Origin of the sequence: Pseudomonas sp. NFACC51, from assembly GCF_900103575.1 — a bacterium.
Taxonomy (GTDB): domain Bacteria; phylum Pseudomonadota; class Gammaproteobacteria; order Pseudomonadales; family Pseudomonadaceae; genus Aquipseudomonas; species Aquipseudomonas fluorescens_Q.
On sequence record NZ_FMXH01000020.1, the window covers coordinates 57,672 to 115,004 of the forward strand.

The window sequence follows — 57,333 nt, forward strand, 5'->3', positions numbered from 1 at the left end:
CCGGGCAATTGCCCAACACCCAGCGTCTGGCGACGGCTATGGCAGAAGGCACATTGCTCAACCTGCTCGCGCCCGTCCATCGATTTGAAATTCACCTGCAGTCCAAGGCCACTGATCGAAGTGTCCTGTCCCGAAGTTTGTTTGCGTTGCATCCAATCAACATGAGTCTGCCCTGGCCCATGACATCCCTGGCAACCCACACTCTGCTCTTGCCAGGTGCTGGCAAAACTGTCTTGCTGCTCGTTATAGCCTTTGAGCAGGCGGGTTGAATGACAATCCGCGCACATGGCATTCCAGTTTTGATAGCGACCAGTCCAGTGCAAAGGGTCGTTAGGCGTAAAGCGTTGCCCCGGATAGAGAGAAAACCAGCGCTGTCCCCCTTCTTCTCTTGAACGGCTATCCCAAGCGACGGTTAGCGCCTGCAAGCGACCGCCGGGAAAGGCAACCAAATACTGCTGTAGAGGGTAGAAACCGAAGGTGTAGCGAATAGGAAAATCTTCCGGTAGCCCATCTTCGCCTTCGATATTTACGAAGTAGTCCTGGCCTTTGCGAAAAAAGCGGGCTTGGACTCCCCCCTCCTCGAAGACGACGTCATCGAATTTACCCAACACATTGCCAAGAGTGGCATCGCGCATCGCCCAGCCGTGGTCCGACGCATTCCATTGCTCCGCCTGTGTGGCGTGACAGCCCGTGCAGCTATCAGCGGGAGCATATCCTTCGCGCTCTGTCGCCAATGCCGGAGGAAGTCCACCGCTGTGGGCGCTTTCCGAGCTTGTGCAGAGGAAGGCTAAAATCAAGATAAAAGCACCTGAGCGTATCCAGCGCAGGACGCTTAACCACACAGCTCGGCATCCCACTTTTCTGTCCAATGCATACGTCGCGCTCTTCTAAAGGTGCTTGCCCTAGCAGTATGCCTGCCACCCGGAGAAATCCATCCACAGATGGCAGGACCTTGTGCGTGTACCGTTAACCAGACAATGGATTAACGGATGCCAACCTTGCGCAATGCTGAGGGCGTGTAATCCGAAGAGGAAGAAACGGTGCCGAATTCCATCGGCGAGCGCTCTTCGTTGCGTAAACCGGAAACCACGTAACGGCCGTTGTGCAGGTCATAAAGCGCTTCAACACTCAACCAAGGGATCTGCTTGTCGTATACCTGGGTGATGAATCCTTCGCCGACCCTCCACAAGTCCCCCCGCGCGTCGTAATGTTCAGCAACTACTATTTGCCAGCTATCCTCGTCGATGTACAACTTTCGCTTGGCGTAGACATGCCGCTCACCTTCCTTCAAGTCCGCCTCAACGACCCATACACGGTGGAGTTCGTAGCGGGTCAGATTCGAATTGATATGGCCGGGCTTGATGATTTCGTCGTATTTTAATTCAGGGGATTGAAGCTTGTAGGCATTGTAAGGGATATACAACTCTTGCTTGCCTATCAGCTTCCACTCATAGCGATCTGGCGAGCCATTGTACATGTCGGTATTGTCAGCTACTCGCTGCCCCTCCGCGCCAGGCGAGGGGCCGTCATAGGCCACCTGGGGCGCCCGGCGCACCCGGCGCTGGCCTGCCGTATAAATCCATGCTTTGCGAGGCTCTTTCACTTGGTCGAGGGTCTCGTGTACTAGAAGTACGTTACCCGATAGGCGTGCCGGCGAGGTGATCGCTTGCATGTAGTAAAAAAGCACGTTGCCCGGATTTGCAGGATCGAAATCTTTGACATGGTCACGGTAGGTGAACCACTGGCTCATCGTAACAGGCACGTAACTTCCGTCGACAAGCGGAGCCGTCTGCATAATGGTTCGCTGAACACTACCTCCCCGATAACGCGCAATATGGTTCCACACGACCTCGATGCCATTCTGAGGAATGGGAAAAGGAATCGCCGTCGAAAACCCTTGCAGGCCATTCCCCCCCTCCATCAACGAAGCGGATATGGCGTTCTGCCTGATCGATTGTGCAACCGACTCTGGAACGCTTGCGGTACGGTGGGTGGGGTACACGGGCATCTGGAAGGAGTTCGGGTAGCGCTTGAACAGGGCCAACTGGCCCTCGCTCAGCTTATCCCGATACTGTTCGGCATTCTTCGCTGTGATGGTAAACAAAGGCGACTCCGATGCGAACGGATCACTGAGATGCCCAAACGCATCGACGGTCCCGGCCTTGCCCTTCAGACCACCGTTCCAAGAAGGGATACTGCCGTTCTGGTTCCCGGAGCGCTCAGCGCCTACCGGAGTCAAGCTACTCTCTAACCTTGCTGCCTGATCCGCAGGCACCGCCGCGTGAAGACCCAAAGCAACAAGCGCCAGGGCTATGCCCGAAAGGGAGATCGATAAATTTTTCATGGGGAGTCCTCAGAAGGTAACGCCAAAGCTAAGGGCGACGAAGTCACGGTCGGCGCTCATGTTGTAATCGCCGCCGAAATAGTTTGTGTAGGAGAGACTGGCGTTGTAAGCACTTCGATAGGTTGCATCCAATCCCACGCTGACGGCCTTAGATCCCTCACCAAATCCCGGCTCGGGGCCATAGCCGTCGACGTCATGCGACCAGGCCAGACTTGGGCGTAACTGGACAGCGGGAATCAGGTTGTCGTATTCCCAGATTGCACGGGCGCGATAACCCCAAGAGGTGGTGGTTACAAAACCAGAATTGTTGCAGTACTCACCGCGGCATAGAGCGTTATCGGGATACAGCTCTCCTTGGCCGAATACCGATGCTCTGCCATAGCGTAGGCCTCCTCGCCCTTCCAGCCCGCCCACATGAGTCACGCCGACCTCTCCCACCAACGTCATCCGGCTTGCCCCCATGACGCTTTCAAACAGATGAACACCAGTAACCTGTGCCTGAGTTACCTCCTTGCGCTGATAACCATTGGAGGGTGCGCCATCTCTTATCGAATAAGCCCCCGAGGAGTAGATGGGGGTAGTAGCGGGATTACCTACGGCAGCTGCCGTCAGGTCAGGTGAGTTAAGTTGTAGAGGCAAATTCGGTCGGTAGCTTACCTCTCCTGAAAGAGTTGTCCCTGTACTCAGCATCGTGCTGAAGCTGAGCCCATAGAGGCGGATGTCCTCTGGATAGTCTACGTAATATTGAGACGTTCCCAAGCGGTAGGCCGAGACCAGTTGCCTGCCAGCCGCGCTAGATAGAAAGCCGGCGCAACCACCAGCAGGAATGCCCAGGTTGGAGCAAAGCTGCGGGGCAAAAGCCAGGTTCGTAGTGTTGGGGCTGGAGATTGAACTGACGTAGGGTTGGCGACTGTGGTAGTTAGCCGCATACGCACCAAACTCTGTATCCAATGCTGATGAAAACCAATGAAGGGCGACACCCCACTGACCATCGTCCCGAGGCTCATTGTTTTTCGCCCGCTTGATCTCGACACCTTCGCCTGTCAGGTTGATTCCGAAGGGGCTGAGAGCCTGTTGCGCAAATGCGTTTTGATCGAGCACCGGTCCGACTGTGGCTCCTCCGCATCCATCTGCCACGAAGTCGTTCTGCGAGAAAAAGGTGCCACAGTTCTCGACAACGGTCTTCTCCCAATCCAGCTGATAGAACATGTCCATGCTGAATTCTTCGCTCAACGTTTGCGACAGGTAAATCATATTGACCGGAATCAAGCCTTCCTTAACCTCGGCACCCGGTTGGCGAAGCGCAGAAACGTCAATGGTGTTCATCGAATTGATGCCACCGCGGATAAAGGTGCTTTCTCCCCAGTTAACGACCTGCCTGCCGATTCTGACGGTACCTGCGAGGTCATCCATTAACATATAGTTGTGGTACAAGAAGGCATCTAAAAGCTGCGCGCCAGAAGCTTTAGCCATTGGATCACGACCACTTTCCTCAATATCCTTGAAAGGCCGGCTTTCATCTTTCAATTCAAAGTCGTACCAATACTTGCCACGCATGAATATGCCGCTATCGCCGTACTTCAGCTCCAGATCATGGATCCCCTTGAAGACCTTGGAAAAAGTTTCACCAGAATCGAAATTTCGGCGTCCATCATCCCCGCTACCCCCCCAGAGATCTTTGTCAGGAGACTGGGTGGACCAACTTGCCCCTACAGAAAGAGAAGAGTCGAACTGCCCTTCAATTTCGCCTATTTTGAATGACACAGCATGTGCAGAAATTGGCATAAAGCCACATATGCCCAGCACGATGGGCAGACGAGTAGAGCGGTTATTTATCATTGTTATTATCTCTCGGCATTCGCACTAATACAGGTGAGAACTACGGGTGTATCTACACGGCATCCTCCCTAGATAACTGCTCCAAAAAACTTAAATCACTGGACCCACTCGATCGGAAACGTGAATTTTCCAAGCCGTTCCTCTAGTCGCGGGCGGAAACTCCCAGCCTGTATATGCGCGACGAGTCCTCGACGACTGTCTTGTTGCATGTCGACCGAAACACCCGAAATACCTGCCAGTTCAGATTCTTGCTGAATAACCCAGGCAATTTCGCGCTGTAACAGGGCCGGCTTGAAAATCTTACCGACAGGTGTTAGCGGCAAGGCGTCCATAATCTCGATACGCTTCGGCAATGCCGCGCGCTCGTTAATGGTCCTTGAGGCGAATTCGATAAGTTCCTCATGGGTGCATAGCATCCCGGGCTTGAGTTGCACATAAGCGACGGGGACTTCACCCGCGTGGGCGTCTGGACAACCTATAGCCGCTGAAAGCGCCACCGCCGGGTGGGTCTGCAAGGCTTCTTCAATCTGTTTCGGGTCAATGTTGTGGCCACCGCGAATAATCAATTCCTTCTTACGCCCGGTCAGCCAGAAATACCCCTGCGCGTCCTGACGCCCAAGGTCCCCGGTGTTTAACCATCGTTTACCCTCGATGGTGAGCCAAATACTTTTGTTGTGGCTGTCATCCAAATAGCCGGCGAATACATTAGGGCCATGAATCGCGATAACACCTACTTCATCATCCCCTGCGTTACGCACGTACTGTCCGTCATCGTCCAGAACCACAGCACGCATATGTTGGTACGGCAGGCGCAGACCAATGGAGCCAACCCGGCGCTCGCCGTCCGCTGGGTTGATGGAAGACACACAGGCGCCCTCGGTCAGACCGTAGCCCTCAAGAATCCGAACACCTATTCGCTCCTCGAACTGGCGGAACAACTCCACCGGCATAGGCGCCGCGCCGCACAATGCGTATTGCAGGCTGGAAAGATCGCGCCCCTCGACCGACTGCTGGAGAAGCGCCGAAAACACAGTGGGCACACCAGAAAAGAAATTGATACCGAAATGCTCGACCAAATCCCAGAAGTGCTTGATCAAACCCTCGCCGCGATATCCCTGAGGAGTACCTATGATTACTCGATCACCGTGGGTCCAAGGCATCAGGCCGGTCACCAGTTGGCCGTTTACATGGAACAGGGGTAAGCCACAGAAAATCACCTGCCCCTTTGCCCTGGGCTGCATATTGGCCGCCATTGCCCACGCGTTGAAGACTTCCGCCCCATGGGTACGGATGGCGATCTTCGGCAGTCCTGTGGTGCCTCCTGTGCAGAAATAAGACGAAGGCTCATCGGGATGAATTTGCCGACCGCTTTTCAGATAGTGACCTGGCTGTTTGCTCATCAACTTGCGCAAGCCGTGAATCTTTCGTCCCGGATGAAGACGCCGTTCTCTCATCGCCATCCAACGCAAAATGCCACCGGGGACGATGCCCACATAGGGTTCCATGCCAACCCAAACGATATGTTCGATGCAGGGCAGACTGTGCAACTGGCTGGAGACTTTCTGCCAAAGGTCCGCTCCGGGAGTCGGGGCCAACGTCACGACCACCTTCACAGTGGCTGCGCGTAACAACTCGGCAATCTGAACCGACTCAAGCAGCGGATTGATTGCCAAGACAACGCCTGCCGCCTCCCCGCCCCAGATGGTGAAGTGGGTTTCCGGCAGGTTCGGCAAGAGGAAAGCCACTACATCCCGAGGCCCAATGCCCAACTGATGAAAAACGTTGGCTGCCCGAGTGATGTCAGCGAACAGCTCGTCATAGGTCCAATCGTGGGTCTGATGGTAGGCCTTGGCGTCGAGGAAAAAGCTGAGCGCCGGCGCGCGACCGTTGGCCTTCGCACACTGTTGCAAGGCCGTGTAGCTGCTGTGCGGAAGCTCCCGTGCAGCGAGCGGAGTCCGTTCCATGGCTTCAATATCCGCGAGATTTTCGACGGCCATCAGGCTCCCTCCACCACGACATTGCGCTGGGTTCCCAAATCGATCACACCATCGGCGCTACGAATCGTGGCCTCCACCACGTCACCCACTTTGAGGTAGAAATCCTTGCGTGCTTCCTGGGCCTTCGAGAACGCCTTCCACTTCACCGATTCAGACAAAAATGCGGCGGCCAGGCGTTGCTTCGTCGGCGATGGGATCGCGAGTGCGCAACCAGCAGGTGTCCCCGTGGCGATCAAGTCGCCGGCGCAAAAATCATGCACAACTGAGAGTTCGGTCAACGTCTCCGCAGCCCCATAAACCATGTTGGCGGTACTGTCGGATTGACGAGCCTCACCATTGACCGTTAGGCGCAACTGCAATTGCTGCAGATATTTCATGTCTTTTGCGTCGAGCAAGCACAGGTGCGGTCCGATCGGACCGAAAGTGCGGAAGCTCTTACCTTTGTAAAATTGCATCTGGGGAATCTGGATGTCGCGGGCCGAGTAATCATTAACGATGACCAGGCCGGCCACATACTCGTGCAGATTGTGCGCCCCAACGTTCACAGGACCAGTGATCTCCCGGGCGAGGATGAGCCCAAGCTCGATCTCATAGTCCAGGAACCGCACTTGCCTCGGCTTTATCAGTTCGCTGTCGGCCGCGACGATGCAACTCGTGGCCTTGGTGAAGATCATGTTGTAGAGCTTCACATCGGGGTCCATGCCCGACTCGATCATGTGCTGTCGATAATTGGCCCCCTGACAAACGAACTGCTGGTTGCGTGTCACCGGAGATAGCAGCCGTACCTGGCTTAGCTCTACCTCAGCGCCCTGAAGGCGGGACAGTTGCTCCAGCGAGACCTGCCGGATCAGATCACCTGTGGTTTCGAAATGATCGGGAATGGGGGTAATACGCCCCTGGCGTATCACCCCCCAGAGGTTTTCGTTCTGATACTCGAAGCGGACTACGTTGACGGACATGGATGCAGCTCCTGGTGCAACAAGGCGCCGCACGCTGGCGGCAATTTTCGGTTGTTGTTCTGCTTTGGCCCTGTGTCGCGGCAACAGGCTCACCCCTCCCAGAACGATCCCGGCCTTGAGAAGGAGTCGGCGGTTCAGTGAAGGCATTGCAGTCCCCTCAGCCGAACAGTCGCTTAAGCAACAATAATTTTCGCCACGTTAGATCTGGGCTGTATCTGAGGTTGCGCAGCAGAGCCTTGAAGCTCGCCAAATTCATCGCTGGCTTTGTGAAGCTCCTCGGCATCCGTTGCCCCCACTGCGACATTGCCTCGGCACTGACCTTATGCAGTCCCATGGGACGGTCCGACGTGAAAAGGTCGCCGTCGCAGTAGTGCTCATGCTTATTGCCCCAAGGGTCTTGCCAATAGTCGAAAATCTGGCTGCCGAGAATGTGTCGACCAATGCCCCAGGCATGCTTCCAGCCGCGCTCCTGCAGAATTCGCTGCCCCATTCCCACCGCATCGGCATCCACCAACTCGAATGCGCTATGGCTGTAGGCAGCCATGAATCCCTGGGCCAGCGCCAAGGTGTGGTGGTCGGCGGGCTCATCCCCCAGATCAAGACGCATGAACGCCACCACCGGAGACCCATCCGGAAGAACCTGGACGTCACTGGGAATGAAGCCAAAATGGCGCGTATACCAAGCACATGTCGCCTGGTAGTCGGCGAGCTCAAGCACGATATGGCCAAGCCTGACCACTTCAGGTGGGGCAACTGGAGGCCGTTGGGTCGTGTTGATGCGTGGGGACACATCCACGAGATTCACCGGCAAGGCAGAGCGACGGACAATAGGCTCACAGGGAAGACGGCCATGAACCGCTTCAACCAGAAACCCGGACGGATCAGTCAGACGGACGCACAGCCCTCCGCCGGGACCTTCCAGCATTTCTATCTCTGAGGCACCAGGTAACCGAGCTACCCGTTCAAGATCTTCGCGTGATGACAACTCCAGCGCGAAGCCGATGAAGCGCGCCTGACGTGCACGCTCCACCCGGTAACAGTAAGGAGTCGCCTCAGTGCCTCGCATGTAGAGCCGTTCAGCATCGCGATGCGCGGTCTGCAAGCCGAAATCAAGTAAAAAGCGCTCGGCCAGATCCAGGTCAGGACGTGCAAAGATCAAATAGGCAAGCGCCCGCGCCCTCACCGTTGGGGAAGGATGGCGGGCGGGCTGCTTCGTCACGAGACATAGCTGATGGGTGCCTTGTTTCATTATTGTTTTTCTCCACGACTCTTATCAGCAAAACCGACGCCGCCCCGCTCACTTGAGCCTCAGCGAACTCTTTGAAAATTCATACCTCGCAGGACAAAGCAGGCAACTTTCTGGTTGCCAGCTCTCGAGCCTCCAACTCGGAAACCCCCAGCGCCCGCAAAAGCAGCTCAGCTGTTTCGCTACCCGCTCCTCGCCAGGTATCCACACCTTCCCGAACCATGAACATCGCTCCCAGGGTTGCCCCGGCGATCAACGAAATCACACTGGCGCTCTGAGACCGACCGAACTCATAACGCCCCTCCTCCAATCCCCTACGCACACCCATAGAAAAATGGCTTAGGAACAGCTCACGCAGCGATACATCGCCCAGGGCGAACCGACTTATGAAAGAGCCCCACTGCCGGTCAACGTGGGCGTGATAAATGAAGATCCGAACGCAATTGGCCAGACACTCCGCCGGATCCTCCGGCGCTAAAAAGCTGCTGCTGAGATGCTTTTGCATCTCTCTACCCTGCTGGCTGGCGACCCGCTCGAACAGGTCTTCGACCCCACCCACCTCGCTGTGAACGGTCGCCCTCGAAACACCTGCGGCACGGGCAAGATCGCTGATGCCGATCTGGGTGATCCCCTTTTCGGCGAATAAACAGGCGGCAGCGTTGTAGATGCGACGTTGTATCGGAGTCATCTGTACCACAGCCTCTTGATTCAACCAGCCAACGCACAAATTGAACACTAACGTTCATTTATCGTCAACTCGTTTTTATTTTTACCACATCTGTCGCATAATCCTCCAATCTGAACACTTGTGTTCAGTTTTGTCCGGATCAGGCCTCAATGACCGCGATCCTTCTGTCCATTGAAAACATAGGCCCCGTATCTCGGGGTAATAAAAAAGGACCGGCATGAACCTTCCACTCGCTCATTCCCTACCCGCTACAGTCGATGTCCTCATCGTCGGTAATGGCCCAGTTGGCGCTTCGATTGCAGCGCTGCTAGGCCGGTATGGCATCAATACTCTGGTGGTTGACAAGACCCATGACGTACTGCTGATGCCACGCGCCATCGCCCTGGACAACGAAGCGTTGCGAATTTTGCAGTTGGCCGGTCTGGAGGAAGGCGCTTTCGAAAAGATTGTGATTGCGCAAGTGCGCATGCACTGCCCGTTTGTTGGCCAGTTTGGTCAGGCCAACACCAGGGGTAGCCTCGATGGACATCCAAAGCTGGTGACCTTCTACCAGCCGGATCTGGAGCGCACCGTACGCGACCAGTACCAACGCTTCGAAAACGTGACCAGCTTCGGTGGGCTGGAGCTACTTAACCTGATACAGGATGCGGAAGGCGTCGAAGCCGAATTGCTCGCCGAGGACGGACACATCCGACGAATAAAAGCGCGATACCTGGTTGGCGCGGATGGGGCAAGTTCGAAAGTCCGCAGCTTGATAGGGCAAGACTTCCAAGGTCGTAGCTACGCCGAAGATTGGTTGATCGTTGATACGCGAGGACGAGAAAACGTCGCAATCGATCATGTCGAATTCCTTTGCGATCATCGCAGACCAACACCCCATATGCCTGCGCCGGGAGGGCGTGAGCGTTGGGAGTTCATGCTCAAAGGGGGGGAAACCCGCGAGCAGATGGAAGATGCTGGACGCATCGCCAGGCTTTTGGAAAAGTGGATCAAGCCTGATCAATTGGAAATTGAGCGCAAGGCGGTCTATCGCTTTCATGCCAGATGCTGCGAGCGCTTTCAGAAGGATCGGGTTTTCCTGATCGGCGATGCCGCGCATATTACTCCCCCCTTTGTTGGCCAGGGCCTGGTTGCTGGCCTACGGGACTCCGCCAACCTGGCCTGGAAGCTGGCGTGGGTGCTTAAGGGGCGCGCCGGGTCGGGCATTTTGGACAGCTATGATCAAGAACGCCGACCCCATGCCAAGGAAATGATTGCCCTTGCCAAACTGATGGGGCGCCTGGTGATGCCGGGCAACGCACCCACCGCTATGCTGGTGCATGGCCTGATGCGCTTGACGCGTCTAATCCCGCCGCTGCGGCGCCACCTCGAGGAGCTCGATATAAAGCCAAAGAACATTTTCAAGCGTGGTTTGTTCATGCCGGCCGGACGAGGTCGACGCTTGCGCCGTGGTGGGTTGTTTCCACAGGGGCTGGTGCGCCAGATGGACGGTTCGATCACTCTCAGCGATGCTGTACTAGGCGACAATCTGGTGTTGATTGGATTAGGCATCGACCCCCGCGCCAGCCTGACGCCAGATATCTGCCAACAATGGGAAAAGCATGGAGGCAGCTACCTGCAGATCGGCCTGCACGGTCAGAAGAGCACCAGCGCAACGCATTTTGTAGAGGATATCGGCCAGGTACTATTGGCCAGCGCCGCTCCAGACTCGTTGGCCGTGGTGCGCCCGGATCGCATTGTGATGCACGAAGGTCCACAGGCTATGGCCCAGCAACTCGTTCAGGAAACCTTGAAACTCTTGGAATCCTGAATTCACCGAAGATGCCGACACGAGGTGTCGGCATCAGCCAGACTTAGTCAGCCCTGGCTAGCCAGCGCCTGTAGGCTCGCGATTGCCGGCGAGTCTTCAATTGGCTGCCCAGCAATGCCAGCAACGGCGAAGCTTTAGGGTCGGCTGGCCGCCCGCTACCGAGCAGCGCGAGTTGTTTCTTGACTATGGCCTGAATGGCGGCGGAAGCATAGGCCTTGTTCTTCCAGGATACGGTAACCGGTGCCACGCTCTGATCACCTCCCTGTCGCCACTGCCTTGGCAAAGTAGGGTCGATGGCCAATGCCGTCGCCATGCCCACCATAGCTACACGTCCCGCCACTACGCGCTCCGCTACACCGCGGCGTCGAATCCCGCCAGTCACCATCAGCGGCATCGTCGCCTTGGTCGCAATACGCTCGGCGAACTCAAGGAAGTACGCCTCCCGGGCGAGAGAACTGCCGTCACGCGCGCGCCCCTGCATGGCGGGGCTTTCGTAGCTTCCACCGGACAACTCGACTAGATCGACACCCAGATCTTTCAGCATGGCCAACACTTGCGCGGCGTCCTCACTGTCGAAACCACCTCGCTGGAAGTCCGCCGAGTTGAGCTTGACTGACACGCAGAACGACGCACCCACTCTGGTGCGTACGCCCTCAACGGTGCGCAACAGGATCCGAGCTCGGTTTTCAAGGCTGCCTCCCCAATGATCCGAGCGGCGATTGGAGAGCGGCGAGAGGAACTGGCTGAACAGGTAGCCGTGAGCAGCATGGATCTGGACTCCGGTGAATCCCGCCTGCTCGGCCAGTTCGGCGGAACGCACATAGCGTTGGATCAACGCTTCGATTTCGACGCAATCGAGTGCTCTTGGTTTGGCAAACAGCTTGCCCAGACCCGGCAGCTCGACAGCCACCTGCGAAGGCGCAACGGCTATCTGTCCGAGGGCCGCCATGAGTTGACGGCCTGGATGATTGATCTGCATCCAGGCCTGGGCGCCATGACTGCGACAGGCGTCGGCCCAGCGACGAAAGCGATCCAGATGACGGTCACTCTCAAGCACGACGCCACAAGGCCCTGTCAGGGCATTGCGGTCCACCATCACATTGCCGGTGATAATCAATCCGGCCCCTCCCTCGGCCCAGGTACGATACAAACGAATCAGTTGCTCGCCAGGAGCATGGTCGGGATCAGCAAGATTCTCTTCCATTGCAGCCTTGGCAATCCGGTTGGGGATCTCCACGCCATTGGGCAACCGCATCGGACTGAAGAGCACACTCATCAGAATCAATCCTTAAGCCGCTGCGCGGCAGCTGAAAGTGGTTTGGTGGCGGTTCGCGCCAGCCATTGCAGGGTGCTTTCCGGCTCGTACACAGGCGCGGCGACCACCGCCTCATCGGAAAGCGCATGGCGCGAAAATAAACGCAACGAATTACCTCGGGTGATGGCTGAATATTCGGCCTTTGACCAGATAGAAGAAGTGGCCAGCGCCTCAAGCTCTTGCCGCATCACCTCCTCCGGGACAGCGAGAAAACCGCTGCCGAACAACACTTGCGAAGGATCAACCAGCTCCTTGAGTACCGCCATCGTGGGGGCACCGGCGGCCAGCGTGGTATCAAAATAAAACCGCCGCAAATAGGTCATTACACCCAGCGGGGCTTTCTCCTGGAATTCTGGCAACGCATTGGCCAGCGAAATTCGCCAAGCGGCATAAGGCAAAAATCCTCCGCCATTGGCCAGAATCCAGCGAATGCGCGGATATCGTTCCATGGTACCGGAGAGGATCAGATTGACCGCAGCCCTCGAGACATCACAGGCGAACTCAAGCATCACCCCCGGGGCCTCCAAGGCCAACAACTCGTTGTTCGGCTGCAGGTTCGGCTGCACGAAGACAGTAGCCTGACGACTGTCCAGCTCGGCCATCAATTCATCGAACTGTGGATCACCTAAAAACTTTCCATCATTGCTGGCAAGCAGCATCACACCATCCGCCTTGAGCGTATCCAGCGCATAAACCGCCTCTGCACAGGCCTGCCCTGTAGCCGGTAGCGGCACTGAGGCGAAGCTTCCATATCTTCCCGGATAACGCTGCTCCAACTCCGCACTGTACTCATTAGCCCGACGAGCCAACTGCGTGGCGGCGCGCGACTCCCCTCGCCATACCCCTGGGGCAGGAAGAGAGAGGATCGCAGTATGAATGTTGCGTTGATCCATCATGGCCAAGGAGTGCGCCTCGGACCATTTCGTCAGGCTCTGGCCGGCATAGTCATTTGGCCATGAGGCTTCGAGGGAGGGTGGCAATAGATGGTGATGCACATCAATGATCCGGGCCGCACTTTCTCGTTTCGCGGCCACAGAGCTGGCCAATCGAATCTCCCTTGTCGCATCATCGCTCGCAGCCACCGCCGGCCGACCCAGCGACAGCCAGGATGCTCCGGTAAGAAGACCGGCTCCGATCACAAAGTTTCGACGCTTCATTTCTTCTTCTCTCAGTCATGCCGATCATCGGCTTCTCATGCGCTCTACAATCGCGCCTACAGGACCGGAGAACGTTCGCTTCATCCGATTCGAAAATGGCTCGTCGACGTAGATAGCCTCGGGAACGGCCTGCTCGCCTTGCTGGCGGTAATGGGGAAACAATTCAAGCGCATTTCCACGATGGATGGCGTAGAGTTGTTGCGCCGACCACATCGGATTTTCCTCAAGGGTCTGGCACTGCAAGGTAGTGATCGGAGCCGGAGCGAAGGGGAAGTCGCTGCCGAAAAGAATGTGTGACGGCTCAACCAAGACCTTCAGGGCAGCCATGGAATAGCGCGACGGTGATAGCGCGGTATCGAAGTAGAAGCGTCTAACGCCGGCCATCACATCCACCGACAGACTCTGGATGGCAGCCAGCTGCACCAACCGCCAAGCGACATAGGGCAGGAAACCGCCGCTGTGAGCAAGAATCCAGCGTATCCGAGGGTACCTGTCCAGCGTTCCTGTGAGGAGAAGATTCACGGCCGCACGGGTTGTGTCGCAGAGGAATTCGACCAAGAACCCCGGTACCTGCATATCCAATTGCTCACTGGTCTTGTGCAGGTTAGGGTGAACGAAGACGACTGCGTCACGATTGTTCAACTCGACCATCAACTCATCGAAACGGGGGTCCCCCAGAAACACGCCATCTGAACTGCCAAAGACCACGACGCCATCAGCCTCTAGCCGGTCCAAGGCATAAGCAGCCTCGATACATGACGCCTCGGTGAACGGCAGCGGCAACAGTGCGAAGCTGCCAAAACGATCAGGATGGTGCGCCGTAAGATCAGCGGCGTACTCGTTGCAAGCGCGAGCCAGTGATGCGGCCTGCCCATTCCCTCCTCCCAGGTGAGCCCCAGGTGTCGTTAGCGACGTTATCGCTCTCTGGATACCATTGACATCCATCACATCCAAAGACTTCTGGGCGGTCCACTTCGGCAGTTGAGCACCGGCATGAGCTTCGAGCCCGTGCCGGTATAGAGCGTCGGAATAGACAGGGGGGATGATATGGTGGTGAACGTCGATTCGGCCTTGCTTGATAGTCATTGTTCTTAATCCTGAGCATGCAATCGTTTAGTTCAGAAAAAGCACCGAGAATCGCTGTCGTAGTAGCCAAAATCCTGCATCGGAATGCCAAGCCGTTGTCTGGAAGTGGTTCGACTCCACGATCACCTACACACCGTCACTGCGCCTGAAACCGACGCTTGCGCTGCCTGGCCCAGAGCCAACGGAAGAGCAGCACCAGCGTCAAGAAGCCCAGGAGAAGTAGCGCTAGACGCGGCAGATAGAAGAACACCATCGAGTTGATCTGCACCTGACGCTTGTAGTCGTAGCCATCCGGCATCGGCAGAACACCGACCTCCGCGCTGTACTTGCGGTATTCCTCCTTGAGTTGCGTGTAGAGCTCCGGCAACTCGTCACGCAGATCTTTCGTCTCGCCAGGGTCACGGCTCAAGTCATAGAGATGCCATTGGTTGTCACCGGCAGAGGGAAGATTGCGCAGCAACTTGTAGTCGCCTTTGAATACCGCCGAATTGCCAGCAAGCTCGTATCCGATGGTTTCATCAGCGGCGTGTACTGATGCACTTTCATCACGTAACAACGTCAATAAGCTGCTGCCGCGCATAACCTCAACTTCTCGTCCGGCATACGTGCCATTGGATAGCTCGATGCCAGCAGCCTCAAGGATGGTCGGCGCGATGTCGGCGATATGAGCAAGGGCGCGAGTGGTGTGAGGACGAAGACCTTTTATGGCCCCGCCAATGATCAACGGGACACGAAGTCCCCCTTCACTCGCCATGAACTTGTGGCCCGCCAGAGGAGCGTTGGCGACGCTGGCCCAGTTGGGACCGATGGCCGTCCAGGTGCCTTTATCACCCATCCGCTCATAGCTTTGGTCGTACTGCCAGTCCAACCATTTTCGGACAATTGCACTGGCATAGGGATCGGTGGCGGACCCACCATTGTCGGAGAGAAACACAAAAAGGGTATTATCGTACTGCCCGGTGAGTCGGAGGTAATCTATGAGCCGGCCAATCTCATGATCCATCGCCGATGCCATCCCAGCATAGACCTCCATCTTGCGGGCCTCGTAGGCTCGCTGCTGAACCGTCAAGATATTCCAGGCAGGAAGCACTTCTCCACCGGCCTTCGCCTCGCCAGGCAGTAGTCCTAGCGCATTCACTTTTTGTCGCCGCTCATTACGGAGCACATCCCACCCTTGGTCATACCGCCCTTGGTAATGATCACGGAACTGCCTGGGAACCTGGACAGGTGAGTGATTGGCCTGAAAGGCCACATAGGCGAAGAACGGCTTGCCGCTACCCTGTCCTTCTCGAAGGTAGTCAATGGTCTTGTCGACAAAGAAACGGGACGAATAAAAGTCGTCCGGCAGTGATGTCATCTCCCGGCCGTCCTCGTACCAATAGGCCCGGGTTTTCGTAGGAAGGTAGGGTCGCATTTCGAAGTTGTCCGAGCCGCTGTCAGCCTGGATGACCGAACGGTCGAATCCTCTGGCGGGTGGCAGATTTTCGGACGCGTCGCCCAAATGCCATTTACCTGTGACCGAGGTCCGATAGCCCGCATCCTGCAATAACTGGGCAATGGTTACGACTCGCTCGTTCAGCACTCCCTGATACCTGGGATTCCACTTCTGCGACAACGGGGTGGTATCCACCATGTTACCGACACCTGCCAGATGGTGATCCACACCGGTCAGCAAAGTGGCGCGAGTTGGAGCGCAGGAGCCCGTTGCATGGAAATTGCTGAAGCGAACCCCTCCAGAAGCCAACGAATCGATGCTGGGAGTTTCGATCTCGGAACCGAACGCGCCGATATCAGAAAACCCCATGTCATCGACCACCAGCAAAACGATATTCGGCGGCCGGGATACTGAAGTGTCAGAGTGGGCTGCTACGCAGTAGATCAGGGAAAAGCAGCAAGCAAGCAGACGCAGTAACGCGAGGGAGAGCAAGGGCATGGCGTTTTCCAACTGACAGTCGAACCGCAAGAATGCGGAGGTACTGAAAGTAAACACCAAGCAATAAATGAACACAAGTGTTCATTTATTGCCTTTATAGGACATTATCTAAATCCCTTCTTTCATGACAGCCCTTCAGACTGGAGCGAGTGGAGGCAGCTCGACGGTCGCCAGTGCCTGCGCCTCATCCTTGGAGAGTCCTAGAGCTCGCAGCGTCAATTCAGCGATGTCACTGCCGGCATCACGCCAGGTTCGGTGGCCATCACGCACCAGAGTAATGGCTGTGAGTACTGAACCACCAATCATTGCCAGCACCGACATCAACTGTTCCTGACGAACGTCGTAGCGTTTCTGACCTAACCCAGTCATCAGATCCGCCAGTGGCTGTCCAGCCCACATTCCGCGCAAGGATTGTGAGCTCATAGCGTAACGCACGATGAACTTGCCCCAACTTGGCTCTTCATGGGCGCGCCGGATGTAGTAGCGAATACCATTGGCCAGACGCAGCGCAGGATCTACATCCTCCGGTGAGCTGCGCGCAATACGCTGGTCCATTTCTTCGCTTAGACGGGAGGCAACATCCCTGAATAGCCCTTCAACGCTGTCCAGGTGCTTATAAATCGTCCCTCTCGCCACACCTGCGGCCTCGGCGAGCTCACTGATGCTGATTTCTCCAGCACCCTTTTCGGCGAATAGCCGCATAGCGGCTTCATGTATGCGGCGTTGTGCAGCGGTCATAAGGCGATGGCTTCTTTAGAATAACGAGGTTCGAAATTGAACACTTCCGTCCAAAATAAATCAACAGAATGAGGCGTGAACAGACAAATAATCGCAAGGAGCGCGAAACTAACGCGCTCCTCCCGTGAATCAAGAGTATTCACGCAAGAAGATCCGCAATCCCAGTCCCGTACTCAGCAACCAGATCACAGCCAGCACAACTAACAGCGCTAACGCCATCCCGAAGCGCCAACGGCGTCGCTCGCCCCGTAACGCAAGAGCTATCTCCAACCCGCCCAAGCCCATCAATAGCATCAGCGCCGGATTACGCCACGCCGTAAATGTCAGCCCGAGCAGAACAAGCTTGCTTATTCCCAGCCCGACTGAAGTTGGTTGGCCGTATTTCCCCATACTCCCCCGACCTTTCAGCCCGACGGCGAACTGCCAGGTTATTATCGCGAAAGCCAGCAGCACCAACCCTTTAAACAAAGTATGAGCAACCGCAATGGCACCCGGCGGACTATAGATAATTCCATGGTCTTGCTCATAAACGGAATGGGCATTTCGCAGCTCCGCCAGAATCTCAGGATGCTGCCGTGAGAGATCCCGGGTCTCCCCCGGGTCGGTCCGCAGGTCGAATAACTGCCACAACCCCGAGCCAAGCGGCATCGGCGTCTGGACCGCCTTCCAATCTCCGTCGATATATGCGCGGGAACCGTGCATCTCGTAGCCCACTCCATTCAGAGGCTGCAAGCGGGCAGACTGGTCATATAGCAGGGGCAACAGTGACCGCCCTTCAAGAGGTGCAAGCGTATTATTCTCAAGAGCGGGATGCGAGATGCCCACCATTGCCAACACCGTCGGTACAATGTCTCGCACATGGGTAAATGCCGAGACATTGCGTCCGATGATGGGAGCGCCTACAGGTTTGACGATAGCGGGAGTTCGGATCCCCCCCTCGTACACGAAGAACTTGAACATGCTGAAAGCTGCGGTGCTTGCCGTAGCCCAGCCAGCACCTTGGGAAATGAAGGAACCGTTCGCACCACGATTCTCCAGGGAATTGTCAAAGGATTCGTGATAGCTGCGTGTGTGTGTTGAATACACCTTGGTCGGAGCACCGTTGGCCCCGTTATCGCTCATGAACAGAATTAGCGTATTGTCTAACTCGCCCTGGCGCTCTAACAGATCTAGAACTCTGCCAATCTGCTCATCCATGAAATCGATCATCGCTGCGTAGACCTCCATGTCTCTACGGCTATTGGCCCGCTCGCTCTCACTCAGCGAATCCCATCGTGCGACCACTTCGGGCCAGGGGGCCAGCGTGCGCGCCTTGTCGATCAGGCCTAGAGCCTTTAGCTCATTAAAGCGTTTTTCCCGTAAGACCTCGTAACCTGCATCATAGACGCCTCGATACTTGGCGATGTAATCGGACGGCGCTTGAAGCGGATCATGGGGCGCCGTGTAGGCTAAATAGGCAAAGAATGGTTTCTGGCTGTCCCGATCCCTCTCCAACCATTGCACCAACCAATTCGTGTAATCACGCGTTGAATAAAAACCCTCCGGCAACTTGTCGACAACTTCGCCGTTTCGCACATACACCGTAGGCTCGGCAGGATGCAGCGGTCTGGCGTCCGAGTAATGGCTGGCCCCACCGGGCAGGAGTGCGAAAGACTCCTGGAAGCCCCGTTGCGAAGGGCCGTAACGAGGCTCGTCTCCCAAATGCCACTTACCAGACTGATACGTGCGGTACCCATGCCGAGCGAGAACTTCCGCGAGCGTCACGACTCGCTGATTCAGATGTCCTTCATAACCCGGTCGCCCCACCTGATCATCCGACAATACCTGCGAGCCTATGCCTGATAAGTGATTGTCAACGCCGGTCAGAAGCACTGAGCGCGTGGGTGCGCATGTCGGCAGCGTGTGAAAGTTGTTCAGCCTTATGCCAGAGGATGCCAGACGATCAATGTTAGGCGTATGGATATCGCTGCCACCAAACGCCCCTATATCCGTATAGCCCATGTCATCGGCTACGATGATCAGGACATTGGGTGTTCTCACACCAGCCTGTTCGGCGTGCACCATACCTGCCAGAAAAACCAAAACAGCGCCCCAAAAAATCTGCAGGTATAGATTCATGCCACGTCTGATAATGAGCATCAAAAGCCCCTTATTGGATTTTTTTCAGCCCACAGCACGCCATTATGTGGGCCCCTTAAGTCATAACGAGATTGAACAATCGTGTTCATTTGTGAGAGTATATAATCTAAAAGAACACAATTGACAACTTGCATCTCAAATCTAACGGGGCTCGCGTTATTGGCATACTTATTCTGCCGCACAGCCGCGGCGACTCGATATCCGAAAATGGAGTGGAAAGGGACGAACCCAGGCAGATTATTGGCATGAAGGGCCGGAAGGGGAAAAGTCGGGCGAAGCAGGGAATGCCCCGCAGAAATCTAACGCGGATGGCGGTTTCAGTCGCCCTAGTGCGATTGAAGGTGATTCGTTCCGCCAAAGCGCGTGTGTAGTGGTCACGTGGATACTTCGGCCTATCTAAGACTGATTTGCGGATAACTCCCAGAGACATGCGCTCCTAGGTGCCTGCCCTGTGCTATCTGAATCGCCATTTTTCCGCCGTGAGCCGCCACGTTGAGTGCGACTCCATCCGTGTCGCCGAGTGTGTAGTCATTACCGGTCATTCGTGCGTGCCAATCGGCCGTTTCCGAGAGTGCCCATCGCCAATCGAAGGAGTGCTCATCAAGCTTAAAAAAAGCGGAGATTCTGTTTCGGCTTCGTCACTCGGTGACGACTAGCTAACCTGCTTGCTACCCAGTATCAACGCTACGCCCCCCAGCACAGTCACAGATGCAACGATTATCCTTACGCTAACGCCTTCACCGAGAAAAAATACCTGCCAGCAAAGCCAGGATTGCTGATCCACAGCCCACACGGAAACAGCTTTGATCTTACGATGGATGAGATGTCACTTCCCTGCTGTATCACGGGTCACTTCATGGAGTGCTTGGGCAACCTTCGTTGTTTCCGCCCTTAGGTAAAATTGCAACCGGGTTAGCGGCCTGATGTGTTGCGCTAGATAGATGAGACTTTTTGCTCCAAGACTGAAAATTCTCGCGCCAGAGTCTATGGTAGGTAGTTGCAGCTGCGGTCTACGTCTAATAACTAGACGCAGTGATAGCCCTTTGCGGACTTCACGCCTGATTGGAGCGTTTCATGCCCCTGCATAGCACGCAGATCCCCCCCCAGCGAACTCGCAGCGCTCGTCAACGACCACTTTTCGGAACGTGGAATCAGGCCGGACGGGGTCATTGCTCAGTCCTGGTATCGCAGTGTCGTGGAGCACCGCCTCGATCCTGGCGCGGCAAGCCGTAAGAACATCCTCAGCGCCGAGGACATCCGTCGCCATCAGCAACAACACCAGCAATACCTATCCATCGCCAGTCAGGGCGTCAGTGGACTGGCGCGACGTGTGGTGCCCGCCGGCTTCGCCGTGCTGCTGAGCGACGAACACGGCATCACCCTGGATTCCCGGCTGCCCAGCCAGCACGACACCTACACACGATCAGGGCTGGTGGTGGCGCGCGGTGGGACGAGTCGGTAGTGGGCACCAATGGCATTGGCACGACCCTGGCGGCCGCGCAGCCGCTGATCATTCATCGTGAGGAGCACTTCCTGGCGTCCAACTTCCGCTTGAGCTGCTCGGTGGCACCGATCTTCGACGCCCAAGGCCTGTTGCGCGGCTGCCTGAATGCGACTTGCATGAACAGCGACGGTCCCCGGGAAAGCCAGTACCTCACACTGCAACTGGTCATCCTGTACGCGCGCCTGATCGAGAACGCACACTTTCGCCAGAGCTATCGCGACCGCCTCACTTTATCCTTCAAACCCATCGATGAGATCGCCGACTTGGCGAATGAACAATTGCTCGCTCTGAATGATAGCAGCTGCGTCATCGGGGCCAATCGTGCCGCTTTTGTCGCTTTTGGGTTGGCCGGCAAGCCAACGCTGCTCGGCGCGCCGTCGACAGCCTGCTGCCGACCACGGTGGACGAACTGCTTCAACTCACCAACGGCGGCGCCCAGGGCGTGCGCTTACGGGGTCGTCAGGACGAAGCGTTGCTGGATGTCGGCCTGTGCATCCCTTCCGAACGGCACCGCCCGCTCCCCGTCGCCCGCCCCGCCCGTCAGGCCCACCCGGACCTGCAGCAACTCACCGGCCTCGACGCCCGGCTACAGCAAAACACTCGGCGCGTGCGCAAGGTAATCGACAAGGGCATCCCGATCCTTATTACCGGCGAAACCGGCACCGGCAAGGAAGCGTTTGCCCGTGCAATCCACCATGCGAGCAACCGCCGCGCGGGGCCTTTCGTGGCGTTGAACTGCGCGGCGATTCCCGAGACGTTGATCGAGAGCGAGCTGTTCGGTTATCGCGCCGGCAGCTTCACGGGCGCCAACCGAAAAGGCATGAAAGGCAAACTCGAACTGGCGAACGGCGGCACGCTGTTTCTCGATGAAATCGGCGACATGCCTGCCCACCTGCAAACCCGCTTGCTGCGGGTGCTGGCGGAGCGTGAAATCTCGCCCCTGGGGGCCGAGACGCCGGTGATGCTGGATGTCCAAGTGATCTCAGCCACACACCAGGATCTGAACACAATGATCGGCGAGAAGCGCTTTCGCGAAGACTTGTTCTACCGCCTCGCCGGGATGAACCTCGCACTGCCGGCCTTGCGCGAACGCAGCGACCGAGCCGAGCTGATCGAAACGCTGCTCGCTGCCCAGACCGGCGCCCGCGGCTTACGGCTGCACACCGATGCCCCGTCAATGCCTGTTCGATCCCACCTGGCCCGGTAACATTCGCCAGTTGCTCAATAGCCTGCGCTACGCGGTGGCCCTGGCTATTGCACCCGAAGACCATTAGCCTGTGATTGTAAAAAAACACATCAACGCATTCAGGGAAACTGATCTAAAAGAACAGCTGGAAGCTGCTGGCATCCAGGAATTCGTGGTAATAGGCGCAATGAGCCACATGTGATACCGATCCTGAATCAGCTCGCGCATGGCACGTTCAGGAGCCTTGTCGGCCAAGGTGACAGGATCGAAGACCCACGTCCCCCCTGTCTTCGACATCAGCTTTGCGCGAAAGTAGGGTTGAATAGCAACAGCGGCAGCCTCAGCTAGCTGCTCTGCAAAAACGTGGTACTCATTCATCAAGCTAGCTGCGTGGATCGCCGCATACCAGGCAAGTGCCGCAAGCCAGCTCAATACAGAAATCTCGTCCACTGTACTAGCCGAACAGTTCATGAGCATGACTTCCAGCGATGTGAAACTGCGCGCCATTGTCGGGCTGATCCATCCCCCGCTATCGGATATGGCGATCGATACGATCGTGATGAATGCCGTCAATACCTTCCTCTATGGAGTGACCGCTCGCACGGACTCATCACGCAGTTCCTGCAAACAAGCGTGACCTTGTATTTGATCACCTCGCGGAAACTGGGAATACTTGCAGATGTTCGGTCTTCACATTGATCACTGAGATGAAGGCCTAGACGGCAGCTGCTTTCGTGATGTATCTCAATTCACGGGCGTTTGTGGGATGAGAACTGGCCCCGAAGCGACATAATTAGCACCTAGAATCCTGGAGCGAGAAACGAATTTAGTATCCCAGCAGAATATAAGGTTTCCCGTTATTTGTGGGAGCAGATAGTGATTCTCGACTGTAAATCACACTGTACAGGTAGCGGAGACGTTAACGGATGATCGCCTTCCAGATGCCAGGTTCTGACCCTATAAAAAAAGGGACGGTTTTCTATGATGACACTAGCCTAAACGTCCCTCCCTCGAACTCCGTCCGCGATAAACGCTCACGTAAATCGGCATCCAATCTCGAATCCTCGGGCCGGTACAATCGAGTCCGCTTCAGAGCATCCTCTTGATCAATATGGGTGCCCAAGAAAGTCCACACCACACGCGTGCATGTCGGTGCGCGTTGGTCTGTAGCCGATACCCCTAGCTTCAGTCCATTGAGCCGAGACAAACGGCTTTTGTAGCTAGGAATCAGGATGGTCTGGGTGATCTCATTATTCGTCAGCGATTCGTAATCGAGAAGAAACACTCGGTCTCGCAGGTAGTAGGCAATTCCCTTGTACAGGTATCGCTCAAAAATTTCTTGCCCCGCCTCGACCGTTTGTACTCGCTCATGACGCTCATACACCACCTGTCCAGCTTCCTCGTGCAAATGGACCAATGAGCAAATGATTTGGCCGGGCTCGGTCATGGCGTAGTAATACTCATAGTAATACCCAAGCAACGTCGAGGCTCCGTCTGACGAGCATTTGCCTAGATGATCGAACATCCTCAACGCGGCGCTCAGCGGCTCGGTTGTTCGAGAGCGCGATGGGACACCAATCAGGGGGAGAAACTGCTCGGTTGGCAGCGCGATCTCGCCCTCCTCCACGCCGAAGAAATCACAAATTCGCTTCAGGTTGTAAGGCGTGGGTCGGCTGCTGCCGTTCAGATACTTGGTGAACTGCCCCCGGTTGATCTTCAGTTTGCGGCACACCTCTGCGACAGATCGATAATGGCGGCACAGATGGTACAGGTTTGATGAAAAGTGATCATACATACTTGAAATTTTCAGTCTCAGAGCGACAAGCCCATTAAAGTAGCAGCAACTCGCATCAGATAATGGCGCTTCGAGCACTTGCTTATGAGAAGACATTAACGAAATATTGCCCTCGCAAACCGTCGCGAAACATCTTCACGTAAGTCACTGCAACATATGGTAAGGAATACCACATGCTCGAAGTCATAAACGACTTCCTTCCAGGGAAAGGTCTTGTCACTGTCAACCTCACATCCGTTTCACTATGTGTAATAGACACGCAAGTTTCTTCAGAATATTTCTGTCTATTACCCGCATGGCAACCCTCTCATGCTCGCTGCATGTATCAGCGTGAGCCTCTCAAAGACAATGCTTTGGCAGTGAGTTCAAGCCTGAACCGTGTTGATCCGCGGCGTCTTCGAGTACTCATTCATAACGCGTACGATCCGCGAACAACGCAACGCTGCGCCCTCTCCAATGCAATATCTAGAAATCATCAGCTGTCTACCAGTTAAACGGGTATGTGCCTTGACGCATTGAATCTTTCGTCGTTCCCAAGCATGCAGTTCCATAGATGGACATTGCAGGCTATGGAAAGACTCATGATCAAAATGAACAGTTCAACGGCACCCACGCTTACTACCGTGTGCTAAAGACGGCATTTCAATCTAGCAGTCTGCCTGAACATCCCTGCATGTATTCGTAAAGCTCACTGTACCCATGAAACATTTGCAAACAGTTTACGAACTACGCCGTTGCTGAGCCCAACCATGACCTGACCGCTGCAACCAAAGCGCGCATTAGCGACGCTCGTTTGCCTTGAAACATTATTACCCGTGCTCTATCAGGCGCGATCAATCGTCAAGGAATGTCAACCATGCCTATGCATATTGATTCAAAACCTCCCCTTCATGAGCTTCGCATTTTGCGACTTTCAGACGTCGAGCAAAAAACGGGGCTCAAGCGCTCGTTCCTTTACAGCCTGATGAATCAGGGCAAATTCCCAAAATCCGTCCGCCTAGGCGTTCGGGCCGTAGGCTGGGATGCCACGGAAGTCGATCAGTGGATTGCCGATCGTTTAAGCGATCGCGGCTAAGGAGTTATGCGAGCGTGGCATCAACCTTCCCTACACAAGATCAGGCGTCTAAACGTGTTTCAAATGCGCCTTGCGAAAACGCTGTCTCGGCATGCTCGAGCGATCCAGAGGTCGAAACGCCTATGGTCGTCACACTGGACTGCTTGAAGCCCTACGACCTGGACCCGAGGGTCACGCGCAATCCCAAGTACGATGAAATCAAGGCGTCCATCCGCCAGCGTGGACTCGACTCGCCGCCGCCGATTACCCGGCGTCCAGGTGAATCTTGTTTCCGCGTGCGCAACGGTGGCAACACGCGGCTTTCGATCCTGCGCGAGCTCTGGTCTGAAACAAAGGACGAGCAGTTTTATCATCTGACCTGCACGTTTCGCCCTTGGCCCGAGCGCGGTGAAATCATTTCCCTGACAGGCCACCTAGCTGAGAATGAAATGCGCGGCGGTCTGACATTTATCGAGCGCGCGCTCGGCGTTGAGAAAGCCAGGGAGCTTTACGAGCTTGAGAGCGGAGCGCCGCTTTCCCAGTCAGAGCTGTCCAGGCGCTTAACCTCGGACGGCTACCCTGTTCACCAATCCCACATCAGCCGGATGCGAGATGCGATTCACTACTTGCTGCCTGCGATTCCCAACGTTCTGTACGGAGGGCTAGGCCGACATCAAGTCGAGCGCCTTGCTGTGCTTCGACGGACCTGTGCCAAGATCTGGGATGAGCATGCAAAAACAAAAATCCTGACCATCGATTTTGCATCCCTTTTTCAGGAAGCTCTGATGTTATTTGATGGAGCAACGGCCGATTTTTCTATCGACCGCGCTCAGGATGAGGTCATTGGGCAAATGGCTCATTACTTGGGTGTTGACTACGACACGCTGGCCTTGGCGTCTGAGGCAGGCGAAAAACGTGAGCAGGCATTAACTCACGTTCCGAGTCATCGCTACGCGCCCTGCCCTCCAAAAACGGCTGCTTCGGACACCGGTCTGGACCTCCCAACCGTCCCGTCTATCCCGACTGGCCCTCCAACGAAAACTGTTCAGGCGCTTAAAGAGCCTGACCATCCGGATGCATCTGGTTCTGATCGCCTGCAATCCATCCAAGCGTTGGTGGCCAGACATACGGGCGATGAACCCTCTCTGGCATCTGACGTCCTGCCGTTTTCACAAGGGAGTCTCTTCCCTATTTCGGACATCTGGAACATTGATCCGGCACTGGATGAGCCACAACGCCTGCGGATACATATCAGCCAATTCGCACGTGAAATTTGTCAGGACGTTGCCCAGGCCGACCTCATCACCGAAGTGGATGAAGGGATCGGCTTTCGTTGTCGCCTCGAGACGGTACCCGAGCATCCCTCACAGTTAACCTTGGTCGCCTTGCTCGAGACATTGACGACCAATTCCTCTGTACCAAGCGTCCCGATGCAAATCGGCCCTCTTTTATTGGGAAGCGCACATCGGGATGCCCAAGCATACCGATTGAGCGACGCCAATCTGATCAAATTGTTTCGCTTGATTCGTTTAGCCCGACGCTTGATTGACCTCAAATCAGAATTTGGCACCGACCAGAACATGCACACCAAGGAGGACTCATGACGACACCCCATCCGATCAACCAAGCCGTTATAGCCCAGGCGCTGCATGATCTGCGCAACGGCCAACTCAGACGCTGCAAGACCATGGGATTTGCTGATGAGGATTTGGCCGCCCTAAAGGAGCCCGGGCTGATCAGTGTCCTGCTCAATGCCCGTGTGCCTTGGTGCACGGTCCAGATAAACCGTGGCGTACTGCAGAAAATCCTCGGTCAGGCAGAAGACGTGGGGCTAGAAATCGCCAGTGTTGATCGGATGCTGCACCTGGGCGCCAGTACGGAGATGGTCAGTCAGTTCTACGGTCTGACTCATCAGGAAGTGGCCCTGCGTCGCAACATTTTGGGACTGCCCAAGCGTAAAGGCCGGCATCAGGTGCTCAGCGAAGCACAGGACACACTGCTCTGGGAGCGTTGGCATCCACAATTCAAGGCACGAAAAATTTCGGTAGACGATGACCGAGCTTTACTGGACCTGACGCTTGATCTGGCTGAGGAGCTTTCGTACCCGGCCTCTGTGGTTTGGGCATCATTGCGTGACTGGATCAATCAAGGGTTGGTCTAGCATGATGAAAAGCTCGGCCCCCAAACCTCTCTCCTCCGTGCTTGATAGCGCCCTGAAGAGTTTGTGTGCCCAGAGCACGCAAGGGAATGGGGACGGTTTCCTGTTCAGTGGCAACCGCCATGAAACCGTCCCCAGGGCGTTGCTTCTCGATGAGCGTTTGACCCCGCTTGAACGCAATGCCTGGCAAGTTTTTCGGCTGCTGCTCAACGACGACGGAGTCACCGCTTTTCCGACCTATGACCAGTTACGTAAGTATCTGGCCTCCGTACCCTGCGGCGCCCTGGCCTCCCATGAGTCAGTTGCGAAGACCTTGACACTCCTGCGTCTGACGAGGTGGTTGAGCTTGGCCCGTCGACGGCGAGATGCGTGTACCGGACGTATGCTCGGTAACCTGTATGTCCTGCATGATCGCCCTTTGACGCCCTTTGAAGCTATGCAGATCGATCCCGAATACATGGTATTGGTCAGCCACACGCTCAAGCACGCCAATAAGGGTATTCAGCGCGTCGGATTGGCGGTGCTCGAAGAAATAAGCCATGACCCCAGCGTCCAGACTCAATTGCTGCCCAGCCATCTACAGGTTTTAGCCTTGCGTCTGCAGCAAGCGCAGGCCGTCAATGTTGCGCCAGATATGCCGACCGAAGAACGTATCTCTCAGGCTCTTCGGAAACAAAACGCCCCGTCTTCGGTATCCGAACCAGGGTCCAAAGCCCCGCAGGACCACTCTCTTCGGCATCCGAAGCCTGCGAGTATGTTAAGTACAAAAGCGTTAAAAACACTACGTACTGGCGAGTGTTCGCAGGAAGGTTTCGAGCTGGATCTCCCTCCCCGCTTTTCATCGCTCACGCCTGCACAGCAATCGGGTGCCAAAGTGGCGTTGCAGCGATTGCCAGGCGAATTGCGGCAGGCAGTCCTGGATGAATGGGCAGCTCGGTGTCGAGAGGCCCACATACGCAATCCAGCCGGCTACCTGTTTGGCATTTTGCAGAAAGCGTTGCAGGGTCAATTCACCGTCTGGGCAGCCAAGGAACAAGCTCCTGAATCGGGTGGAACGAAGCCCAGCCCCAAGCAAACTCAGAAGACGGAGCGGGACCCAGCTGTTGCTCACGCCTATCTGGACGAGCTCAAGGGCCTGCTGAAGGAACGATGACGGCAGGGTATCGAGCTATCCCCTGGGGATAGCTGTCGCCCCCACCTCCGCAATCACCAATCACCAATCACCAATCACCAATCACCAATCACCAATCAGGCTCGCACTGCCTGCGCTTTGTTCAATGACAGCGTCCCGCCGTGCCGCAAAGCTGGGCACCCTCCCACAGTCCCTGAGTGACTTCCCATGGCAAACGACCTGCAACTGAACCTCGGTACATTGCGCAGTAGCGTGCAATTGACCTTGCACACCCATCACGCCTCTCGCATCTGGCATGGGCGAGACGCCTCCCAAGGCCGAGCAACGATCATCGGCCTCAACGGTTTTATTGCCGTCATGAACAAAATGAAACGTGGCGCGGAATTGGATGACCCCTACGCCGACGCTTGGATGTTAAGAATCGAAGACAAGCTCAACGCTACCAAAGACATCCTCAACGTCTTGAATGAGCAGGTGAACCTGGCGCTCGCAGAAGTGCCTTCCGCCTTGAGCTTGGGCGAGAACCTTAATGTGCAGCCGGTCAAGCTACCGCTATTTGTCAACGCCCAACTTGGCTTCATGGCGGTGTATCTGTTGGCAGACTATGACGACCTGGCGCGACGTCTGATCCTGGCTCATCACACCGCATTGATTGATCGCTCCAGCTTAGAACGCTGGCTTAACGAAGGGGCGCACGCTTTGCGAAGCCTGTTCAGCCTGGCTCAACAGTACAAATCATCCGGCTTGAACCGTGAGGACTATCAGGCCAATACCTCTTTGGCGATATCGGCCAAAGAACGTTTTGGTGAGATTGATCAAGACATTCTGGAAGGCACCCGTCGCTCGCGCTTTGCCCCGCCCTTGGTGCGCCGGCTCACGATCAGCGCCCCTCAAAGGGACGAAGAGAACACCCTGGATGTTGCCATCGACAGTGAAGCGCATAGCCCTCATGAACCTGTCTCCAGCGCTCGGGAGCAGCCAGCAGAGGACGAGCGCTGATGGCATTGCACTATTTCAAACCTTTGGTTCATTCAGAGCTCGAGCAACTGCAGCATGCGGCCTACCTAAAAGGCCTTTTACAGCCTTTTAAAGGTAAGGGCTGTTTGGAGGACTGGGCCAGCGATTGCAATGCACTTCGTGACGGTCTGATTGAGCTAGCGCAGGCACGAATCCTGACCCAAGCTCGGCGTTATCCCTTCAACCTGCTGGCAGCCCAGTTGACCCGCCACAGCACGGGGGCTGGGACGACCTTTCTGCGCTGGCGCAACCCCGACCGAACCAACATGGGGGTATTCCTGTGGCAGCAATGCATTGAACACGAGGCCACCCCCAATCTGCTGATTGACGACCTCTACGCACTGGAGCAACAGCGGATCGTGCTGAATATGCAAATCAGCATGACCCACGTCCTGGCCCGCCAAGCCAATGACTGCGCCATCAAGATGGCGCATGCCGAAGCGGTCTATCAACACTGCGTTAAACAACGCGCCCTTGTATAAGCGAGCCCCTCATGAGCACTCATTTTTTCGGTGAAGGTAATATCGGATCGGCGCCCGAATTTCGGGAATTCAACAACCGCAATGACGAGCCCAGGCGTCTGCTGAGGCTCAACGTTTATTTCGACAACCCTGTCCCTGTCAAAGACGGCTATGAAGATCGAGGCGGCTTCTGGGCGCCGGTTGAAATCTGGCACCGTGAAGCAGAGCACTGGAGCACGCTGTATCAAAAAGGCATGCGGGTGATGGTCGAAGGACGCTCGGTCAAGGAGGAATGGGCCGATGCGGATGAGAACGCACGAGTGACGTTCAAAATCGAAGCGCGGCGTGTGGGCATCCTGCCCTACCGGGTCGAACGGGTCACACTGGGTGGTAAATCATCTGCCGCCGCTACTGATGGTGACGACCACCCGCATTGATCCTAAGAAGCGGGAGAGCGGCTGGCCCAGTCGTCAGTCGCTCTATTGCCCCAAAACGCTCTCAAGCCCTACTGCGTTGTGAGTGTCCACTGACGTCCATCCTGTTCCAGCCAGCGGCACATGACGAATTCGCTGGTGCAAAGCCCCCCTGCTCCCAAGCCTGGCTCATGGTTGCCTCTGCCGACTGATCATCAATACGCTCTGATGCAGAATCGGTTTGAGAGTCGCGCGCACCGTCTCCTCTCATGCATCTTCCTGCCCTCTCAACTGCTTTGCTGGGCATGACATGCGACTCTTTCTGTGTGAAAAACCTTCCCAGGGCAAAGACATTGCCAGGGTACTTGGCGCCCGACAACGTGGCAGCGGCTGCTTCAAAGGCGTGGGTATCAGTGTGACCTGGTGCATCGGACACTTGGTCGAAGCGGCACCACCTGAAGCTTATGATGAACGCTTCAAACAGTGGTCGCTGGACCATCTGCCCATCATTCCGAGCTCGTGGCGTGTCCACGTCAAAGCGAACACGGCGGCTCAGTACAAAATCGTCAAACAGCTACTGGCCCAAACATCTGAATTGGTGATCGCCACTGATGCGGATCGCGAAGGCGAGATGATTGCTCGCGAGGTGCTTGAGCTGTGTCAGTACCGCGGTTCTATCCAGCGACTGTGGCTGTCAGCACTTAACGAAGCCTCCATCCGCAAAGCCCTGAGTCAGCTACGACAGGCAGAAGAAACTCAGTCCCTCTACCATTCTGCCCTTGCCCGCTCACGAGCGGATTGGCTGATCGGCATGAACATGAGCCGACTGTTTACCCTCCTGGGCCGACAGGCAGGGCTCAACGGAGTGTTGTCGGTGGGACGTGTGCAAACGCCGACCTTACGCTTAGTGGTTGATCGGGATCGCGAGATCGAACGATTTGTACCAACGCCTTACTGGGTTATCCAGGTGAAGCTTGAAGTACTGGGGCAAGCGTTTACAGCGCAGTGGGTGGTACCCGACAGTGCCACTGACGAAGCTGGCCGCTGCATCAGGCAAGCCATCGCTTTGCAGTCGCAGCAGAGCCTCAGAGCGACAGGGATTGCACAGGTATTGGAGGTTGAGACGCAACGAACTCGAGAGGCTCCGCCGCTCCCCTTCGACTTGAGCACCTTGCAAGAAGTTTGCTCAAGACGCTTGGGCTACGGCGTGCAGGAAACATTGGACATTGCTCAATCGCTTTATGAGACCCACAAAGCGACGACCTATCCGCGCACAGACTCAGGCTACCTTCCCGAAAGCATGTTGCACGAGGCAGAAGCGGTCTTCGCTGCACTGATAAAGAGCGATCCTGGCGTGGGCCCTTTGGTGCAATCCGTCGATCCCACGTTGCGCTCCCGGGCTTGGAACGATAGCCATGTCAGCGCGCATCACGGCATTATCCCGACACTGGAACCGTTTGATCGGTTGGCCTTAAGCGAACGCGAATGCGCGGTCTATGAGTTGATTCGTGCCCGTTATCTGGCGCAGTTTCTGCCCCCTCATGAGTACGACCGCACCGCCGTGAAGCTCACCTGTGGCAACCATGCATTGAAAGCCCATGGCAAACACGTCGTGGAATCAGGTTGGCACCAAGTATTGGGTAGCGAATGCCCCCCCAACGACGACGAAGCGTCGCCACGCAGCCAAGCGCTACCAGACCTGCATTCGGGTGTTTGCTGCAACGTGGTGGACGTGGAGCTAAAGTCCCTCAAGACTCAGCCCCCCAAAGCTTATACCCAGGGAGAGCTGATCAAGGCCATGAAAGGCGTGGCCAAACTGGTGACAGACCCAAGGCTGAAGCAGGTTCTCAAGGAGACGACAGGCATCGGTACAGAAGCCACACGGGCCAATATCATCAGCGGTTTGCTGAGCCGAGGGTATCTGTACATCAAAGGGCGATCTGTACGGGCTTCTGAGGCAGCCTTCACCTTGATCGATTCGGTACCTCCCGCCATAGCGGACCCGGCCACCACCGCCATCTGGGAGCAGGCGTTCGACATGATCGAGGCCGGCCAACTGACGCTGGAGGATTTCCTAGCAAAACAAACCGCCTGGATCAGCCAGTTGGTCGAGCATTACCGTACGACGACCTTGGCGCTCCATAGCCCTGGCGGCCCGAGTTGCCCTTTGTGTGGGGCGCCGATGCGTCAACGTGACGGCAAGCACAACAGGTTTTGGTCCTGTACTCGGTATCCAGAATGTCGGGGGGCTTTACCCATCGCCTCGCAAGGGAGGGTGCCCCCACGCCACCGAAAGCCGCGTCGTTCAAAACCTGGAAACGCTTGAACGACCTTGCCCAAGCTCGCTTCTCCTTCTGAAACAGCGAGCGCGCCAAGCCGAGCAATAGCCGGTGGCACGGAGGAACACATCGTCTGAGCTGTGCCTGCAGCATGATGGTTCAGTAGGACAGTGCCGTGCTGAAGGGTCCCCTGATCGCCTTCCCCGGGGCGATCAGGAGACCCTTTAGGGTGGACATAGTCGGTACCGGACCCCGCCGGTCAAACAACGAGCTCCTTTTGTACGCGGATGTGTGCCTGATGATACCGACCCACGCCACGAAACGGGTCGGGTGCGATGCTTGTGAAGGCGCCTGGCCTGACGACCGCCAAGCCCGGAACAGCCCCACGGGTGGCCTCTCTGTTCAAGCCGAAGGTCACGCCTTCGGCGCCTTTGTCCTTTCTCCCACTTTGCGCCGTGTCCGACACCGCTCGGGCACAGAAAGGCGCGCCTGCAAAGGACATACCCCCATGATTCAAACCTCTCCGCCACTGCAATACGCCAGTGTTTGCAGCGGGATTGAAGCGGTGACCGTCGCCTGGAAGCCTTTAGGTCTCACCCCGGCTTGGTTTTCCGAAATAGCACCGTTCCCTTGTGCGGTGCTGGCCCATCATTACCCAGCCGTACCTAATCTCGGTGACATGAAGCGACTGGCTCGCCGGGCACTCGACAGAACCATTGCTGCTCCTGCCATTCTGATTGGCGGCACGCCGTGCCAGGCATTCAGTGTGGCGGGTTTTCGCGCGGGCCTCGCAGATGCTCGAGGTGCTCTGACTCTTACATTTGTGGAGCTTGCCAATGCAATCGATCAAGTCCGAATACAACGAAAGGAACCTGAAGCCATCATCGTCTGGGAAAACGTTCTCGGCGTGCTCAACGATAGGGGTAACGCCTTCGGATGTTTTCTCGCAGCACTGGCTGGCGAAGAACATGAACTCGTCCCCCCAAGGAAGACTTGGTCGCACTCAGGTGTTGTGTTTGGTCCCCAAAGAACAGTCGCGTGGCGCGTCCTGGATGCCCAATATTTCGGCCTGGCCCAACGACGCCGTCGTGTGTTCCTTGTCGCAAGTGCTCGTGTGGGATTCGATCCCGCCGCGGTACTTTTTGAGCGCCAAGGCCCGCGCCGGGATACTGCGCCGCACCGCACGCTACAAACGCAGGCTGCCACCCCTGCTGGCGCAGGCCTTGCAACCTTAAGTGCCCCCTTACGCGCCGTCGCGTTCAGCAACGCTTATGGCATGGCCAACGGCCAAGGCGGGGCTGAGGCGGCGTTGGAATGCTGCCCTACACTGACCTGCAATCACGACGTTGCGATTGTGGTGTGTGGCACAGCACACGGCCCCGTCTGTGATACCTCAATTCCCCATCTGCTGCACCAAAACGTTATCGCATGCAACAGCTGCCACGCGCGTCCTACGGCCAGGCGCCTGCTTCCCATTGAGTGTGAGCGCTTGCAGGGACTACCCGATAACTACACACGCATTCCCAGGCGTCATTACGCCATAAGGCGCATCAGCCACCGTCGGCCTCTGGACATGTGGGAAGTCACCGACAATGGCTGGATGCTGATGGCTGCTGACGGCCCCCGTTACAAGGTCATAGGCAACTCAATGGCCGTCCCCTGCCTGACTTGGCTCGGTAAACGTTTGCTCGACGTGCTTAGAAATCCGGAGTCTTTCAGCGAGGTATTGATCACTGACAGGCCGGCTAAGAAAAACCATTCTTGACCACGCAAGTCTGATCACTGATCAGCGCATGCCCAGGCAGCTAGGGTCTTCAAAGCTGCGTCGTGAAATGTTTCACGCCGGCCCCGCCCAGTCCGCCCGGCATCGTTTCCGTGGACGTGCGCCTTCGAAGGCGTTGATGCCTGTCTTTCGCCGTGAGGGTTACCCACACCTTTCATTTAAATCAGATCCAAGGAGTCATTAGCGATGAAAAACGCTCCCGCTACTCAACTGTCGTCCCTGTCCCAGCCTAAGCCAGCCGCACAACTTGCTGATGTCGGCAATACAGCAGCCGCTTTCTTCGCCGCTTGGAAAAAAGGCGTTGCCTTAGCCGGTTTCACCTATTTTGGTGACGGTTCTAAAGCTGGCTTCAACAAGGCCAATTGCCGATGGGATCTGCGTCCCATCATGCGATTGATCGATAAAAACTTCGAAGTCCTGAGCAATCAGGAACGGATATTAATAGCTGCAATGGTGAGCTTCCACGACACCCAAAAAGGTTGTGAGTTGCTCAAGCAGGCAGGGGTTAAAGGCTTGGCTGACCTGGGCCTTTTAGACCCTCTACAGCGAGGCATTATTGCTTCGCTGATCCTTCATTACCACGGCTGGTAATCAGCCTCTTTATTCACTGGGGCCTGGCAGTTTTCCCCACTTTTCAAACCAATCACCCATTGGGGGCGACTGCCCCTTCGGGAGAGGCGCCTCCATCGTTATTCCTAGCCTGGAGGCATGTCATGAATCCTACGTTTGATGAAACGACCTATTTTGACCTTCACATCACTGGACTGGGTTACCTCAATCGCATTCGTGAAGTGAAGCTCAAGAAAGGTGAATCATTCCTAGCTTGCGACATCGCAGCGCTCAATGGTCCGACGGACTGCGCTGAGTATCGGCGTTTCGACGTTCGTGTCACAGGCGAAGATGCTCAGGTACTGGTTCGGCGCTGTGCCAGAGCCGTTGAGTTGGACCGTAAGGTCCTGGTTGGTTTTCGTCTGGGAGACCCCTGGGTGGACACGTTCACTTACTCCAAAGGCATTAACCAGGGACAGTTGGGTGTGAGCTTCAAGGCCCGATTGCTCTTGTTGAACTGGATCAAGATCGACGGTGTTTTGGTGCATAAGCGCGAACCTTCGAATCAAGACGGCCTGAAATCCGAAGCTACAACTCAACCAGTGAATGCAGCCCCTCCATCACCCGAAGAGGACTTTGCATTCTGATCTCAGATCCGGCTACGGGTCTTGGTTTTTCCTCAACGTCGTCATTCAACGTCGACGTTTGAAGCTCCCACCCTCCCTCGTAAGCCATGACGCCCGAGGGCGGTGTCATGGCCCCACTTTTTGAATAGGAAGCAGACCATGATTGTTATCAAATTTGGAGATTCGGCCAAACCCTGGTCCGAGCACGGCGCTTTGGTTATGACCCCGGGCGTTGATGCACTGATGAAAACGAAACGATTAGATCCGTTCCATTACTTCGGCCGTCACATCTTGGGCGACTGGGGCGATATCTGTGATGAAGATCGTCAGCTCAATGAAGATGCGCTGCAATCGGGTTATCGTCTGATGTCTGCCTACGATGTTGAACCTGGCTTGAGATTGTGGGTTATCACCGAAGCTGATCGTACCGTGACCACCATTCTTCTACCTGAGGAATATTGAGGCCTGCGGCCAGACCTCTCTAGCACTTCAGTTAATCCTCGCAACGGCCTCCTCGGAGGCCGTTTTCTTTGATGGCCTTGAAACAGGTAACGGGTCATTACCTATTGATGGCTGCTACAGAGTCACCTGCTTGAGATCGTTCGCATATCCCATCCAGGAACTCCTAATATGCCCACGATACAGATGCGTCTGCTGCCCTTCATGCTGTTGAGCCACCTAACCCTGACTGCGTGCCTGTCTACGGAACGAACATCCCTAGAACAGGCGGTGCCGAGTCTGCCCCAGCCCTCTTCCGAGCACTACATCCCCGTTCAACGATATGGTCGATACACCCTGGTGGAACTGGCGCCGCACGTTGCACAACAAAACCTTCTGCTTCAAGCGATCGATATCGATCTTCCCGGCAATTGGTCCATCTCAGTTGCTGATGCGCTGCGCTATGTCCTTTTGCGCTCGGGGTATCGACTATGTGATCGCACACCAGAAAACGCGGCACTGTTTGCCCTCCCCCTCCCTGCACCTCACCTGAAGCTCGGCCCTGTTCAACTTCGCGACGCGTTACAGACGCTTGCGGGGCCAGCCTGGGCGCTGCAAACCGATGATCAGCTTCGCCTGGTCTGCTTCATCCCTGTTGCCGGGGCTGCCAAACCCAGCCCTACAGCACAAGCGGCAGTCAATCTGGAGGTCGCACAATGATATACGCCACCCTGCCTGGGCCTCGTTTGCACAGTCGCCTTAAACGCTGGACGCCTGCGCTTGTATTCACGCTGATGAGCTGCGTGCTCGCCTCTCATCAGGTGTCGTTGTCGAAGCTGGCCCAGGGTCTGAGCGACCATCCTGACGTTAATCGCCTGGAGCATCTTGAAAGTACGGTGTTAGGGCTAGAGCAAGCTGTCCTGCAAGTGCAACAGACAGCGAGACACGTACCCAATCGTAACGACCTGGAGGATCTGCAGGTTGATCTGAACAAGCGCCTGGTAGACCTGGAGAACACCTTAGCAACACATACGGCGCAGCAGGATTTGCAACCATTGCTGCAACGATTGGAGCGGCTCGAATCCAGTCAGAAATCAATCACGCAAACTCCCACTCCCACTCCCACTCCCAAACAAGCCAAGCCCTCTATTCAAAAACCGAAGAAAGGCGCTGAGCCTAGCTTCCAGATCTTGGGTCTGGAGCTACGAGGCGCAGTGCAGTTTCTGTCTGTCGCACCAGTAGGTGTCCAAGCGCTGGATCAAAGCCAACTTTTGAGGATCGGCGATACCTATCTCGGCTGGAGGCTTGAGCACCTCGACGAGCAGACGGCAGTGTTTTCTGTCGACGGCATCACGCACAAATTGAACGTTCGATAGGAGTGGCTATGTTCCACTTGCATTTACTGCCCTTGCTGGCCCTGTCGCTATGTTGTGGGGTTCAGGCACAACACTTCACTCCGAGTACCCTCGCTGGGCTCAAGTCCAAGCCACAAACCGATACGGCGGTTTCTCTTGAAAGCGCGTTATTGGCTCAACAATGGGGGTTGGAGCGAGAAGAATTCGACCGTTTCACTGCACTGATGCGCGGCCCACTGGGTACGTACTCCCCTCACCTGGACCCATTGAGCGCTTTGGGGATCGAGGCCCGAACTGATGCTGAACGGCAGCACTATGCCCAGCTTCAGGTTGAAGCCGAAGCTGTACGTGTCGAGAAGTTACTCTCCTATCAACGTGCCTATGATCAAGCATGGAAAAACCGATTTCCGGGGATGGTACTGATCAACCCTCCTCCGTTGCACAGTCCACTACTGATCAAGACCGCCGGAAGAAAATCTGTTTTCGTGCGCCTTGACTGTGCTGAATGCGAGCATCGGGTCAGGCAACTACAAGCCTCAGGGACAGCGTTCGATCTTTACATCATTGATAGCCAACATGACGACAACGGCATTCGTCAGTGGGCTCATAAAGTCGGGATCAGACCCATCAAGGTTCGAGACGGAACCATTTCAATCAACCATGACAAAGGACGTTGGGTATCGATCGGTGATGCCGGAGAACTGCCGGCTGTGATGCAGGAGGTCAATGGCAGGTGGGTGCGACAGTGAGTACTTGCAGTCCACTGCTTCGCCTCCTGAGCCTCGCCAGTCTTTTTGGGATGGGTTTTGCTGAAGGGGCCGTGACCGCTCTGGAACCTCCCCCAGCCTACGGTTCAACTGCGCGGCGAATGGGAGTGCCTGCGGAACTGTTGTTTGCAGTGGCGCTACAGGAAAGCGGCGTCACGCTGCGAGGCCAACGAATGCCATGGCCCTGGACGCTCAACATCGCGGGGGACTCCCGTTATTTTTCCAGAGAATCTGATGCCTGCGACACGCTTCAACGAGCCCTCAAGCACCACCCTCCCTCGCAAATAGACGCAGGTCTGGTCCAGATCAACCTGGGTCACCAACGCCATTTCTATCGGCACCCTTGTGAGTTGCTGCAACCTCATCGGAATCTGGAGGTTGCCGCCACCATCCTGCGTAACCATCACCGCCAGGGCGAAGATTGGCTCCTAGCTGCTGGTCGTTATCACCGTCCGGCAGGCGGACCGTTGGCTACACGCTACCGAGATCGCATCCGCAAACACCTGGACCAATTGGCTTCAAAAAGGAGACTGCAACCATGAAAAATACCATTGGGTGGATATGCATTCTTTTAGCACTCCATTGCACTCCATGCATGGCGGACAAATCGATGCCTCAATACGCAGAGGACCGCTTTCGCGAAGACGACCTACTGCCGATTCACTCCAAGACCTTGTCCCCCGGAACCGTTAAACGCAGGCCCCTGAATGCCTCTGGTTTACCGGCATTCTTCCTGATCGGAGACGACGCGCTTTCACGATCTTGGCTTAGGCAGCGACTACCCCAACTGACCAAGCTCAAGGCCGCCGGGTTGGTCGTCAATGTGGAGTCCAACGCATCACTCATTCAACTTCGTCAGTTAGCGCCAGGTCTCACCCTGTCTCCCGTCTCCGCCGATGATCTGGCCCAACGACTGCAACTTCAACACTACCCCGTTTTAGTCACGGCCAGCAGTATCGAGCAATAACCATGACGCACAACCATGGCATTGAAACGCTGCTACGACCGGCGGTGGAGTTGTATAGCGTCGCTGCATGCAGCTCCGGGGCGATCCTATGTATCACAGCGCCGTGGTCATTAGCCCTAGCGCCTGCTATCGGTGCAGCCGCGGCCTGCGCCTTCGCGGTTCTAGGCGTCATTCGCCTAAACCAGGCATGCACCGTTTTGCGCTATCGCAGGCAGATGAGGCGATTGCCACGCTATATGATGACCAGCCGTGAAATCCCAGTCAGTCATCAGCGCCTGTTTGTGGGAAAAGGATTTCGTTGGGATCAACGCCATACCCACCGACTGATGCAGACTTACCGACCGGAATTCCGACGTTATGTAGAACCCTCGATTCTGTACAAGTGGGCGCGCCGGCTGGAAGCAAGACTTGAATTCTCCCCTCACCCGTTGAGCCAGCTCCCCCGTCTCACTGGCTGGGACCATCCACTGAACCCGATGAGGCCATTACCGCCAGTGGGGGGTATGCCACGGCTTCATGCTGTAGAGCTTCAAGAATTGGATGTCTCCCTCCCCTTGGGTGAGAGGGTCGGTCACACGCTCGTGCTAGGCACCACTCGAGTTGGAAAAACTCGACTTGCCGAGCTATTCATCAGCCAGGACATTCGTCGCGGCGAGGTCTGCATCGTTTTCGATCCAAAGGGTGATGCCGAGCTGCTCAAGCGCATGTACGTTGAGACCCAACGTGCAGGTCGCGATGACGAATTCTATGTCTTTCACCTAGGACAACCCACAATCTCAGCCCGATACAACGCCATCGGCCGTTTCGGACGTATCACTGAGGTGGCATCCCGAATTGCCGGACAACTATCCGGTGAAGGTAACTCTGCTGCTTTCAGGGAGTTTGCCTGGCGCTTCGTCAACATCATCGCTCGTGCCCTGGTTGAACTGGGCCAACGTCCGGATTATTTGCTGATCCAGCGGCACGTGATCAACATCGACGCGCTATTCATCGAATATGCGGCTCACTTCTTTGCCGAAAAAGCTCCCAAGGCTTGGGACGTCATCGTGCAACTGGAAGCCAGGATCAATGAAAAAAACACTCCGCGGCACATGATGGGTCGTGAGAAACGGGTCGTGGCGATTGAGCAATACCTGGCGCAGGCACGCCTGTATGATCCTGTGCTCGACGGACTGCGTTCAGCCGTGCGCTATGACCGGACCTATTTCGACAAGATCGTCGCCTCCCTACTGCCTCTGCTGGAAAAACTCACCACGGGTGAGATCGCCCATCTATTGGCTCCCGACTACACCAATCTGAATGACTCGCGACCGATCTTTGACTGGATGGAAGTCATGCGCAAACGTGCTGTCGTTTACGTTGGCCTCGATGCACTTTCGGATGCCGAGGTGGCCTCTGCCGTGGGTAACTCCATGTTTTCGGACCTGGTGTCTGTGGCCGGTCACATCTACAAGTTCGGGGTGGACTTTGGGTTGGATAAAGCAGTGGCAGATAAGAAAATCCCCATCAACCTCCATGCCGATGAATTCAACGAGCTGATGGGAGACGAATTCATCCCGATGATTAACAAAGGTGGTGGTGCCGGGATTCAGGTCACGGCCTACACCCAGACGCTCAGTGATATCGAGGCACGAATCGGAAACCGGGCCAAGGCGGGCCAGGTCATCGGCAACTTCAATAATCTGTTCATGTTGCGCGTTCGTGAAACGGCCACAGCCGAGTTACTCACCAACCAGTTGCCCAAGGTGGAGGTGTATACGGCCTCGGTGATGAGCGCTGCTACCGACAGCTCAGACCCGCATGGCAACACTGCCTTCACTTCCAATACTCAGGATCGAGTCACCGCCACCTCAGTACCCATGATTGAGCCTGCCCATGTGGTCGCCCTGCCCAAAGGGCAAGCCTTCGGATTGATTGAAGGCGGTCAGCTTTGGAAGATTCGCATGCCACTCCCCGCACCAGATCCCGATGAAGTGATGCCCAGGGACCTCCAAATGATGGCCAGCTACATGCGTAAACGTTACGTCGCGGCGGATGATTGGTTGAATTTGGCAGCCTTGCTCTATCAAGATGCCCCACTGCCAAAGGATCTACTCGAAGAGTCTGCACCGTCCGAGCAGACCGAAGAATGAGCGAACCGTCATCGACAGCGCAACGTCAGCAGCGGCAGCAACAGGGATTTGTGGTCGGTTTGATTACACTGCCTTTCCGGTTTGTCGCTGTGTTGTTCGGGGCGCTGTTGCTGAACATCGTGATCGAGTGTATCGGTATTTATGCCTTCTGGCCTGAAGATGGCTGGCGACATTCAAGACAGATGTTTGAATATGAGCTGGCCCAGTTGTCCAATGACTTCAAACGCAGCGCATTGGTGCAAGAACCAGGTGGCAGCGCCAATGCAATTGTCCAGTTGGTGTATGAAGGTGTGCTGATCAAGACCGGAATCATTAGGTCTCTGAAAGAAACATCGGAGAGCGCGACCCGAGCCCACGCTGAGGCGCTTCACCAACCTCACTACTACATTGCGCTGCTGTACATACACTTGGAAAACAACCTGATCGCTGCGGCATTTTGCGTCCTGGTGTTCGTCGTTCGGCTGATGGTGCTGTTTCTCTCAGTGCCGCTGTTGTTTATGGCGGCCTTCATCGGCTTGGTGGATGGACTCGTACAACGTGACATCCGTCGTTTCGGTGCAGGTCGTGAGTCAGGCTACGTCTACCATCGAGCCAAGGCCTGTGTGATGCCGTTGCTGACATGGCCCTGGGTCATTTACCTGGCGCTGCCTGTGAGCTTGAATGCTGCCTGGATTCTGTTACCTGGTGCGATTTTTCTGGCAATCACTCTTTCCCTAGCAGCCAGTAGATTCAAGAAATATCTCTGACCGTTGCTAGTGATATATCGGCGATCAATAGGGGGTTCTCCCATGACATATTGATCGCAGCATCAGTACGTCCCCCCTAGCACTATCGAGCCGTCTGACTGAACGAGCTCAACCATGATCACTCCCTCACCTCCAACACTCACAAAGGCTACCGGCCTGCTCTTCACACTCGTGGGAGCAGTCACTGCAACAGCCAATGAGATCGTTGATGAACATACCCGCCTAGCCACCGTCCTTCGCGAGCTGACGGCTATCGAGCGGCTCGTCGCTGCCGATGATTTCATCAAAGCCCCCGAGACCGCTCGCTACCACTTTGACTATGTCCGTTTACGCATGGATATCCATCGTGTCAGTACGGGAATCAAAGACTACCTGTCTCCCAAGCGGGCCTCCCCTCGCGACGCCGGGGCGTTGTACGGCAGTTATTTCGATGAAACGGTGCCTCATCAATGAGCACCGCCCAAATCGCTGCTTTTCAAGCAAACGGTGGTTTCTCACCTTCAATCACCGCCCTGGTTCTGACTTCAACCGTCTTTGCGGTGCTGTTGCTCTGGGGCACCTGGGCTATACGAACCGCCTATTCCGGCTGGGCTGAGCAACGGCTGAACCAGCGCCAGTTCCTCGGCGTGGTGATCCGCTTCATGGCGATGTACCTGGCCCTGACCTACCTCCTCCTTTCGTAAGCCAATGGAATCCTCCATGAATTTTTATATCTCGTGCTCCAAAAGATTCACTGTCGTACCAGCCCTTTTGACCAGCGCACTGCCCTCCTTGGCTTTGGCCAAAGGCAAGTTACCGACGATGGAGGACCCATCCCGCGGTGCGGGCAAAGGCATCATGGATACGATGCAAAACTATGGTTACGACATCGTGATGCTCGTGGCGCTACTAGTGGTTGCGTCCATGTTCATCGGTGTCTGCTATCACGCTTACACCCGTTACTCCGAAATTCATACAGGACGATCTACCTGGGGTCAGTTCGGCCTGAGCATCGCGGTGGGTGCAGTCATGCTGGTGGTCGGCATTTGGCTGCTGACCAAAGCCACCGGGATTTTGTGAGGACGACGCACCATGGAGTCTCTACAGAGTGCGCCTAAGGCCACCATTACCTTCCTGCCCCACCGCCTGAATCGACAACCTGTTGTCGTTCGAGGATTGACCGCAGATGAACTCTGGATCTGCACCGGATTATCAGCGGCAATTGGCCTGATTCTGGGCGTACCGCTAGTCTGCCTGACCAGCAGCATCGCCATGGTCCCCACCATGATCGTACTGTCGATTGCAGCCGGACTCTTCTTCGGCGGAGGGCTATTACGTCGACAGAAGCGCGGTCGACCGGAGACTTGGCTCTATCGACATCTCCAATGGAGGCTCGCCACAAAGTACCCTCAGGTGAGCCGCCAATTGGGTAGCCATGGACTCATCACCTACTCCGGCTTCTGGGTAACGCGTCGAGGTGACGCATGAGCCGGTTTAAAAATGAGGTCCTGCACCTGCAATCTCATGTCAGGACGCTGAGGCTCTGCACCGGTGGGTTATTTCTCGTTGTCGTCGGGTTAGGCGCCGGATGGTGGAATGCCCCACGAGATTTAACCATCCATGTTCCCCCCGACCTGCGCTCTGGCAGCACTCGTAAGTGGTGGGAGATCCCTCCCGAATCTGTCTATGCATTCACCTTCTACATCTTCCAGCAGCTCAACCGCTGGCCCAACGACGGTGAAGACGACTACAGCCGTAACCTGCAATCACTGGCGGCCTATCTGACTCCCGCGTGCCGATCGTTCTTCCAACAGGACTATGACCAGCGCCGTCGATTAGGTGAGCTCAGAAAGCGTATGCGCGGGGTGTATGAAATTCCTGGACGCGGCTACGGGGACGACCCGGAAACCCGAGTCAAAGTAGTTTCAGACAATGACTGGCTGGTTACCTTGGACATCAATGCCGATGAATACCACGGCACCGAGCAGGTTAAGCGCGCACTCGTTCGCTATCCCATCAAGGTCGTACGTATGGATATCGACCCGGAGCTCAACCCCTTCGGACTGGCCCTGGACTGCTACGAAGGCACGCCTCAACGCATAACACTGCCCACGTCCTCGACACCGGCTACACGAACCCTGGACCGTCCGTTGGGAGATGCCCCATGAATCCATTCGCAACGTCCGTTGTGCTAGGGCTGACGCTGATTCTTCCCCTCTTCAAATGCCAAGCAGTGGAGCTAATGCGCTGGGAGCGACTGCCTTTGACAGTTCCGCTGGTTGTTGGCCAAGAGCGCGTGCTGTTTGTTGAACGTAACGTACGGATCGGTATGCCGGCCGGGCTGGGAGATCGCTTACGAGTCCAAAGTGCTGGAGGAACCGTGTACCTGCGGGCCAACGAACCGATCGAGCCGACACGTTTGCAGCTACAAGACGCGGCAACGGGTGAGCTGATTCTCCTGGATATCGCTGCTGAGGTAGCTCAAGCGGGTCAGGCGCCGTTGGAAGCGATAAAGATCGTCGAATCCCCCATAAACCAAGCACACACGAAAGATGGTCATTCCGAACCGACAGCCTCTGTCCATGAACCTGTACAACAAACACCGGTACCAGTCGTACTGACTCGGTATGCAGCCCAAAACCTATACGCACCGCTTAGAACTGTAGAACCTCTACCCGGCATCAGACCCGTTAACCTGCCGGCCGATCTCGCGCTCGACCTATTGATGCCCAGCCTATCAATCAGTACCAAAACGCTCGCTGCGTGGCGGTTGGATGATTACTGGGTTACGGCTATCCGGCTCAGCAATCAAACCCAAGCTCAGGTTGATCTGGATCCTCGATACCTTTTGGGTGATTTCGCGACGGCCACCTTCCAACATCAGTTCCTTGGCCCTAGGGGCACATCCTCAGACACCACGGTGCTGTACCTCACCACTCGTGGGCATGACATTGCGGCTGCGTTGATTCCCACGATTAGCCCGATCGATGCCGCCGTGAATCTGTCTCAAGCACGTGGAGCACCGCCGAAGGAGAGGCCAAATGAAAAGTAACGGGCTGCTCAAATGGTTAATGGTTCCGATGGTACTGCTTGTCGTGCTGATCCTTGTGAAAGTGTTCTCCAATAAGCCCTCCCCAGCCGAACCGCCAGAATTAGAAAGCCAGCTCACCGCCGAAGAAATGAAGGCACTGGGGCTGGAGGGCGACACGCCAAGCGATACGGTGGCCACACTGGTCGCTCAGGTCAGGCAGCTTCGGGCGGAGCTGAAAAGAACCATAAGCGAAAACGAGCTTCGCACGGGTGCACCCGAATCGTTGGACCACTTCGCAGATGTCATCGAGCAACGCATTCAACTCGCTCTGGAGAATGAACGACAACGAATCCAGGAGGAAAAAAACACCGCCGATGACGGCAACGTTGAGACTCAATGGCTTCTACAAGATCTTCAACGGCAGCTGAGCACCTTGCAGCGGCCGGATAATCCGGCGGACTTGCCGCTGGGACTGGGCTTGCAGGATGGAGACGGCGCGGCATTCAAGAACGGTACGCGCTGGATTGAGCCCGATGATGCAATACCAAAAGAATCTGCGAACACTTCCAACGAACCGGGTTTCAGCTTCCCGACACGTTTCGGTCCTGCACAGAATCCTCTGGGCGATATAGAAAACAATTTCGCCACACGTGCTATCGGAGACCTTGGTGGCCGGAAGGTGAGGCCCACCTATACCGTTCCATCCAATGCCACGCTGATGGGGTCCGTGGCAATGACAGCGCTCATTGGAAGAATCCCCATCGACGGCACCGTTAATGACCCCTACCCGTTCAAGGTACTGATTGGGGCCGACAACCTGACGGCCAATGGCATTGATCTCCCTGAGATCGCAGGTGCGGTCGTCAGTGGTACCGCGTCGGGTGATTGGACACTGTCTTGTGTCAGAGGTCAGATCCGCTCCATCACCTTCGTATTCCAGGACGGCACCATCCGAACCCTACCGGGTGACAGTCGTGAGGAGTCTGCAGGGCAGTCCAGGAGCGACTCAAGTCATGGGCAAGAAGGCCTCGGCTGGATCAGTGATCAACATGGCATTCCGTGTGTACCGGGCAAACGGCGAAGCAACGCTCAGCAGTATCTGGGCTCACAGGCCTTGATCACCGCCGCCGGGGTTGGCGCAGCCTCTTTAATCAAGTCAGACAGCACGACGCTCTATGCCGGCAATGGCGGCGGTGCGATGGGGACCGTAGGCATCTCCGGCGGTGAAGCCATGAACCGATTACTGGCCAGCGGCGTGCAGGACATCTCGCAATGGGTCAACAAACTCTACGGACAAGCCTTCGCCGCCGTGTACGTGGAGCCTGGCGCACAGATCGCCGTCCATATCGAACAACCACTTACTCTCGACTACGAACCTCAAGGACGCAAAGTCGATCACACCCTCGGAGGTCGCCATGACACCACGGACCTGGATTAAAGCAATGGCGGCTGCGTTGGCCGTCATCGCGCTGACTGGATGCGCAACCAATACTCAGGACCTGCTCAGCCATGACGGCAGCACCATGCTAGAAGTCTGGAATCGGCAAACAACCGGCTCGCGTAATGGGCAATCGAGTCAACGATTGCTCGAGGCGCGGCAGGCCTTGAGACGTCCACTGACAGAACCTTTGGTGCCCTCCTTTTCGGCTCCCTATACACGGACCGCACAAAACGAAATCCAGCGTCAGTTCCATCGGTTACCCAATCCGGACCTGGTGATGTACGTCTTTCCTCACCGGGCTGGAACAGAAGCCGTACCGGTGCCTGGGTACAGCACCGTTTTTCCACTGCACCAACGTGTGCAATACGCCCTGCCTGGTGAACGTCTGGAGGACTACTGATGGCCTGGTTTTTCTCTCCGCGCAAATGTCATGAGCCAACGTCGGAGCCTACGGAACAGGATGCCTGGAGCCGGCACATTGCGAAACTCGCTAAGCGAGGTATCGCTGGGCCCGGTGGCTGGCACAACAAACCCGTGACTGAAGCAGACGACACCCGGTTTTACGACGTGGCGCCGTCCTTTGTAGAGCGGCTGCCATGGGTTGAATTCCTGCCCCAATCCAAGTGCATGCTGCTGGAGGATGGCGTTTCAGTTGCGGCCTTCTTCGAGCTGATGCCACTGGGTACCGAAGGCCGGGAAACTGCTTGGCTGTTGCAGGCCAGGGATACACTTGAAAACGTGTTGCAGGACTGCTTCGACGAACTGGATAGCAACCCATGGGTAGTGCAGCTCTACGCCCAGGACGAAACCAACTGGGACGCTTACCTGAATACGCTGGGTCAGTATCTTCGACCACGGGCACGAGACAGCGCCTTCAGTGATTTCTATTTACGGTTCTTTGCCCACCACCTCAAGGCGATAGCCAAGCCTGGGGGACTCTTTGAGGACACCACGCTCACTCGTCTGCGCTGGAAGGGACAGAATCGGCGGGTACGAATGGTTGTTTACCGACGGGCCTCCGTCGCGACATCCAGAAAGGGGCACTCCGCAGAACAAGCCTTGAGCAATGTTTGCGATAGGCTGACGGCCGGCTTGAGCAGTGCCGGACTCAAGACGCAACGCCTTGAGGCAAAGGATATTTACGACTGGCTACTGCGCTGGTTCAACCCCAGTCCCACGCTTTTGGGGGGTGCTGCAAGTGATCGGGACAGGTTCTATCAGTTAACCGCCTACCCTGAGGAAACAGATCCTGGGGAAGTCGAATTGGCCAGCGGCACGGACTTCTCTCAACGTCTGTTCTTCAGTCAACCTCACTCTGATGCAGCCCACGGCACCTGGTTCTTCAACGGCATGCCGCATCGGGTCATGTTGATGGACCGTATGCGCTCAGTACCCCACACAGGCCATTTGACGGGTGAAACGCGCAAGGGTGACGCCATCAACAGTTACTTCGACCAGATGCCAGAAGACACCATGATGTGTCTGACCCTGGTGGCCACACCTCAGGATGTACTGGAAGCTCACCTCAACCACCTCAGCAAGAAATCCGTGGGTGACACACTGGCCTCGGAGCAAACCCGCCAAGATGTCCAGCAGGCTCGATCAATTATCGGAAGCGCTCACAAACTGTATCGCGGATCCCTCGCGTTTTTCCTACGTGGCAAAGACATTGCGGAACTGGATGCCCGCGGCTTGCAGTTGGCCAATGTGATGCTCAATGCCGGATTGCAGCCAGTACGAGAGGACGACGAAGTAGCCCCCCTCAATAGCTACCTACGTTGGCTGCCGTGTGTCTTCGACCCGGCCAAGGACAAACGGCAGTGGTACAGCCAACTGATGTTCGCACAGCACGCGGCGAACCTGGCCCCAGTGTGGGGCCGCAGCCAAGGGACGGGGCACCCAGGCATCACATTCTTCAATCGCGGCGGCGGTACCCTCTCCTTCGATCCGCTGAACCGCCTTGATCGGCAAATGAATGCCCATCTGTTTTTGTTTGGGCCTACCGGTTCCGGCAAGTCAGCGACGCTCAACAATATTCTCAACCAGATCACTGCCATTTATCGACCACGGTTGTTCATCGTAGAGGCCGGCAACTCCTTTGGGCTGTTTGCTGAGTTCGCCAAGCGCCTGGGCCTGACGGTGCATCATGTGAAGCTCTCGCCCGGGGCCGGCGTGAGCCTGGCGCCGTTTGCAGACGCTCGCCGTTTGATTGAAACGCCTGAGGAAATCGAAACATTGGATGCTGAGCGGCTAGAGGCGACAGTCGCTCCTCAGGAGGGCGATGAGCAGCGAGACGTCCTTGGAGAATTGGAGATCACGGCGCGTCTGATGATCACCGGGGGCGAAGACAAAGAAGAGGCTCGTCTGACCCGGGCAGACCGTAGTCTGATTCGTCAGAGCATTCTCGACGCGGCACAACGTTGCGCCGATGAGCATCGATCCGTGCTGACTCAGGACGTGCGCGATGCATTGCGTGAACGTGGCCGAGACAATGGCTTGCCTGAGTCGCGGCGAACACGACTACTCGAGATGGCTGAGGCCATGGATCTGTTCTGTCAGGGGCTGGATGGCGAATTATTCAACCGCCCCGGTACTCCTTGGCCAGAGGCGGACATCACCATTGTCGACCTGGCCACCTTCGCTCGTGAGGGTTACAACGCTCAACTCTCAATTGCTTACCTTTCGTTGCTCAACACAGTGAACAACATCGCTGAACGGGACCAATTCCAGGGACGGCCCATTATCAACGTCACGGACGAAGGACACATCATCACCAAGAATCCCCTGCTCTCGCCCTACGTCGTAAAGATCACCAAGATGTGGCGAAAACTGGGTGCCTGGTTCTGGCTGGCCACACAAAATCTTGACGACTTACCCAAAGCCGCAGAGCCAATGCTGAACATGATCGAGTGGTGGATTTGCCTGAGCATGCCACCTGACGAAGTCGAGAAGATCGCGCGCTTCCGCGAGCTCAGCCCTGCCCAAAAATCGATGATGATGTCAGCCCGCAAAGAGGCTGGAAAATACTGCGAAGGCGTCGTGCTCTCCAAGTCGATGGAGGCGCTCTTTCGGGCCGTGCCACCTAGCCTGTATCTAGCGATGGCCATGACCGAACCTGAGGAGAAAGCAGCGAGGTTCAAGCTCATGCAGGAACATGGAATAAGCGAGCTCGATGCCGCCATTCGAATGGCAGAAAACATAGACCGGGCTCGAGGAATTCAACCGTTACAATTTCATAGCGATGGTTAACACCATCATCGTGGCGGCCATTCTCCATACTGTGTGAAATCTCATGCCCCCAAGCCTTCAAGAGGTCAGTCAATGAGCCGAGTAAAAGCGTATCTTTCAGAGTCATCGTTGCCGAAAATCGAAGTGTCTAAAGACGGGAAGTTTTTCAGAGTTGACTGGGACTATCAGGAAGCGCCTGAAAGCCGTGTCCTCTTTGATAATCAATTCTTGGAGGGGTACCTATGGGGCGTGATCTCCTCGCTCCGTATCGCTGAAAAAACTATCAGTTGCGCCACCCCTAGAACGGGGACAATCAGAAGATTGGAGCAGGACGTGGCTCTACGACTTGCGGATCTTTTGACGGAAGCACTCCACTCAGCAGTGGCCAAGGAAAGCTTGAGAATGAAGCGACAGGCTAGCTGACCGCATGCCAGACACCCAGATGAGCATTCCTCCGCTTAATACAGGCCCACGCCACATGCGTGATCGAGCTGGGAGACGACGTTGAAGTACGAATGAAAAAGTGGGGAGCTGTCAGGACGGTTTAAATCGGGACAGCGACCTTCATTCTCATAACAATGATCCGGCAACGACGTGTCACCTCTGACACCCTTAGCAACTGCCCAGGTAGCTCTGGTCCTTAAGGCTACGGCGCAGCGTCACTGCGCAGACCAAAATCATTCGCTGAGCATCCTTTTTAGCGAATCTCCGCTCAAGCGGTGGTGGATGCACCTTTCTCCCTTCCGAGTCAGCTCGGTCTTCTATCTCATACAGTCCCTTGGGGTTTCCGCCCTTTGGGACGGGAGCCTCTTTTCGTCAACGGAGCCTCCCATGACAACAGTTTTTCCACCGGCCAAGCCCTCCATTCAAGAGAATGAGCCCTCTAATCATGATGACCTGCTGGTCGAAAATGCGATCTCCATCCTCGAGCAGCGCATGTTCAAGCGCGGTCCTTACCTCGAAAGACCGCATGATGTTCGCCGATACCTACAGCTCCAGATTGCAGGGGAAACCGAAGAAGTGTTTTCAGCATTATTTTTAGACGCGGCTCATCGAGTAATAGCCTACGAAACGCTGTTCTACGGCACGATTGATTCGGTGAGTGTGTATCCGAGACGGATCCTGCAACGTGCTCTGGAACACAACTGTGCAGCCATTATCGTTGCCCATAATCATCCCTCCGGCGAAACGAAGCCGAGCCAAAGCGATCACGAAGTCACTAAGGTGCTAAGCGACCTGCTGCCAAGACTCAATGTCCGTCTTCTGGATCATTTCATCATCGGAGAAGGTGAACCCTACTCTTTCGCAGAAGCTGGTCTGATCTGAATCATCGGACAGCCCGAATCTGTCAGTTCCCTTTTAGTCGAAGCGCCCTTTCAGGGCGCTTTTTTTCTGGGTTAACACCTATACGGGATGCGGCTGAATCCGATTTTCACGGGTATGGGTTTCCGAGCGCTGATTCACTGCGCAGATAACCCTGCACAGGATCAATCCATGCCCTACCACCGCTCAAAAATTTTCCGTTTGATTGCCATCCCCCTGGCCGCCGGAATTCCGCTCTCCGCACACGCTTTGAATACCGCAACCATCACTGCGTCCAGCCTGTCGCCAGATTGCATTGCCTATCGCGTGGTAGGCATTTGTTACTGGCTCTTCTGTACCAAATTCGGATGCAGCGTGAAAACCTCTTCGAAGATTCACCACTATGTCCCTGACGCAGTGGTGTCGAGCTACAGCATCACTGGCGAGAACCCTTGGACGGAGGTCCGAGCCATGAGCTCAGCCAATGCCTCTGCCCAGGGCGGCGGCGATGGTAGTGCAGGCATCAGCCATGAAAATGACCTCGCCAAATTCAAGAATGCCGATGTCATCGGTCATCCTGGCGGAGCGACCTTCAGCCAGTTTGCGGGTCAGTCTGGATACTCCTGCCCAGGTGCTGGGCAGCTGTTGATGCCTTACTTCTTGAGCACCTTGGACAGCGTTGCCTGGCGTTACAACATTCCGGAGCTGGTCTTTCCTGAGTCTGTCACGCCGGGCATGAGAGAGATCGGCAGTCGCGCTGCCGGGAACCTGTGGGGAGCGGTCTATCCTCGCGGAGGTTTTTTGCATGGTGTCGACGACCACAAAAGCGCTGCTGTTGTCGCTCAACGCGCGGGAGACATCGTCACCCGTCGAGGCCAGGCACATGTATACCAGCCGCTTCTGGGCTCCAAGCGGGATGGGTACTGGCCAGCCGGCCCGCTGAAAGAAAGCGACGCAAGGACCGGGAAATGGCAAGAGCTGATGCCCAGCCAATCCCCAACCTGCGTTGTCTTTCCTAACAACGCTGCGCATGTTCAATCACCTCGTGGCGACTACGCCTGGGCCCTCTGGCGGCCTTACAGCTGCTGCGAACGCAAGGGGCAGATCTTCCTGGGCAGTACCGATTTCGCGGGAGCAAGCGAATGAAAACAGCCCACTTTCGCGTTCCAGTCTCACCTCGTTCCGTCACCAGTATTGTCATCACTACCCTGCTTCTCACGGCCCACAGCGCATACGCCGCTCAAACCCAGATCAACAAAGAAGGCATCAATCACAGCGGTTCGATTGGAGACGATGTGCTCTACAGCGTTGGCGGCGGACGCGCGGTGTCCATGGGGGGATCGGCGTCCATGGACAGCATTTCGGTAGGGGCCGGCTGGGACACCAACCTGATCTGTGGCGACATGAGCCTGGACACCACGCTGCAGAACCAACTCAACGGTGCCACACGCGGCTTCAAATCCATTATGGGCAACATCATCCAGAACGCTACCAGCGCAGTCGCCTCTCTCCCTGCCTTGATCATCCAGCGTGCTGACCCCGGTCTCTACAATCTGCTCACCAACGGCATTCTCCAAGCACGGCTGGACTTTGACCGATCCAAATCGACGTGCCGAGCTGTCGCTGAACGGATGGCCGATATCGCCGGTGGCCAGCTCGGTTGGGGGCAGTTGGCCGAAGGGATGGCGCTGAGTCATACCGTCAAAAACCACGACGCCGTTGCGGCGGTTGAGCAGGCCGAGGCAAATCGAGGCAACAACGGCGTCCCCTGGATTGGAGGTCAGTCGGCTGGAGGCAGACGACAGCCGCCCATCAAAGTCGTCTCCGACGTCACCCGCGCCGGTTTCAATTTGCTTAATGGCCGTGACGCCGGCAACCGTACCCCTATCCCCAAAAACAGCTGCGGCAACCGCCTAAGCTGCCAGACCTGGTCGTCACCCCAGGAGGCCGAAGCCTGGGCAACCCGTGTCCTGGGGGAACGAGAACACCAGACTTGCGACAACTGCACCAAAACTCAAACCAAACCTGGCGTAGGCCTCACTCCACTCATCCAGGAGGAATACGAAGCCAAGCTGCAAGTCCTTGAGGCCTTGATCAAAGGCAGCAAGCCCACCTCCGCCGAACACCTCATGGCAGCGGGCAGCCAATCATTGCCCATCACCCGCGGCGTCATCGAAGCACTGCGCGATGAACCTGATCAAGACTTGCTGGCAAAACGTCTTGCCTCAGAAATAGCCCTCTCCAGCGTCCTGGAAAAAGCTCTGCTGCTGCAACGAACCTTATTCACCGGACGCAAAGAGCCCAACGTGGCGGCCAACCAACTGGCTCAGCAAGCTATCAACACCGAAAGCGAATCCCTGACTCAGGAAATCAACAACCTCAAAACCGAACTCGAGCTGCGTCGCACCCTGGCGAGCAACTCACCCATGATGCTGATCCAGCGTCAGAGTGAACGCGCCGCTGCCTCTCGCGGTGTTTATCAGGGGGACCCCGTCCGCAACCGCCTGGATCTGATCCAGCAGACGGTACCGGAGGGGCAATCTCGATGATGCGTCCATCAAAGACACGGCTTGTAATCGGTCACCTGGTTCTATGGGGCGTCATCCTTGGCCTGGCATTCATCGTCGTCGGATTGCTAACCCTGGAAGCGGCCAACGATTTGAACGGTTGGTACTCCTGGCTGGACAGGAACAAAACAGCTCTGCTGATCTGGCGGCTGACCCTATACGGCGCAACTGCGGTGGCGTGGTACCGAATGCGTCGGCGCCTGACCCGTCGCGGGCTCACAGCCGAACAGCATCGACGCCTGCTGTGCGCCGAGGTCGCCGCCATTGGAGTCCTCGCCCTGCTTGAGCTGTTAGCCGTCACCGACGAAAGCCGGCCTTGGACACGCCCATGACGCTCTACACGAACGATTATCTGGAGTATTACCTCACCCTGGTCGGATGGATCGTCAACAACGGGATATGGGAGATGCTGGTCGCCAGCGGAGTCTTCACCCTGCCTTTCCTGGCGATCATCGTTCAGGAGTGGCTCAGGGCCCGTAGTGAAGGTGCTGACGAAGGCAACAAAGGGGTGCTCTCCTCGCTGCGTATCGAAAATCGGGTTTGGGTCGCCATCGTCGTGATCATGTTCGCGGGCGTGCCGTTCATTGATGTGGACTTGAACACCATCGAGTTTGATGACACACGGTCTACACAATGCCAGGTCAGCATCGCTACACCTCAGGACACGCGCTGGTCTAACACGTTCACCACGCTCAACAACCAAAGTGCGAAGGTACCTGTGTGGTGGTTCTTCATGCACTCGTTGTCCAAAGCACTGACGGGGGGAGCCACTGCGGCTATTCCTTGTGGGACGGATCTGCGACAGATACGCATCGACATCGATGCAGCGCGCATCGACGACCCTCTCCTGGCTCAGGAAGTGGCTGACTTTAGCCAAGACTGCTACGGCCCAGCCCGGGCCAAGCTGTTCATGAACCGGCCTACGTTGAGCGAAGCGTTGATGGATGACATCAACTGGATTGGCTCAAAATACCTGCTCGAGACCCACGGTTACTACGACGCGTACCGCTCGAAAACACCTCGCAGCCGCTGGCCCTACAACAGCGCACGTGATGCAGGCCTCTTGCAGGTTCCGGGCGGTGGCGGCTATCCGAGTTGCAAGCAGTGGTGGTCAGATGTCGGTCACGGACTACGGGGCAGGCTGCTGCGGCAGGTCGATCCCAATCTACTGTTTCGACTTACCCAGTGGGCACGCTTCCTCAGCATGGCCCAAGCCGAGGACGCCGTTGTTCGATCCGTGGCGTCACCACGTCAGCAGACACTGAACCAGGGCCAGGTCTACTCCAGCTACGCAGGTCAGATCGACATGAGTGCCTCCAACCTGACCGCACGCTTAGCCTCAGATCTGGGCCTGACCGTAGGTGCAACGGCGTACTTCCCCGCGATGGATGTCGTACGCCAAGCCCTGCCCATGGTGCTGTCCTTTCTGAAGATGGCGCTGACCATCAGCATCCCACTGATCCTGGTCATCGGCACCTACGAGCTCAAAGCACTGCTCACCATCAGCTGCGTGCAATTCGCCCTATTCTTCGTCGACTTCTGGTTCCAGCTCGCACGCTGGCTCGACAGCACAATCCTCGACGCCCTCTACGGCTGGAACTCACCCCACAGCAATTTCAACGTACTCCTAGGCGCGAACAACTCCTTCGGAGACATGCTGCTGAATTATGTGATGGGAGCGTTGTTCATAATGTTGCCGACATTTTGGATAACTGCACTTTCGTGGATAGGTATTCGCGCAGGCGGGTTGGTTCAAGGTCTTGCCCAGGGCTCTTCAGATGCGAAATCACAAGGTGCAAAAGGTGCAAACATCGCTTGGAACAAAATCAAATCATAACTACGACACATCATCTGGATCATGAGGATCTATTCGCACGCCAGATTGATCATAAATGCCGAAGCCTGATGGTCCATTCTTCCAATCGGCATTCAAATCGTCTGTGCCGCGAGGGCTGAATAGGCCGCTAGCTCCTAATAAAACAAACATGCCAATTATGGTTATCCAAAATGCAACGCACAGCAGAGCAACCAAGACAACGGCCTGCAAACTCACCCCAATCATCCGACACAGAACAAAGGGGACGCCCGCGCGTTGTAGGCAACGCGAGAACCTATCCAGAATCCGCGAGTACCCCTTCCAGCATCGTCCGAGGTAATTGCCGAATTTTTCTGCGCCCGAAGATTGCTCCTGCTCGCTCATCAACATCTCCTTTGCCCGTGGTGCCCCCTGCTGTGCAAAGGGATCAAATGGCAGCTCCATAGCCTACCGTTCCCTCAAAAGGTAAATGGGAAAAAGGGGTAAACCAAGGGAATGGAGCAGAAGGGGAAAGGCCCTACCCGAAAAGCAGAAAAGGCCTTCCTGCAAACCCAGTCGAAAGGATCAATCATGCTCTCGCTGTTTCATCGCAAGTCACGACCCGCTCCAAAACACATCGATCCAACCGAGCCAACGGCACCTGCAGGACTGACACGTCCTCAGTCAGCAAAGTCTCTCTTGGCCACACCGCGCCGGGAAAAACTGCTGAGGCTAATATGGCAGCACACCGCCGTCTCCCGCCCACAATTCAACGAGATCTACCTCGACCCGATCAGCCGCTACGCCGAACTGGTTCAGCTCCTTCCCGCCTCTGAAAGTCATCATCACGCATACCCCGGCGGCATGCTTGATCATGGGCTTGAAGTCGTTATCTACGCGTTGAAGCTAAGGCAATCTTACCTGCTTCCCTCTGGTGCTCAGCCTGAAGTACAAATCATCCAGGCTGAGGCCTGGACTGCCGCCCTCGTATACGCGGCCCTGGGCCATGACCTGGGCAAGGTCGCTGTAGACGTGCATGTCGAGTATGGTGACGGCCGTATCTGGCACCCCTGGCAGGGTCCACTCTCAGCCCCCTACCGTGCGCTCTATAAAAAAAACCGCCAATACCGACTCCACGGCATTGTAGGCGGAGTGCTCATCCATAAGATTCTGAACAGCGAAATAATGGATTGGCTCAGCACCTTCCCTGAGCTATGGACAGCTTTGATGTTCAACTGTGCAGGACAAAACGAACATGCGGGCGAGCTCGGTATCCTGATCTCAAAAGCGGACCAGGCCTCAGTTGCTCAAGCACTCGGCGGTGACCCTACCAAGGCCATGGCAGCCCCCAAACATGCTCTGCAACGTAAGTTGTTGGAAGGTCTGCGCTATTTGCTAAGCGAAGAACTCAAGCTCAATCAGCCTCAAGCTTCAGATGGCTGGCTTACTCAAGAAGCCCTCTGGCTGGTCAGTAAAACCGTCTCAGACAAACTACGCGCTCATCTGCTTTCGCAAGGTGTTGATGGGATTCCGGAGCAAAACATCGCCATTTTCAATGTGCTCCAGGAGCACGGCATTGCCCTCCCCAACACCAATGGCAAAGCCATCTGGAAAGCGACCGTCACCAGCGAAACAGGATGGTCCCATAGTTTTACGTTCCTAAAGCTGTCCCCAGCCATGATCTGGGACCGTGAAGAGCGTCCAGACGTATTCACAGGCTCGGTGGCGGTCATACCGCTAGAGAGCCCCACAACACTCTCCGACGACGCTTCTACCCACCATCAAGCTCCTCCCTCAGCCAGGGAATCGTCGGCTGGGTCGCACATGCCCCCTTCCCCACCATCAAACTCAATCGCGATGGATTCATCAGCACCGAATTCACTCGATTCATTCATGGACCTTTTTGGTGGGCCTCCGGCAATACCCGAGAGTTTCGCCCCGCCATTTGAAGAGGCTGACTATTCGCCATCTGATGCGTCTCTCCGGGACAGCAAATCCGTTGAGCTGTCCGGCGCCCATTTCATGGAGTGGCTGACCAATGGGCTGCGATCTCACCGAATCATCATGAACGACGCCAACGCCTTGGTGCATACAGTCAGCGACACTCTCTATTTGGTGACCCCAGGTGTCTTCCTACGCTATGCCCAAGAACATCCCCATCTGGCACGCATTGCCAAGAAAGAAAAACTTTTGGATTGGGAGTGGATTCAAAAGCGGTTCGAGGAATTGAAGCTGCATCGGAAGCAACCCAACGACCTGAACATCTGGATCTGTGAAGTCAGTGGTGCCCGCAAAACCCGAAGACTGTACGGATACCTACTCAAGTCGCACGAAGGACTCATGAACGACCTGGCGCTGAACAACCCGTACCTCAAGC

54 protein-coding genes and 3 pseudogenes (2 of these 57 running past the window's edge) are annotated in these 57,333 nt (G+C 56.0%); 41 read left to right on the forward strand and 16 right to left on the reverse strand.

Annotated features, from left to right (window positions below; genetic code table 11):
• From BLT00_RS28215 to BLT00_RS28245, 7 genes are all read right to left on the reverse strand, one after another.
• Window positions 1-797 carry the beginning of a tetratricopeptide repeat protein gene (locus BLT00_RS28215; RefSeq protein ID WP_256572630.1) on the reverse strand. Its footprint begins 1,465 nt before the window's first position, so 797 of the gene's 2,262 nt are visible here — the first part of the coding sequence; the start codon lies at window positions 795-797; the stop codon falls past the left edge of the window.
• A gap of 185 nt (window positions 798-982) precedes the next feature.
• Window positions 983-2,344 carry a DUF1329 domain-containing protein gene (locus BLT00_RS28220; RefSeq protein ID WP_092148030.1) on the reverse strand — a complete coding sequence of 454 codons (1,362 nt, stop codon included), beginning with the start codon at window positions 2,342-2,344 and terminating at the stop codon, window positions 983-985.
• Window positions 2,345-2,353: 9 nt separating this feature from the next.
• Window positions 2,354-4,183: a DUF1302 domain-containing protein gene (locus BLT00_RS28225; RefSeq protein ID WP_371856967.1), complete on the reverse strand. Its 1,830-nt coding sequence runs from the start codon at window positions 4,181-4,183 to the stop codon at window positions 2,354-2,356.
• Between the two features lie 95 nt (window positions 4,184-4,278).
• The gene (locus BLT00_RS28230) at window positions 4,279-6,180 is read right to left on the reverse strand and encodes an acyl-CoA synthetase (protein WP_092148033.1); all 1,902 of its coding nucleotides are present in this window, start codon (window positions 6,178-6,180) and stop codon (window positions 4,279-4,281) included.
• Complete coding sequence (locus tag BLT00_RS28235; protein ID WP_092148036.1) at window positions 6,180-7,139, reverse strand: fumarylacetoacetate hydrolase family protein; 960 nt, start codon at window positions 7,137-7,139, stop codon at window positions 6,180-6,182. The genes BLT00_RS28230 and BLT00_RS28235 overlap by 1 nt, the downstream gene beginning before the upstream one ends.
• Before the next feature lie 157 nt (window positions 7,140-7,296).
• On the reverse strand, window positions 7,297-8,388 hold the full coding sequence (locus BLT00_RS28240) for a VOC family protein (RefSeq protein ID WP_092148039.1): 1,092 nt from the start codon (window positions 8,386-8,388) through the stop codon (window positions 7,297-7,299).
• A gap of 79 nt (window positions 8,389-8,467) precedes the next feature.
• A complete protein-coding gene (locus BLT00_RS28245) occupies window positions 8,468-9,121 on the reverse strand; it encodes a TetR/AcrR family transcriptional regulator (protein WP_371856968.1) in 654 nt (217 codons plus the stop codon).
• Window positions 9,122-9,290: 169 nt separating this feature from the next.
• Between BLT00_RS28245 and BLT00_RS28250 the strand changes: the two genes are divergently transcribed.
• Window positions 9,291-10,883, forward strand: a complete 1,593-nt coding sequence (locus BLT00_RS28250) for a bifunctional 3-(3-hydroxy-phenyl)propionate/3-hydroxycinnamic acid hydroxylase (RefSeq protein WP_092148042.1) — start codon at window positions 9,291-9,293, stop codon at window positions 10,881-10,883.
• A gap of 43 nt (window positions 10,884-10,926) precedes the next feature.
• Here BLT00_RS28250 and BLT00_RS28255 read toward each other — a convergent pair whose 3' ends face one another.
• The 6 genes from BLT00_RS28255 to BLT00_RS28280 form a co-directional block, all read right to left on the reverse strand.
• Window positions 10,927-12,159, reverse strand: coding sequence for an NADH:flavin oxidoreductase/NADH oxidase family protein (locus tag BLT00_RS28255; RefSeq protein WP_092148045.1), 1,233 nt, complete (start codon window positions 12,157-12,159; stop codon window positions 10,927-10,929).
• 5 nt (window positions 12,160-12,164) lie between these two features.
• The gene (locus BLT00_RS28260) at window positions 12,165-13,355 is read right to left on the reverse strand and encodes an amidohydrolase family protein (RefSeq protein ID WP_092148048.1); all 1,191 of its coding nucleotides are present in this window, start codon (window positions 13,353-13,355) and stop codon (window positions 12,165-12,167) included.
• A gap of 24 nt (window positions 13,356-13,379) precedes the next feature.
• Window positions 13,380-14,441, reverse strand: coding sequence for an amidohydrolase family protein (locus BLT00_RS28265; RefSeq protein ID WP_092148051.1), 1,062 nt, complete (start codon window positions 14,439-14,441; stop codon window positions 13,380-13,382).
• A gap of 136 nt (window positions 14,442-14,577) precedes the next feature.
• The gene (locus BLT00_RS28270) at window positions 14,578-16,374 is read right to left on the reverse strand and encodes an arylsulfatase (RefSeq protein WP_092148194.1); all 1,797 of its coding nucleotides are present in this window, start codon (window positions 16,372-16,374) and stop codon (window positions 14,578-14,580) included.
• Window positions 16,375-16,509: 135 nt separating this feature from the next.
• On the reverse strand, window positions 16,510-17,112 hold the full coding sequence (locus tag BLT00_RS28275) for a TetR/AcrR family transcriptional regulator (protein WP_092148054.1): 603 nt from the start codon (window positions 17,110-17,112) through the stop codon (window positions 16,510-16,512).
• 129 nt (window positions 17,113-17,241) lie between these two features.
• Window positions 17,242-19,251, reverse strand: a complete 2,010-nt coding sequence (locus tag BLT00_RS28280; RefSeq protein WP_092148057.1) for an arylsulfatase — start codon at window positions 19,249-19,251, stop codon at window positions 17,242-17,244.
• Window positions 19,252-20,446: 1,195 nt separating this feature from the next.
• Between BLT00_RS28280 and BLT00_RS32280 the strand changes: the two genes are divergently transcribed.
• From BLT00_RS32280 to BLT00_RS31970, 4 genes and pseudogenes are all read left to right on the forward strand, one after another.
• Window positions 20,447-20,713, forward strand: coding sequence for a hypothetical protein (locus BLT00_RS32280; RefSeq protein WP_170867270.1), 267 nt, complete (start codon window positions 20,447-20,449; stop codon window positions 20,711-20,713).
• Window positions 20,713-20,892: pseudogene (locus BLT00_RS32670) on the forward strand (GAF domain-containing protein); the annotation flags it as partial. The gene BLT00_RS32280 and the pseudogene BLT00_RS32670, both read left to right, overlap by 1 nt.
• Before the next feature lie 263 nt (window positions 20,893-21,155).
• Complete coding sequence (locus tag BLT00_RS32290) at window positions 21,156-21,962, forward strand: sigma-54-dependent Fis family transcriptional regulator (RefSeq protein ID WP_170867269.1); 807 nt, start codon at window positions 21,156-21,158, stop codon at window positions 21,960-21,962.
• Between the two features lie 67 nt (window positions 21,963-22,029).
• Window positions 22,030-22,140, forward strand: a pseudogene (locus tag BLT00_RS31970) (isochorismatase family protein); the annotation flags it as partial.
• Window positions 22,141-22,142: 2 nt separating this feature from the next.
• On the opposite strand, the pseudogene BLT00_RS28300 reads toward BLT00_RS31970, so the two are convergent.
• Window positions 22,143-22,319: pseudogene (locus BLT00_RS28300) on the reverse strand (histidinol-phosphatase); the annotation flags it as partial.
• Between the two features lie 97 nt (window positions 22,320-22,416).
• Between BLT00_RS28300 and BLT00_RS32675 the strand changes: the two are divergent.
• A complete protein-coding gene (locus tag BLT00_RS32675) occupies window positions 22,417-22,578 on the forward strand; it encodes a hypothetical protein (protein ID WP_371856971.1) in 162 nt (53 codons plus the stop codon).
• Window positions 22,579-22,920: 342 nt separating this feature from the next.
• Here BLT00_RS32675 and BLT00_RS28310 read toward each other — a convergent pair whose 3' ends face one another.
• Window positions 22,921-23,832 carry a helix-turn-helix domain-containing protein gene (locus BLT00_RS28310; RefSeq protein ID WP_371856969.1) on the reverse strand — a complete coding sequence of 304 codons (912 nt, stop codon included), beginning with the start codon at window positions 23,830-23,832 and terminating at the stop codon, window positions 22,921-22,923.
• Window positions 23,833-24,598: 766 nt separating this feature from the next.
• On the opposite strand from BLT00_RS28310, the gene BLT00_RS28315 reads away from it, so the two are divergent.
• From BLT00_RS28315 to BLT00_RS28480, 34 genes are all read left to right on the forward strand, one after another.
• Entirely contained in the window at window positions 24,599-24,811 is a 213-nt protein-coding gene (locus BLT00_RS28315) for an AlpA family transcriptional regulator (RefSeq protein ID WP_092254354.1), read from the forward strand.
• 14 nt (window positions 24,812-24,825) lie between these two features.
• Window positions 24,826-26,394, forward strand: coding sequence for a ParB family protein (locus tag BLT00_RS28320; RefSeq protein WP_256572629.1), 1,569 nt, complete (start codon window positions 24,826-24,828; stop codon window positions 26,392-26,394).
• On the forward strand, window positions 26,391-26,951 hold the full coding sequence (locus BLT00_RS28325; RefSeq protein WP_092148069.1) for a DUF2857 domain-containing protein: 561 nt from the start codon (window positions 26,391-26,393) through the stop codon (window positions 26,949-26,951). The genes BLT00_RS28320 and BLT00_RS28325 overlap by 4 nt, the downstream gene beginning before the upstream one ends.
• Window positions 26,952-26,955: 4 nt before the next feature.
• Complete coding sequence (locus BLT00_RS28330; RefSeq protein WP_092148200.1) at window positions 26,956-28,101, forward strand: STY4528 family pathogenicity island replication protein; 1,146 nt, start codon at window positions 26,956-26,958, stop codon at window positions 28,099-28,101.
• A 186-nt stretch (window positions 28,102-28,287) separates the two neighbouring features.
• Window positions 28,288-29,079 (forward strand): PFL_4669 family integrating conjugative element protein, encoded by a 792-nt coding sequence (locus BLT00_RS28335; RefSeq protein ID WP_092148072.1) that lies wholly within the window; start codon window positions 28,288-28,290, stop codon window positions 29,077-29,079.
• Window positions 29,079-29,579 (forward strand): DUF3158 family protein, encoded by a 501-nt coding sequence (locus BLT00_RS28340; protein WP_092148074.1) that lies wholly within the window; start codon window positions 29,079-29,081, stop codon window positions 29,577-29,579. Before BLT00_RS28335 ends, BLT00_RS28340 begins: the two co-directional genes overlap by 1 nt.
• An 11-nt stretch (window positions 29,580-29,590) precedes the next feature.
• A complete protein-coding gene (locus tag BLT00_RS28345; protein ID WP_063321915.1) occupies window positions 29,591-29,995 on the forward strand; it encodes a single-stranded DNA-binding protein in 405 nt (134 codons plus the stop codon).
• 286 nt (window positions 29,996-30,281) lie between these two features.
• Window positions 30,282-32,297: a DNA topoisomerase III gene (locus BLT00_RS28350; RefSeq protein WP_092148077.1), complete on the forward strand. Its 2,016-nt coding sequence runs from the start codon at window positions 30,282-30,284 to the stop codon at window positions 32,295-32,297.
• A 461-nt stretch (window positions 32,298-32,758) separates the two neighbouring features.
• Entirely contained in the window at window positions 32,759-34,015 is a 1,257-nt protein-coding gene (locus BLT00_RS28355) for a DNA cytosine methyltransferase (RefSeq protein WP_092148083.1), read from the forward strand.
• Window positions 34,016-34,219: 204 nt separating this feature from the next.
• Window positions 34,220-34,624 (forward strand): hypothetical protein, encoded by a 405-nt coding sequence (locus BLT00_RS28360; RefSeq protein ID WP_092148086.1) that lies wholly within the window; start codon window positions 34,220-34,222, stop codon window positions 34,622-34,624.
• 122 nt (window positions 34,625-34,746) lie between these two features.
• Complete coding sequence (locus BLT00_RS28365; RefSeq protein WP_092148089.1) at window positions 34,747-35,229, forward strand: STY4534 family ICE replication protein; 483 nt, start codon at window positions 34,747-34,749, stop codon at window positions 35,227-35,229.
• 138 nt (window positions 35,230-35,367) lie between these two features.
• Window positions 35,368-35,670 carry a hypothetical protein gene (locus BLT00_RS28370; protein WP_092148092.1) on the forward strand — a complete coding sequence of 101 codons (303 nt, stop codon included), beginning with the start codon at window positions 35,368-35,370 and terminating at the stop codon, window positions 35,668-35,670.
• Window positions 35,671-35,838: 168 nt separating this feature from the next.
• Complete coding sequence (locus BLT00_RS28375; protein ID WP_092148095.1) at window positions 35,839-36,366, forward strand: PFGI-1 class ICE element type IV pilus protein PilL2; 528 nt, start codon at window positions 35,839-35,841, stop codon at window positions 36,364-36,366.
• Complete coding sequence (locus BLT00_RS28380) at window positions 36,363-37,022, forward strand: hypothetical protein (RefSeq protein WP_092148098.1); 660 nt, start codon at window positions 36,363-36,365, stop codon at window positions 37,020-37,022. The genes BLT00_RS28375 and BLT00_RS28380 overlap by 4 nt, the downstream gene beginning before the upstream one ends.
• Before the next feature lie 17 nt (window positions 37,023-37,039).
• Window positions 37,040-37,750, forward strand: coding sequence for a TIGR03759 family integrating conjugative element protein (locus BLT00_RS28385; protein WP_371856972.1), 711 nt, complete (start codon window positions 37,040-37,042; stop codon window positions 37,748-37,750).
• Between the two features lie 119 nt (window positions 37,751-37,869).
• Window positions 37,870-38,310, forward strand: coding sequence for a transglycosylase SLT domain-containing protein (locus BLT00_RS28390; protein WP_256572654.1), 441 nt, complete (start codon window positions 37,870-37,872; stop codon window positions 38,308-38,310).
• Window positions 38,311-38,363: 53 nt separating this feature from the next.
• A complete protein-coding gene (locus BLT00_RS28395; RefSeq protein WP_256326576.1) occupies window positions 38,364-38,735 on the forward strand; it encodes an integrating conjugative element protein in 372 nt (123 codons plus the stop codon).
• A 2-nt stretch (window positions 38,736-38,737) separates the two neighbouring features.
• The gene (gene traD, locus BLT00_RS28400; protein WP_092148106.1) at window positions 38,738-40,867 is read left to right on the forward strand and encodes a type IV conjugative transfer system coupling protein TraD; all 2,130 of its coding nucleotides are present in this window, start codon (window positions 38,738-38,740) and stop codon (window positions 40,865-40,867) included.
• The gene (locus BLT00_RS28405; RefSeq protein WP_092148109.1) at window positions 40,864-41,613 is read left to right on the forward strand and encodes a TIGR03747 family integrating conjugative element membrane protein; all 750 of its coding nucleotides are present in this window, start codon (window positions 40,864-40,866) and stop codon (window positions 41,611-41,613) included. The genes traD and BLT00_RS28405 overlap by 4 nt, the downstream gene beginning before the upstream one ends.
• Before the next feature lie 114 nt (window positions 41,614-41,727).
• Entirely contained in the window at window positions 41,728-42,066 is a 339-nt protein-coding gene (locus tag BLT00_RS28410) for an integrative conjugative element protein, RAQPRD family (protein ID WP_092148112.1), read from the forward strand.
• Window positions 42,063-42,296 (forward strand): TIGR03758 family integrating conjugative element protein, encoded by a 234-nt coding sequence (locus tag BLT00_RS28415; RefSeq protein ID WP_063321928.1) that lies wholly within the window; start codon window positions 42,063-42,065, stop codon window positions 42,294-42,296. Before BLT00_RS28410 ends, BLT00_RS28415 begins: the two co-directional genes overlap by 4 nt.
• Window positions 42,297-42,312: 16 nt before the next feature.
• Window positions 42,313-42,672, forward strand: a complete 360-nt coding sequence (locus BLT00_RS28420) for a TIGR03745 family integrating conjugative element membrane protein (RefSeq protein ID WP_170867271.1) — start codon at window positions 42,313-42,315, stop codon at window positions 42,670-42,672.
• Window positions 42,673-42,684: 12 nt separating this feature from the next.
• A complete protein-coding gene (locus BLT00_RS28425) occupies window positions 42,685-43,080 on the forward strand; it encodes a TIGR03750 family conjugal transfer protein (RefSeq protein WP_092148118.1) in 396 nt (131 codons plus the stop codon).
• A complete protein-coding gene (locus BLT00_RS28430; RefSeq protein ID WP_092148121.1) occupies window positions 43,077-43,760 on the forward strand; it encodes a PFL_4703 family integrating conjugative element protein in 684 nt (227 codons plus the stop codon). The genes BLT00_RS28425 and BLT00_RS28430 overlap by 4 nt, the downstream gene beginning before the upstream one ends.
• Window positions 43,757-44,644, forward strand: a complete 888-nt coding sequence (locus tag BLT00_RS28435; RefSeq protein WP_092148124.1) for a TIGR03749 family integrating conjugative element protein — start codon at window positions 43,757-43,759, stop codon at window positions 44,642-44,644. Before BLT00_RS28430 ends, BLT00_RS28435 begins: the two co-directional genes overlap by 4 nt.
• Complete coding sequence (locus BLT00_RS28440) at window positions 44,634-46,061, forward strand: TIGR03752 family integrating conjugative element protein (RefSeq protein ID WP_092148127.1); 1,428 nt, start codon at window positions 44,634-44,636, stop codon at window positions 46,059-46,061. The genes BLT00_RS28435 and BLT00_RS28440 overlap by 11 nt, the downstream gene beginning before the upstream one ends.
• Entirely contained in the window at window positions 46,039-46,464 is a 426-nt protein-coding gene (locus BLT00_RS28445; RefSeq protein ID WP_092148130.1) for a TIGR03751 family conjugal transfer lipoprotein, read from the forward strand. Before BLT00_RS28440 ends, BLT00_RS28445 begins: the two co-directional genes overlap by 23 nt.
• Window positions 46,464-49,313 carry a conjugative transfer ATPase gene (locus BLT00_RS28450; protein WP_092148133.1) on the forward strand — a complete coding sequence of 950 codons (2,850 nt, stop codon included), beginning with the start codon at window positions 46,464-46,466 and terminating at the stop codon, window positions 49,311-49,313. The genes BLT00_RS28445 and BLT00_RS28450 overlap by 1 nt, the downstream gene beginning before the upstream one ends.
• A 72-nt stretch (window positions 49,314-49,385) precedes the next feature.
• Complete coding sequence (locus tag BLT00_RS28455) at window positions 49,386-49,715, forward strand: hypothetical protein (protein ID WP_092148137.1); 330 nt, start codon at window positions 49,386-49,388, stop codon at window positions 49,713-49,715.
• A gap of 408 nt (window positions 49,716-50,123) precedes the next feature.
• Window positions 50,124-50,618 carry a RadC family protein gene (gene radC, locus BLT00_RS28460; RefSeq protein WP_092148140.1) on the forward strand — a complete coding sequence of 165 codons (495 nt, stop codon included), beginning with the start codon at window positions 50,124-50,126 and terminating at the stop codon, window positions 50,616-50,618.
• A gap of 168 nt (window positions 50,619-50,786) precedes the next feature.
• The gene (locus BLT00_RS28465; RefSeq protein WP_092148143.1) at window positions 50,787-51,740 is read left to right on the forward strand and encodes a TIGR03756 family integrating conjugative element protein; all 954 of its coding nucleotides are present in this window, start codon (window positions 50,787-50,789) and stop codon (window positions 51,738-51,740) included.
• Window positions 51,737-53,143: an integrating conjugative element protein gene (locus BLT00_RS28470; RefSeq protein ID WP_092148146.1), complete on the forward strand. Its 1,407-nt coding sequence runs from the start codon at window positions 51,737-51,739 to the stop codon at window positions 53,141-53,143. Before BLT00_RS28465 ends, BLT00_RS28470 begins: the two co-directional genes overlap by 4 nt.
• Window positions 53,140-53,493 carry a hypothetical protein gene (locus BLT00_RS28475; RefSeq protein ID WP_092148149.1) on the forward strand — a complete coding sequence of 118 codons (354 nt, stop codon included), beginning with the start codon at window positions 53,140-53,142 and terminating at the stop codon, window positions 53,491-53,493. The genes BLT00_RS28470 and BLT00_RS28475 overlap by 4 nt, the downstream gene beginning before the upstream one ends.
• Complete coding sequence (locus BLT00_RS28480) at window positions 53,490-54,998, forward strand: conjugal transfer protein TraG N-terminal domain-containing protein (RefSeq protein WP_092148152.1); 1,509 nt, start codon at window positions 53,490-53,492, stop codon at window positions 54,996-54,998. The genes BLT00_RS28475 and BLT00_RS28480 overlap by 4 nt, the downstream gene beginning before the upstream one ends.
• Here BLT00_RS28480 and BLT00_RS28485 read toward each other — a convergent pair whose 3' ends face one another.
• Entirely contained in the window at window positions 54,999-55,421 is a 423-nt protein-coding gene (locus tag BLT00_RS28485) for a DUF3742 family protein (RefSeq protein ID WP_092148155.1), read from the reverse strand. It lies immediately after the preceding gene.
• 126 nt (window positions 55,422-55,547) lie between these two features.
• Between BLT00_RS28485 and mobH the strand changes: the two genes are divergently transcribed.
• Window positions 55,548-57,333 carry the 5' portion of a MobH family relaxase gene (mobH, locus tag BLT00_RS28490; protein ID WP_092148206.1) on the forward strand. 56 nt of this gene lie beyond the right edge of the window, so 1,786 of the gene's 1,842 nt are visible here — the first part of the coding sequence; it begins with the start codon at window positions 55,548-55,550; its stop codon lies off the right edge, out of view.

What these genes read in the sequence shown, in the direction of transcription:
- BLT00_RS28425 (WP_092148118.1), top strand. Translation starts at nt 42,685, where the DNA reads ATGGAGTCTCTACAGAGTGCGCCTAAGGCCACCATTACCTTCCTGCCC.
- BLT00_RS28405 (WP_092148109.1), top strand. Translation starts at nt 40,864, where the DNA reads ATGAGCGAACCGTCATCGACAGCGCAACGTCAGCAGCGGCAGCAACAG.
- BLT00_RS28480 (WP_092148152.1), top strand. Translation starts at nt 53,490, where the DNA reads ATGACGCTCTACACGAACGATTATCTGGAGTATTACCTCACCCTGGTC.
- BLT00_RS28355 (WP_092148083.1), top strand. Translation starts at nt 32,759, where the DNA reads ATGATTCAAACCTCTCCGCCACTGCAATACGCCAGTGTTTGCAGCGGG.
- BLT00_RS28230 (WP_092148033.1), bottom strand. Translation starts at nt 6,180, where the DNA reads ATGGCCGTCGAAAATCTCGCGGATATTGAAGCCATGGAACGGACTCCG.
- BLT00_RS28315 (WP_092254354.1), top strand. Translation starts at nt 24,599, where the DNA reads ATGCATATTGATTCAAAACCTCCCCTTCATGAGCTTCGCATTTTGCGA.
- BLT00_RS28260 (WP_092148048.1), bottom strand. Translation starts at nt 13,355, where the DNA reads ATGAAGCGTCGAAACTTTGTGATCGGAGCCGGTCTTCTTACCGGAGCA.
- BLT00_RS28240 (WP_092148039.1), bottom strand. Translation starts at nt 8,388, where the DNA reads ATGAAACAAGGCACCCATCAGCTATGTCTCGTGACGAAGCAGCCCGCC.
- BLT00_RS28270 (WP_092148194.1), bottom strand. Translation starts at nt 16,374, where the DNA reads ATGCCCTTGCTCTCCCTCGCGTTACTGCGTCTGCTTGCTTGCTGCTTT.
- BLT00_RS28310 (WP_371856969.1), bottom strand. Translation starts at nt 23,832, where the DNA reads ATGTCTTCTCATAAGCAAGTGCTCGAAGCGCCATTATCTGATGCGAGT.
- BLT00_RS28275 (WP_092148054.1), bottom strand. Translation starts at nt 17,112, where the DNA reads ATGACCGCTGCACAACGCCGCATACATGAAGCCGCTATGCGGCTATTC.
- BLT00_RS28340 (WP_092148074.1), top strand. Translation starts at nt 29,079, where the DNA reads ATGGCATTGCACTATTTCAAACCTTTGGTTCATTCAGAGCTCGAGCAA.
- BLT00_RS28450 (WP_092148133.1), top strand. Translation starts at nt 46,464, where the DNA reads ATGGCCTGGTTTTTCTCTCCGCGCAAATGTCATGAGCCAACGTCGGAG.
- BLT00_RS28325 (WP_092148069.1), top strand. Translation starts at nt 26,391, where the DNA reads ATGACGACACCCCATCCGATCAACCAAGCCGTTATAGCCCAGGCGCTG.
- BLT00_RS28445 (WP_092148130.1), top strand. Translation starts at nt 46,039, where the DNA reads ATGACACCACGGACCTGGATTAAAGCAATGGCGGCTGCGTTGGCCGTC.
- BLT00_RS28455 (WP_092148137.1), top strand. Translation starts at nt 49,386, where the DNA reads ATGAGCCGAGTAAAAGCGTATCTTTCAGAGTCATCGTTGCCGAAAATC.
- BLT00_RS28440 (WP_092148127.1), top strand. Translation starts at nt 44,634, where the DNA reads ATGAAAAGTAACGGGCTGCTCAAATGGTTAATGGTTCCGATGGTACTG.
- BLT00_RS28225 (WP_371856967.1), bottom strand. Translation starts at nt 4,183, where the DNA reads ATGATAAATAACCGCTCTACTCGTCTGCCCATCGTGCTGGGCATATGT.
- BLT00_RS28395 (WP_256326576.1), top strand. Translation starts at nt 38,364, where the DNA reads ATGGCGGACAAATCGATGCCTCAATACGCAGAGGACCGCTTTCGCGAA.
- BLT00_RS28335 (WP_092148072.1), top strand. Translation starts at nt 28,288, where the DNA reads ATGGCAAACGACCTGCAACTGAACCTCGGTACATTGCGCAGTAGCGTG.
- BLT00_RS32675 (WP_371856971.1), top strand. Translation starts at nt 22,417, where the DNA reads ATGACTTCCAGCGATGTGAAACTGCGCGCCATTGTCGGGCTGATCCAT.
- BLT00_RS28350 (WP_092148077.1), top strand. Translation starts at nt 30,282, where the DNA reads ATGCGACTCTTTCTGTGTGAAAAACCTTCCCAGGGCAAAGACATTGCC.
- BLT00_RS28220 (WP_092148030.1), bottom strand. Translation starts at nt 2,344, where the DNA reads ATGAAAAATTTATCGATCTCCCTTTCGGGCATAGCCCTGGCGCTTGTT.
- BLT00_RS28330 (WP_092148200.1), top strand. Translation starts at nt 26,956, where the DNA reads ATGAAAAGCTCGGCCCCCAAACCTCTCTCCTCCGTGCTTGATAGCGCC.
- BLT00_RS28485 (WP_092148155.1), bottom strand. Translation starts at nt 55,421, where the DNA reads ATGGAGCTGCCATTTGATCCCTTTGCACAGCAGGGGGCACCACGGGCA.
- radC (WP_092148140.1), top strand. Translation starts at nt 50,124, where the DNA reads ATGACAACAGTTTTTCCACCGGCCAAGCCCTCCATTCAAGAGAATGAG.
- BLT00_RS28415 (WP_063321928.1), top strand. Translation starts at nt 42,063, where the DNA reads ATGAGCACCGCCCAAATCGCTGCTTTTCAAGCAAACGGTGGTTTCTCA.
- traD (WP_092148106.1), top strand. Translation starts at nt 38,738, where the DNA reads ATGACGCACAACCATGGCATTGAAACGCTGCTACGACCGGCGGTGGAG.
- BLT00_RS28375 (WP_092148095.1), top strand. Translation starts at nt 35,839, where the DNA reads ATGCCCACGATACAGATGCGTCTGCTGCCCTTCATGCTGTTGAGCCAC.
- BLT00_RS28475 (WP_092148149.1), top strand. Translation starts at nt 53,140, where the DNA reads ATGATGCGTCCATCAAAGACACGGCTTGTAATCGGTCACCTGGTTCTA.
- BLT00_RS28380 (WP_092148098.1), top strand. Translation starts at nt 36,363, where the DNA reads ATGATATACGCCACCCTGCCTGGGCCTCGTTTGCACAGTCGCCTTAAA.
- BLT00_RS28410 (WP_092148112.1), top strand. Translation starts at nt 41,728, where the DNA reads ATGATCACTCCCTCACCTCCAACACTCACAAAGGCTACCGGCCTGCTC.
- BLT00_RS28470 (WP_092148146.1), top strand. Translation starts at nt 51,737, where the DNA reads ATGAAAACAGCCCACTTTCGCGTTCCAGTCTCACCTCGTTCCGTCACC.
- BLT00_RS28235 (WP_092148036.1), bottom strand. Translation starts at nt 7,139, where the DNA reads ATGTCCGTCAACGTAGTCCGCTTCGAGTATCAGAACGAAAACCTCTGG.
- BLT00_RS28390 (WP_256572654.1), top strand. Translation starts at nt 37,870, where the DNA reads ATGGGAGTGCCTGCGGAACTGTTGTTTGCAGTGGCGCTACAGGAAAGC.
- BLT00_RS28255 (WP_092148045.1), bottom strand. Translation starts at nt 12,159, where the DNA reads ATGAGTGTGCTCTTCAGTCCGATGCGGTTGCCCAATGGCGTGGAGATC.
- BLT00_RS28280 (WP_092148057.1), bottom strand. Translation starts at nt 19,251, where the DNA reads ATGCTCATTATCAGACGTGGCATGAATCTATACCTGCAGATTTTTTGG.
- BLT00_RS28365 (WP_092148089.1), top strand. Translation starts at nt 34,747, where the DNA reads ATGAATCCTACGTTTGATGAAACGACCTATTTTGACCTTCACATCACT.
- BLT00_RS28265 (WP_092148051.1), bottom strand. Translation starts at nt 14,441, where the DNA reads ATGACTATCAAGCAAGGCCGAATCGACGTTCACCACCATATCATCCCC.
- BLT00_RS28465 (WP_092148143.1), top strand. Translation starts at nt 50,787, where the DNA reads ATGCCCTACCACCGCTCAAAAATTTTCCGTTTGATTGCCATCCCCCTG.
- BLT00_RS28250 (WP_092148042.1), top strand. Translation starts at nt 9,291, where the DNA reads ATGAACCTTCCACTCGCTCATTCCCTACCCGCTACAGTCGATGTCCTC.
- BLT00_RS28430 (WP_092148121.1), top strand. Translation starts at nt 43,077, where the DNA reads ATGAGCCGGTTTAAAAATGAGGTCCTGCACCTGCAATCTCATGTCAGG.
- BLT00_RS28435 (WP_092148124.1), top strand. Translation starts at nt 43,757, where the DNA reads ATGAATCCATTCGCAACGTCCGTTGTGCTAGGGCTGACGCTGATTCTT.
- BLT00_RS28420 (WP_170867271.1), top strand. Translation starts at nt 42,313, where the DNA reads ATGAATTTTTATATCTCGTGCTCCAAAAGATTCACTGTCGTACCAGCC.
- BLT00_RS28345 (WP_063321915.1), top strand. Translation starts at nt 29,591, where the DNA reads ATGAGCACTCATTTTTTCGGTGAAGGTAATATCGGATCGGCGCCCGAA.
- BLT00_RS28360 (WP_092148086.1), top strand. Translation starts at nt 34,220, where the DNA reads ATGAAAAACGCTCCCGCTACTCAACTGTCGTCCCTGTCCCAGCCTAAG.
- BLT00_RS28370 (WP_092148092.1), top strand. Translation starts at nt 35,368, where the DNA reads ATGATTGTTATCAAATTTGGAGATTCGGCCAAACCCTGGTCCGAGCAC.